Origin of the sequence: uncultured Paraglaciecola sp., from assembly GCF_963977085.1 — a bacterium.
In the GTDB taxonomy this organism is placed as follows: domain Bacteria; phylum Pseudomonadota; class Gammaproteobacteria; order Enterobacterales; family Alteromonadaceae; genus Paraglaciecola.
This window is the reverse complement of sequence record NZ_CAXBNC010000019.1, coordinates 1-57,671: the sequence shown is the minus strand read 5'-3', so window position 1 is coordinate 57,671 and position 57,671 is coordinate 1. Positions and strand designations below refer to the sequence as shown.

The window sequence follows — 57,671 nt, the reverse complement described above, 5'->3', positions numbered from 1 at the left end:
AGATTTTAAGTTAATACCATCCCACTACATTTACCTTGTACAGCCCTGTTTACAGGGCTTTTTTATGCTCAAAAAACTTATTACCCACTGAGTTTTTAGGGGTAACTACCCATTTTAGATTGTTTTGTAGTCAGTAATAGTAAAGAGGTATTCATTACTGGAAATCAAACATCATGAAACTAATAACAAAAATTAAAACTATAGCCCTAGCGGTATCACTCACATTGCCAGCTAGTTATCTTCAGGCCAAAACCTTTGATCCAGACTTAGCAACTAAATTAGCGACCTCTGACTTCAGCACACTACATCAAGTAATAGTGACCTTTGACCAAAATGCTGCACCTAGTGCAATTCAATTAGACGAACTGAATGCTTTAGGTATTAATACCGGCGTAAGTATGAAAAACCTTCCAATAGTGGGTGTGTTAGCGACTAAAACTCAGGTAGACGCCATATACGCCCGCCAAGACGTGGTTTCAGTTTGGCACAACGATCCTTTAACTTTGGAAAATCATGAATCAACTAAAGTCTCTGGCGTATTAGATCTGCGTGCCGACCAAGATCTACGTAAAAATGGCATCCCTTATTCTGGACGAGGTGTGGCAGTGGTTGTTAACGATTCGGGTGTTGATGGTAACCATGGGGATTTAATGTTTCCTTCCCATGTTGTGCAAAACGTTTTGGCACAAACTAACTTGAATAGCTTTAGTGGTATTTTGCCCATCACTTATCAAGAAAACGTGGCCAACACTGACATAGGTGGTGGCCACGGCACACATGTGGCGGGCACAGTGGGTGGTATAGGCGCTATGAGTTCTGGTAAACATGCGGGTGTGGCACCAGGTGCCGACATCATTGGTTATGGTTCAGGCGCAGGATTATTCATATTAGATACCATAGGTGGTTTTGATTACGCTCTGACTCATCAGTATCAATATAATATTCGGGTCATTTCTAACTCTTTTGGTAATACAAGTGAGATAGGCATGGATTTCCAGCCTGATGATCCAACCAATATCGCCACTAAAACACTTGCCGACAATGGCATAATTACCGTATTTTCTGCTGGTAACTCTGGCCCAGGTGAAGGCTCAATTACGGGTAACTTTAAAAAGGCGCCTTGGGTAATTACAGTGGCTGCAGGTGACAAAAATGGCCAATTAGCAGACTTCAGTTCAAGAGGTGTTAAAAATGGTCAACCACAAGAAGTCACTATTAATGGCGAAACCTTTACTTGGGAAGACCGCCCTACAGTAACCGCTCCTGGTGTTGATGTTATTTCTGCTCGTGCGTCTACTTCTAGCTTAGGTGGCTTAAGTGCGCAAGATGATATAGATATGGTTGAGCCACAAAACCTTGCTTTTTATACTGTCTCTAGTGGAACGTCTATGGCTGCCCCCCATGTTTCTGGGATTGTAGCTTTGATGATGGAAGCAAACTCTTCTTTGCAATGGCAAGACATTAAACGAATATTACAAAATACTGCCACTCCTATGACAGGCCGCGAATCTTGGGAAGTAGGTGCTGGTTATGTGAATGCTCATGCAGCCATTAAGGCAATAGTTGAAGGTGAATCAACATTCGGCGATACGGTTAAATTAAACCGAGATTTTAATGCTAAAGCCTTAATAGTTAATGGCGACCAAGGTACCTATTCAACCACTTTTATGCCAGTTGGCGATTCACCTGACACGCCATTTTATGTAGGTGAAAAAGTATCTTTAGTGATTGCCAAAGCCGAAATTGAAACAGGCAGCGCCTTTGTATTAGAAGATCCTGCTGGCAATCGCTACGGTTCAGGCATTGGTCTAGCTGTATTAGGCTCAAGTGTTGGTGCCGTTGCCCCAGGCATGCCTGGTAAGTGGAAGTTATACTCTCGTGGTATTGGCTCTATCAGCGGTGTGTCTGTGGATCCTGCTGGCGTAACCAATGGCGTGGGAGCACCCAGCACAGTAGATGTAGAGATCAAAATGATAGAAACCTCAGGTTTCTTAGGGCTTGACGATGTGGCTGAACACCCTGCTCGTACTTTTGCTGAGTATGTGGTTAATCGCCAGTTAATGGACTCAACTTCCCATGGATTTGAACCCGACGCCATGCTTAATCGTGGACAACTAGCAGACATACTCACTTTTGCGGCCAGTGTGCGTCAAAGTCTTAAAGGTAATCAATCCGATTACAATGATGTTGATATTGCCCTAGCTGCAGCCGTTAATTCTGCCACATTAGAAGGTGCCATGTTAGCAGATTTGGATAGAACAGACGCAGCCTTGATGTTAGACAGTGATTCCTCTGATTTTGGTGTTAATGACAATGTCTCTAAACAAGAATTAGCTTACTCGCTAGTCCAATCTTTAGGTTTACAAGCTCAGGCTCAAGCCTTTGACACAGAACAAGACCTCACAGCCATAGTGTTTGGTCAAAGCGTAACTGTAGTTGATAGCGCGCAAATTAGTCCAGAACTAAAAGGTTATGTTCAACAAGCCTTAGCATTAGGTTTATTAAAAGTGCGTATTGAAGTGCAACAAGGGCCCTTTGATTTAGAGCCTAGCTTCAGCGCTTATTTTGAGCCTCAATCTACAATCACTCGCGGAGAAACGGCGGTTGCGCTAAGTACACTCGATACTTTACGTTAGCATTTAATTATTTTTAGTTATTCTAACAGGCCGGCTTTGCCGGCCAATCTCACTAACTCTGCCGAACTATTCACTTGTAACTTTTTATAAATATTACTGCGATGGTTTTCTGCGGTTTTTAAACTCATATCAAGCAACTCAGCCACTTTTTTACTGGTGTTGCCTGCCGTGACTAAAAAGAACACTTCGCGCTCTCTACGGGTTAAAACGGTCAGCGGATTCATGTATTTAGCTTGCGATAACTGAGTATCATTCTGTTCGATGGCAGAGGGAAATACAGTTTTACCCGCTGCAACAGATCTAATCGCTGTTATCAATTTATCACTGGAAGTTTCTTTTAAAATGTAACCTGCTGCGCCCGCGTCACGCATGGCTTCGACATATTCCAACTCGTCGTGCATAGACAACACTAACACTTTGCTCTGTGGTCTTTGGGCTAATAATTTATCTATGGCCACCAATCCACTCATTTTGGGCATGGATATATCCATCAGCACCACGTCGGGCGATAACTTTAACACTAGATTAATTAATTCGATCCCGTCTCCACATTCGCCAATCACTTGGATATCTTGTTCAGCACTTAATACTTGAATGACACCCTGACGCATTAATACGTGATCGTCAGCTATCACTATGGATATACTCATATAGCAACCGTTAAGGTAATTCTTGTGCCTTTAGCTACTTTTGAGTGGATCTCTAAATCAGCGTCAAACGCTTGTGCTCTATCTTGCATACTGTTCAAACCAATACCTTTTTCAATACTTATATGCTCAAAACCGATGCCATTGTCAATAATATCTAATCGAATGGTTTGATGATGACTGGATAATATCACTTTAGTTTGGGTCGCTTGGGCGTGTTTAATAATGTTCACTAAAGCTTCTTGTACAATTCTAAAAATCAATATGCTGGTATCACTACTGAGTTCAGCTGTGAAATTAAACTCACATTCACACTGACATTCTTCTTGCACAAAAAGGCTTCTGGTTAACCACTTAATGGCCGGTACTAAACCTAAATCATCCAAAATGGTTGGGCTCATAAGCCGCGATAATTGACGCACATCAGCCAGCGCCATTTCAGCCAATTGCGCCAAATCTTGAAGCTCTGGCTGCTCATTACTTAGGCTTTGTAAACGCCTAGTTAAACCTGTAAGCAGTTGACCAACACCATCATGTAACTCACGTGACAGTTTGGCTTTTTCAGATTCTTGTTGCGCCCATAGACGTTTTGCCAATTGATTAAGCCTGTCTTGTTCTTCGTCTAACCTTGCTTTTAAACGTGTTTGTTGGCTTTGAATTTCAGCTAATAACTGTGCTGACTGCTCAGAACTCAAGATAAGACTCCCTATACAATTTCACTTGCTGCTCGTTCAATTGATTGAGCCATTGGGTTGTCAGCTGTTGTTGTTTTTCTTGAGATTTCGGGTCGTCAAATACCTGATAATAAATATGATTTCGCCAATACTTAGGATGCGATAACAGTTGTCTGCGCAGGGCTACCCGCGCCTCTTCTTGGGCAGATTGTAAATACAGTAAATGCATATATTGCTGATAATAAATCGGTTTAACAATTTGCTCTAGACGTTGCATGCTTTGACTGTCAGCGGGCAAGGACAATCTTTCTTGAATATCCAATAGAATTTTCATTTCAGTTAAAACCGGAATATTTGCCTGTTGGATTTCCCGCACAAACTCTAGTGGCTCTGCCGAAACTAACTCTGATGACATCAAATTGGCGCTCAACTGCAACCAACTTAATAATACTTGTTGTTCAATCATAGTATCGGCAATGGTGTGTCCGGCCAATTCAATGTGTTTTTGTACGCAGTCTATATCCGCTATTTGTAAACAGATTTCTGCATGCCATAGATAAATTTCTGTCAATGCACGGCTGTCTTCGGTTTGCTGCGCTAACTGCTGTGATTCGTTGAGGTTTTTGAGGGCAGTTAATAAAGCGCCATCGGCAAAATTTAGAAAACTATATAACAGCTTATTAATCATCAACTCTTGTTTTTGACTGGCATCAAGCTGTTGCGAAACTTGGGTTAAATAACGAGTGGCTTTTAGATGATCGCCTTTCGCCAAACTTAACTGCGCGAGATTTTGTAAGGTCCGATTTAAATGACTTTGCTCATTGTTATTATCAAACAAGGTTTTAGCTTGCTGCCAATAAATATCTGCCAAAGAAAAATCACCAATTAAAAAGTGCATGTAGGCCACATTGCTCATGCTTTGCGCTTTTTCACGCCCATTGCCCGATACACTGCGAAGATCTAAGCCGCGTTTGTAATAACCGAGCGCTTGTTTATACAGTCCTTGTTCTTCGTGTAAAATGCCTAAGGTATCTATTACGTGTGCTTGGCGATTAGTATCACCGCCCACTTCTAATATGCTTAACGCTTCTTCTAATGCTGATTTAGCCTCTGAGTATTGACCATTTAACGTATCCACTGTGGCTAAATTAGCTAAAGATTTAACCCGCTCTAATGGAAAAGACTCTGGATCATAAAGCGCCAATGCGTCTTTCAGGTATTTTTCAGCAATTTCATATTCCGCGCGCCTTAAATGCGCTATGCCAAAGGCGTTTAAGACTAACCCTTCACCTGCCACATCTTTATTTTTTCGATAGATCACTAATGCCCGGATTAATTCATTTTCAACAGCACTTTGACTGTCACCAGAAATGATTTTAAGCCGCGCCAACTCGAACCAAAACTGAGCATTGTTTGGACGCAAATCAACCGCTTGTTGGTAATCAGCAATAGCCGCAGGATAATCACCCGCCCACTCAAGAATTTCAGCGCGTTTTGCTAACAAATCAGCACGACCTGGATACCCTTCTATGAGTTTTTGAATGCTTTGTGTAGCTAAGTCTAAATCATCGTTCATTTCAGCTTGTAATAGTCGACCTTGTAAGCGCCAGAAGGTCGACTCAGTAGATAGCGCAAAGAGCGCCTCTAGATCTTCTTGAGCCTTTTCTACATCACCTTGCAGCCAAGCTTGATAGGCAGCCTGATACCATGCACCCGCATATTCAGGAGCAAATTGTTTGAGTTGATTAGATAACTGTGCGGGCCCGTGGTTTTGCAATTTTTCTGTAGCCAAAGCGGCAATACCTGACAGGAATAATTGTGTTTCTGATTGCTCAAATTGATTGGCTAATTGCTTTTCAAGCAAAATAAATAAACTGCTAGCAAATTCAGTTAAATCTTTTTCAAGTTGATTGGCGTTGATGCTTCTGGTGTGTTCGAGCAAACTCATATCCGCAGGCATGGCGTAAATACTCGCTCTAATTAAAAAATCATCGCCTTGAATATTGTTGATGCTAAGCACTATTATCGCATCCAAACTAAAAAGACTGGCTAAATCAACGCGGTCCGCGGCCACTAAAGTTGGTTTTAAGGCCAAATTATTAGCACTTTTTTGTATGCCTATTGAGTCAACTACCGACAAACGCTGATTGGTTTGCAGTGGCATTTCGAAGATTTCCACTAAACTTTGCAACAACCCTGACTTTCCGTCATGAATAATGCCTATTTGAACCGTATCTGTGGGTAATTGGGGTTGCTTGTCTCTACCTAGATTCACCTTGAAGCCTAACCAAACTAATAAACAAATTGTGAGCAATAACCCAGCAAAAATTATAGTATTTTGCCGAGCATTAGGTGTGCTTTGGGCATGATAAAAATCGTTAACCTGAGCTAACTTCGGGCGTTTTAGCGGATTGGGATGGCACAAAGTGTTGGCAAATTTAGTGTGTTTCGCCAGCCATAATCGATCAACAATAGAAAATGAATTAATACTGACACTTGCCAACATCAACTGAATGGTTTTACCGGCACTAAAAAGTTCTGATTGAATTCCTGATGCTCCACCGTATAACACTTCAGGTGCTGAAAAATCTTGATGGCCACTGGTTTGCATGGTTTCACTGTGTAATTGCTGGCCAATGCCAAAATCAATTAAGTGCAGATTATTATTGTTATCGATTAATATATTATCTGGTTTGATATCACCATGTTTGATTTGCGCCGTTTCACAGGCACTTAAAGCACTAAATAATTGTTGGGTCCAAAGCTTAAACTCCTCTTTGGTTATAGGCTCTGCAATACGATTTATTAACGGCTTGCCTTGGATATATTCCATAGTGAAAAACACTAAACCTTGATCTTCAAATACATCAAAAATATGAATGATATTTTTGTGTTGAAGTTGACGAGCAATTAACACTTCGTTGCGAATAACGGTGAGCTGTGAATGATCTTGTAGCGAAGTTTCAACCACCTTAATGGCAATATCTACTTCTAATAATTGATCGTAAGCATGATAAACATTGCCCTGAGCACCTTGGCCTAAAGGAGCAATAATTTTAAAGCGGTTTACCAGTATTAGGTCATTATCGAGTTGCGCTGCAGAGCGTAAGGACTGTGTTGCCAGATCAAATTCGTCGGATGGTTTTTGGGTGTGTTCGGTCAACTAGCCACTCCATACTCTTTCTCTCAAAAATGAGCATTAGTTGTTACAAGCTAGAGAGATATTATGTTCTATAGATTGAAATAACAAACGTAAAGATAAAATACTGGCAAATGACTCAACAAACTTGACTTCTGTTTGCGTAAAAAACTGGCGGTTTTGGGTATTATCGGCATACAACACACCAATGATTTCCCCTTCTGATGTAATGGGCACACAAAGTGCAGCTTGAATATTATTAAGTATCACACTTTGCTGGGCAGCAAGATTAAGTTCGTCGCGAATATTGCCAATAGCCAATGGACGTTTTTCTAAAATACATCGATTAATGATACTTCTACTGCCGGTAAAACTATTTTCAGCCATCCATGCTTGATAGCCTAAACATTGCTGAAGTTGTTGATTCTGATCGAGTAAAATAAGCGCTGCACGTTCACAACCCAAGGTTTGCAACAAACAATGGCGAGCCATTTCTAATAATGCCGCACTCGATTGACATTGATTAAACTGCTTAGACATCTGTTGCACTTGTTGTTTACGCCAAGTATTTTGATTATCAAGAACGGTTAGTTGATGGTGATTGAGATGTTTAAATTCGCAGGATATTGGCCCAAGACTTAAGACTTTTTGCTCTTTAATAGGCACAGAGGTCACTCTCTGGCCATTATCAAAGCAACCTGCAGTGCTAGTGTCTTGCAGCGACCACAAATTATCATCATTGGCACTTAGCTTGGCATGGGAGCGAGAAATTTGCGGATGATTAATTAATACATCCGCTGAGGCGGCTCGACCTATATGATAAATATTTCCTTCAAATAACACGTGCTCAGCAACAAAGCCTGACTCCAGTGACACTTTGAGTTGCATGGGCACGGCACTATCCTTTTACGTTGTTTACACTAGCTATTAGCTAACCCGCAGGCTATATCTTAAGGTTTTTAAACGGGTCAGTAACTCGCCTTGCATATTGATTAGATCATTTGAAGAGCGCCACACAGTACTGATTTTTTCATTGCTGGCGTTTTCAACCAAAGTGATCAACTCGTCCACTACTGTCAACGCAGCTAGATAGTCATCAATTAACAAGGCTGATTGCAAATTGTATAAACTGGCTTGCAGCGTGGTAGCTAATACTGAAGAGACTAAATCACTGTGCTGACTAACTAACTGGTTAAGCTGAGTGAAAGTATCGTTTATCTTAAGGGCATGGCTGCGCTGGTCTAATACAATCACAAAATCAGAAAAACTACCTGTGCTCCCTCGTGCCCGAATACTGCCGGCAGAGACCATAGTAGTGATATCTTCAAAGTCTCCATTGGCGTGTGAGCGAAATAGTCTGGCTGGCATAGCCGCGTTGTAATCAACCGCTTTGGTATATATCTCTACAGAGGCTAAACCTTCAAAACCAAAACCAGAGTTGGCTTTAGGTGAGATAGAAACCACTACCGGGAAAGTAGATATTAAGCTGATATCGTTAGACGTGAGTCTGTCCAACACACTTGCATCACTAGGTGTAACCAAAGTTGCACTAATGTCTATGTTGTTGGCGCTCAAGCCTATACTGTTTTCAAACTCGACCAGTAAATCTAAGGCAATTAAGTTTGTGACATTTAATTTAGCCTGTAATTTATTTTTAGTGATGGTCACACTAGTGGGAGTAACTGTTTGCGCAAATGCTAGATTGCAAAATGCAGTTATAAACAGCAAACCTACAATCTGTCTAAATTTCAGAGGCATAATTTGGCACCTATATTTACTTCAGTTCAAAGCAACTTAACCTATATGAACCACTACTTCAATAGTGGTTCATATAGAACATCTATTATTGAAAATAATTAACAAAAAGTCGTGATGCAAGCTCCGCATAATGTGCTCGGCTAATTGTGGCGTCACTCTCAAAACGTACCACTAACTTCGGCATCAAATCAAAAGGCCCTTGCTCAATGGCAAAATTGACATTGATTAAGGATAAATTGATTGCCAGCTGCACATAACCTTTCATTTCAGCAGGAATACTGTCTTGGTCAGCCAATACAAGTTGTTCTCCTTTATAATCAACGATGATATCGTTATTAGGGTCAAATGCAGTGGCAGCCTCTTGTAAGCCCAGCAATTGCACTAAACTGTAGGCCATGTCTAATTTATTTATTTTACCAAAGGCATTCGCTTGATTGTTGACCGTTGTCAAAATAGGACTTTGCGTACGATTTGAATCTTTTAGAGCTCCACCAGCAACAGTGACAGATTCCATAAAGGGTTTATCTAGCGTCGAAACTCGACTTAACTGGTGTTTGTCTTCGTTTAGAAGATCACGATATTGTCTTACTGCGCCGCCCATTACCGCGTAACGAGCAAAATCTTTACGACGCAAGACACTATCAGGCGAAAAGTTATTATTACCTAAGCCGTCCATAAGTCTTTCACTTACAGCAAACTCAATTGCGCCTTGCTGAGGGTGTCCGCTGACATCATCTAAACCATCAAATCCACCGCTTAGCTCAAAGGCAACTGTGACATCAAAAAATTCAGGCACACCAGGACCATTCGTTAAGCCTAATGGATCGGCATTAATGCCAGATAGTGAGGTTAATCCATAAACATAAACTCCCCATGTACCCGCCATACCCGGAGCAGATACACGCATATCCTCAGTTAAGACTGGTGTGGATAAATTGCCAAAATATTCGGTGCCATCTGGTGCCACTAACACTAACTTAGTTAAATTCGCTAAAGTAGAAGCAGAGGCTTTCACTAAAGCGGTACCTTCTGCCACTTCAAAATATTGCACTTCAGGTTCGCCCACTGGGCTATAAAAAACCTCTAGTTCTAGCTGTTCATCACTAGCGACTACATTGGCGTTAGCGTTAAAGGTTTTAGACACTAAGTTATTCACTGTAACGCTACGATCCATATCATAATTTAACGCCGCAGCGACGGCAGAGCGGGCATTCACATATCCTGCGCCTACTTCCCATCTTTCATAACCGGGCATATTGGTTGCGGTTTCTTGCAATAGACGTTTGATAGTGAGGTTATCTAGGCTAGGGCTGGCTTCGAGCATCAGCGCAACGATACCAGACACATGAGGCGTAGCCATTGAGGTACCTGAAATCATGGTATAAAAAGGCACGTTTTCTAGTTCGATAGCGTCAACATCAGCTTCACCGCCATTCGCGGCGAGATTGGTTGTTGCTCGAGTAGATATAATATCCACCCCAGGTGCCACTATGCTGACTTCATTTGAATATTCCCAACTGGAACCGTCTGGCATAGTAAACTCACCACTTTCAGATTTTAATCCACGTGAGGAAAAATCAGCTAGTTTGCCAAACTTATCCCCTGCGCCTACAGATAAGCCCCAAGGAATTTGTGAATAAGGATTATGAGTATCTTCACCTGGACCACTGTTACCAGCAGCAAATACACTCAAGATCCCCAATTTATGCGCTTTATAAGTGGCCATTGATACTGGTCCTAAAGGCTCATATTTACCACTTGAGCCCCAAGAATTGCTGATCACTTTGATTGGACTTGCGTAGCTATAAACATTATTAATGGCAAAATCAAAACCACCAATAGTGTCCAACAAAAACAGTCCACCACCTGAACCATAACCAATAAGATCAGCATCTGGTGCCGCACCTAAATATTTACCCCCAGACATACTGCCGTTGCCAGATATAGTACCTGCAACGTGTGTACCGTGGCCCGAGTTAGTGTCTGTATTAATTTGGCTTTTTAATGTTATACCATCAGTCAAACCTGTGATGCTAATAACCGATGCATGCGTAATACCTTGTACGTTCTCAACCACAGTATCACCAAAAAATATGTCCTGATGAGCTGCATCAATCCCCGAATCGTTGACCATAATGGTCACACCTTTACCGGTAACTTTAACTGAGTTTCTTTGTTCGAACTCAGCTGTTTGCAAGTCGGCTACCCCAGTAATTTGTCTCGCATCAGCATTAAAATATTGCATTGTTCGGTTCGCGAAAATGGACTGAATATCATCAAATTTCGACAATGCTTGGATTTGTTGTTTTGTCGCTAATACGCCCATAATTGGCAATGATTTAAATTGCACCCCTTGGCTTATTCCAAGGCCCAATATTTGGCTTAATTGAGACTCAGTTAATGGATCAAGTTGACTGTACGTCAGCACTGCCATAATTGGTTGCGCGTCATCAAGTGAAATAAGAGATTCGGCTAATTGCTCGCCGATTAAAGCATCGGCATTAGCGAATGAAGAGAATGCCAACATGGCGCTGGCAATTACAGACAATCTACGTTTTTTAGTAACAGTGTTTGACATAATGTGTGCTCTTGATAATGAATACACTGTCATATTGACTGTTGTTGTTATGTACGAATATAGGGGGATCACCCTATATTTGATTTAAATGTTGAAACTACAAACCTAAAAAGATAAAGAACCATACCGCTGTTACCTCAGCGGTATGGTCAGTTTTTCATGGGTTAGATTGCCATAGGTTTAAAGGGCAAGTCTCGATAACGTTTACCCGAGGCTGCAAATACGGCATTGGCTAAGGCTGGGGCAAATGGCCCTAGGCCTGGTTCACCTAAACCTGTGGGTTTGTAGTCATTTTCCATGAAGTGCACATTCACCTGTGGCATTTCGTTGATACGTAACACTGGGTAATCGTGAAAGTTTGAATTCACCACTGCGCCCTCTCTAAAGACTACTTCGGTACGTAACGATAACGACATCCCCATCACCACTGCACCTTCCATTTGTGCTGTGGCACTGTCAGTGTTTAACACTTGGCCACAATCAACTACGGCGTCGACCTCAAGCACTTTAATGTCATCACCATTCACTTCTACTCGTACTGCCATGGCTACATAAGTATTAAAGCTAAAATGTACCGCTATACCTAAACCTTGGTTACTAGGTAGTTTACTACGATCCCCCCAATTAGACTTTTCAGCTGCCATGGCCAACGCCGCTTTTGAGCGTGCGACTTGCTCAGCTTGTTCGGCATTTTTGTTGTTGTCGTAAATGCTGTTTAATAGACTAACCGTATCTTTTTTGGTTTGGTGCGCTAATTCATCGGCCGCACTACCAAAGGCAAAGCCATAAAATATGGCGTATACCGCACGGTACCAACCGATACGAGTATGGGCTTTCGCTTCACCAGTTTCACTGCGATAGTTGGCTATACCAAAAGGATGATTATCCACATCACCTAAATTATTGGCCGGCGCTCTATCAAGTGATGGGTCAAACAGAGAAGCAATAGCAGGGAAAGCTGCGCGGTGTAACCAGCCTGTGACATTACCGTCTTTATCTACTGCAGCTTCAATATGTTGGGCATTAATAGAATGGTAATACCCTGTACGCATGTCTTCTTCCCGAGACCAAGTAAGTTGAACAGGTGCATTCACCGCCTGCGACAAGACTGCCGCTTCATGCACGTAATCACATTTAAACTTACGTCCAAACGCCCCACCCGCCATGGTCACATTCACCCAAATATCTTTAGGTTCACGTTTTAAATATTGGGCTAATACCTTTTGGATATCGCCAGGGCTTTGTGTGGCGGCCCAGACTTCACAGCTGTCTTTTTGTACCCAAACTACTGAAGCATTAGGTTCCATAGGTGAGTGTGACAAATGCCCACCTGTGTAGGTGGCTTTCATAACGTGTTCGGCTTGAGCAAAAGCTTTAGTAATATCTCCGCGCTCAGCCGCTAACTGAGCTGGGCTTTCTACATTTTTAACTAGTTGGGCTTTATAGGCCTTAGTGTCGTAATTTTGGTGTTCACCTAAGTCCCATTCTATTTTCAACTTCTTAAGGGCTTGCTGTGCAGTCCAGGTATTGTCTGCTACTACAGCTACACCACCAAGAGATCCAAAAGGCACTTCAAAGCGTGGTATTTCGATGACATCAATCACACCTTTCACTTGCATTGCGGCTGTTTTATCAACACTTTTTAGCTTGCCTCCCATGACTGGACAGTGAGTCATAGCCGCATATTTTAACCCTGGCATTTTAGTGTCAACGCCGTAAGTTAATTTACCCACCACTATGTCACCTTGATTGTGCCTAGCGATGTCTTTACCTATATATTTGTAATCTTTCTTTTCTTTTAAGGTAACACTAGTAGGTACCGATTCATTGGCAGCAAGACTCGCCAATTCGCCATAACCTAATTTTTGTTGATTGTTTTTGTTAATGACAAAATGATTATCAGCCATACACTCTTGTGTTGGTACACCCCAGACTTTGGCAGCGGCTGCCACTAACATCACCTTAGCTGCAGCACCTGCTTCACGCATGGGAATATACATAGTGCGAATACTGGCCGAGCCACCTGTGGCCTGAGATCCGTATTTTTCTTCGTTACCTTCGCCTTGCTTAATACTGACCCGAGTCCAGTCGGCTTCGAGTTCGTCGGCTACCGCGGCAGGTAATGCGGTACTGATACCCTGACCCATTTCACAGCGACCACAATAAATTAAGGTGTCGCCGTTATCGTCAATATGGATAAAGGCATTGGGATTAAAGGTGCTGTCTTCGCCCATTTTAAAACCGGCGATAGTGGTTTGTGGCAAACTGATACCTAAAACCAAACCTCCTGTTGCTAAACCAGATTGTTTAAGGAATTGACGACGGCTTTCATTTGAAACAGTATTTTGTTTAGAGACACTCATCTTAGGCCTCCTTATACATTTCTTCAGCGGCATCAGACACCGCTTGTTTGATACGTTGATACGTACCGCAACGGCAGATATTCCCTTGCATAGCATTGTCGATATCATCACTACTAGGTTTTTTATTGGTAGCTAAAAAACTGGCGGCGTTCATGATTTGCCCTGCTTGGCAGTAACCACATTGGGGAACTTTATTGGCTAACCAAGCTTTTTGTAATGGGTGATCACCCTTTTCAGAAAGCCCTTCAATGGTAGTAATCGTTTTACCTACCACAGCCGACACTGGCATCACACATGAGCGAGTAGCCTGGCCATCGAGATGAATAGTACAAGCACCACATAAGCCCATACCACAACCAAATTTAGTACCTGTTAGCTCTAGTTTATCCCGTAAAAACCACAACAAAGGCATGTCACCCTCAACGTCTATAGGATAATTTTTACCGTTAATCTTGATACTTTGACTCATCACTCTCTCCGCTTAACTCATATAGGCTGAATCGATGCTCTGAACCTGCCTGATTGTTTGGTTTACACCGCTAGCCACAATTTAATTTTGGATCGCTGGTGTCGAATATTTTAGTGGCGTAATTGGTTTGATTTTTTTACTGTTGTATCAATCACTATGCAAAGCATCAATAGGATTAAGTTGTGAGGCCTTAATTGCAGGATACACACCAAACCCAATGCCTACGGCCATACAAATGGTCAGCGACAACACTATAGCAGTGATTGACCAACTCACTGCCCAACCAGAATAAAATCCTATCACTTCAGACAAGATCAAACCAAAGGCGATGCCCAATAAACCGCCCAGAACTGAGATGGTAAAGCTTTCAGCAATAAACTGCATTTTGATATTTTTTTGTGTAGCACCAACCGCACGAAGCAAGCCAATTTCTTTGGTCCGCTCAAGCACATTAGCTAACATAATATTCATGATCCCTATGCCACCCACCAATAAAGAAATACCTGCCACACAAGCCATCACTATGTTGAATATTTGCTGGGTTTGTTTTTGCTGGGCCAATAAAGCCGCAGGGATCACTAACTGGTAATCTTCCGCTTCTCCGTGGCGCAACTTAAATAAATGGGACACGGCCTTAGCTGCCACAATAGGATCTGTATTCTCTGAAATTTTGAGTTTAACCAAATCTAATTCACTGGCTAAAGCGGGACTACTGAGTTTCTTCATGCTGGTACTAAGGGGCACAAAAATACGTGCGCTGTCACCGCCTATCTTCACGCCTTGAAACTCGTCTTTGTCAAAAAATGGGTTATTTAAAACCCCCACGACTTCTAACCATAAGTGGTTCACTTTTAGGTACTGCCCTACAGCCTCATTACCGTGAAATAATTGTTCCGCGGCATTAGCACCAATAACAGCGACTTGGGCCACATTTTTATTATCTTGCAGTGTTAACAAGCGACCAGTTTGCGCTTGCATATTGGATAATCTGAAATGACTATCACTGACACCCACCACTTTTAAATCGGCACTACCTAAGTCACTGTATACCGATTGAGTTTTTATGTGTCTTTCGGCGCTGTAGTCTTCGACAAAGGGTAAAGTTTGTCTGGCGGACTCAACGTCTGCCATAGTTAAACCTAAGGACTCTTGACGTATTTCATTCAGTTCATCATCAGCAAATTGTTTGGCTTCTATAATCAGGTTTCGAAGCCCCATTGAATCAATCATTTTTAAGGCCTGACGCTCAGCACCTTCACCAATATTAAGCATGGCAATCACCGCGCCTACACCAAAAATCATGCCTAGCAAGGTTAACAAGGTACGTAATTTGTGGGCGGCCATCTCACTGAGTGCGTCTAACACTAGGGGCATAAAACTATTATTCATCAATACTCCGCAATACATCCTCTGGCACACTTAAAGCAATAGTGTCGCCAGTTGTCAAACCTGCAATTATCTCGACAAAATAAAGGTTTTTGTCGGCGGTTTTCACTGGGCGACGAGTAAAGTTACGCCCGTCTTTGATATACACATAATTTTCGCTTTTTTCATTAAATATAGCCTGTAGAGGAATAACAATTTTTGACTGAGTCTCAGTAACACTTACGGTGGCAGACACTTTAGCGCCTGGTTGTAATGTAGAAGATTGTTCATCAATAGAGACTAACAATTCAAAATATTTTGTGGGATTACCGCGTTTTACGGTGCGCGAAAACCCTGAGACAGACAACACTTCTCCTTCGAGGTTTTCATCTGGGTAAGCGTCTAAGGTCAAGTTGACTTTCTGACCTATCTCTAAATTTATGGCGTTTTTATCCAATACATATAACTTAGCCTGCATTTTTTCTAAGTTAGGAATTTTGGCAATAGTACTGCCCGGAAACACCGTTTGCCCAATACTGGCCTTATCGCCTCGCCAGTTTTTTTCGTATACCAACATACCGTCGTAAGGGGCTAACACTTCTAGTTGAGCTAATGCCGACTGATGTTGCTGAAACTTGGCCTGATGGCCACCTTTACGAATATCCAAGACGGCTAACGCACTGTCATTTCTATCATCAATACTACTTTCTTTCCATTCAATAAACTCTTCCTTAGCGCCCAGATAATCACGGTTTGACAAGGTATCGATTATTTCAATTTTTGAGTAAAGCCTAAGATCATCAATGGCAAAGGTATCCACAAAGGTAAACTCTTTTCCCACTAAGTTTTTTTCAGAATTCAATTCATTTTGTTGCTGGCTTTCTTCGGCATTTTGCTGACGCATATCCATATCCAACAGCATCATTTCCAACTCTTCTTCACGACTATCGAGCTGCAGTTGTTCCGCATCAAAACGGGCTACAACTTGACCTTTAGTGACCCAGCTATTTTCTTCAGCCAACCAATCAATGGTCATGGGGCTGCGGCCAGGGGTATTGATTCTTTCAGCTTGCGCGGCTTCTAATTCACCTACTGCCGGAATAAGCACAGTAAAACCTTTTGGCTTAACTTGGTATAAAGGCACAGTCGACTGCGGAGACTCAGTGCAGGCCATTAAAAACATCAACCCAACACCCAGTAAAAACCTGTTCTTCATGAATCAACCACCTCAATCTTTGCTTTCATACCAGGGCGCATCACTTCAGGCCTAGATTCACCGAGTTCAATTTGGGCATCAAAAATCACTTTAGGGTTATTAGTGGATTTGGGATAAAAAGCATGGCCTAACTTGGTAATAGTACCCATGTAAGACATTTCTGGATAAGCTTCAAAAATTACTCTTACCCCTTGACCTTGTTTCAATTTGGCTTTGTCTGGTTCAGCAAATTCAGCTTTTAACGCAATGGCATCAAGGGAAGGTAATTGCATTAAACTGCGCCCCATGTAAACCGTTTCTCCCACGGCCACTTTTTCGCCGTTGCCATTTTCTTGATACATCACCAAGCCATCTTTAGGGGCTTTGACACTCAGTTTTTCAATTTCTTGTTGGATCCTATTGACCCTACTTTGCATAATTTTTATTTTACCTGCAGATACTTTTACGTTTATCTCCATGGCCTTTTTATGATGCGCCAATTTCTGTTTCGCTTGCGCTAAACCTTCGGTGTGGTATCGAAAGTCAGCTTGTTGTTTCAGGCGTTCAATTTTAGAACTGGATGCATCAACTATTTCTGCTTTACGCTTAGCCTTTTTATATTCCATTTCTGCTTCGGCAAGTTTTAATATTAAGTCTTGCGTAGTGGCATCGTCTTTTAGCTTATCGCTTTCTGCTTTTTTTATTTCTGCTTCGAGTTTACTTTGCCTACCAATCAAATCATTTTTCACTTTCTGACCATCAAACACTATGATGACTTCACCTTTTTTAACTAGTTTGTTTTCAGGTGCCATTTGTTGAATTTTGTATTGCCACATCCGTGAAATATTAGGGGGACCAATAGTGGCATTTTTCAGTGATATAAGTTCAGCAGAGGCTGTTACTTTGGCCGGCTCTACTTTATCTACAACAGAGGGCTGCTCATCCTCACAGGCCACTAATAAAACACTGCTCAAACCCAGCATGAATTGACAAAAATACGCTATGTTCCTCATATGGGAAGCACCTCTGTTGTATTGTTCTGTACTGCTAAGTTTTCATGTTTTAATTGCACTCGCACACTCATCCCCGGAAAAATGGCCTGCTTAAGGGGCTCAACAAAGCCGAGCTCAACTCGGTAATAGGCACTGTCGCTCCATTGGCTTTTTTGTTCTGCTTGACTTGAGACAGAGATGACCTTTCCTGTGTATGCCTGATCGGGGTAAGCATCTAAAGTCAGCGCAAAGCTACTTTTCTGTATATCAATACGTGCCGCGTCTATTTCATGGAGCCATGCAGAGACTTGGTAGGTTGAGGCCGCTTGAACAGTTAATACTTCCCAACTAGATTGGATATTCATGCCAATGGCCACCTTTTGCGCCATCCACTGATGCATAGCATGGGTGACTGGCCCGGTGACTTTGGCTTTGACACTTAATTTTTCTAGCTGGCTACGTTGATAAGCAATTTGTTCTTGTAACTTGAGGATTTCGATATTCTTTTTGTTTAACTCTACCTGCTGCTCTTCTAACTTAAGCTTGTAGTTTTCTTGGGCTTTAATTTTCGCAGTTAAGGCTTTTTCATATTCAATAACACTTTTACCTTTTTCGTAGGCGCTGATTTCACCGTCTGGCACTGACGCTTCGATACGCGTTTTTTCCACCATAATATTAGCTAATTTTAAGGCGCCATCTGCCTCTAACACGGCTTGTCCTTTATCCATTTCTAATTTCAGTAATTCTAAAGCATCAGTCTCAAGTTTTTCCTCGTTAACTTCTAGTTGCGATTCTATGCCGCCAGAATCGAAAACAACGACTAAATCTCCTTCTTTAACGATACTGCCTTCATCCGCCATCCATTGAATTTGTACTTGCCAACGATTGGTTTTAGGTGCCGTCACTAAATGATATTTTGATGAGGTAATGATACCGGTTAGCAAAGTCACTTGCTCATTAGCGGTTGATTGGCCTACAACTAAAAAACCCAGCAAAAAAAGTAAATTTTTAGCTAACATAATTTCCTTAACCTTGGGCCATTAAAGGCGACTTTGCCCTTACACCCGTGTCTTTTAACACTTCTCCATCACGCATAGTGATGACTCGTTGGGCATAGGATGCAATATCATCTTCGTGAGTTACCATCACTATAGTTTGGCCCTGCTGATGTAAATCGGTCAATAACGCCATGATTTCTACCGAGGTTTTACTGTCTAAATTGCCCGTAGGTTCATCAGCCAAAACCACAGTTGGGCGATTAATTAACGCCCGAGCTATGGCCACACGTTGCCTTTGTCCACCAGACATTTCGAAAGGTTTGTGATTTTTTCGATGCCCTAAGCCTACTTTATCCAAAAGTGCATGGGCACGCTCGTTGGCTTCTTCTTCTGAAACATCACTAAAACGCAAAGGTAACTTCACATTAGCTATGGCATCCAATTTGGGTAATAAATGAAAAGTTTGAAAGATAAAACCAATATGTTTGTTACGAATGGCCGACAAAGTGTCATCGTCCATAGTGGCAACATCTCTATCGTCTAAAAAATACTGACCCTTGTTTGGCGTGTCTAAACACCCCAAAATGTTCATTAAGGTAGACTTTCCAGATCCTGAACTGCCCATAAAGGCCACGAATTCATTTTTCTGAATCGATAAAGAGATATCTGTGAGTGCATGGACTATTTCAGATCCATTAGCAAAGGATTTGGCAATATGGCGAAGTTCTAGCATGATAATCTGACTACAATGGCGTTATGCTTACCTTATACAGATGCAAGTCAACTATCAATGCGGTGGCCACTAAACCTACAGATTCCCCCTTGGCTTAACTGTTTCAAAATATGTCTAGAATAAGCACCGATTTAACGAAACCCACTGAGTCTTTTATTCGCTGCCCATTGATTAAATGCCAACACGCCTATATCAATGTTTGCTAGCTGCTGACTGTGCTCTTTTATGCAAAGCCAGCCTAATGTTGAATTAGCATACTAACTGAGAACTCTATATGTCTGAATTATTGCAAAATTTGCAATGGCGTTATGCCACAAAAAAAATGGATCCTGCAAAACCTGTCAGTGCCGAAAAAGTTGATTTTATATTAGAAGCTATCCGTCTGAGCGCAAGTTCCAGTGGACTACAACCTTATGAGGTTTTTGTTGTAACCAATCCTGAAGTACGGGCAGAAATTGTACCCCATGCATGGGATCAACAACAAATTACCGACGGTTCCCATTTATTAGTATTTGCTGCCTGGGACAATTATACTGCCGAACGTATTAACACTATGTTTGATTTAGTTAACGAGAAGCGTGGCTTTAAAAATGAAGGCTGGGAAAATTATCGCAAAATGTTACTGAATACTTACCCTTCTCGTGATCCAGAAACAAACTTTCAACACGCAGCGCGTCAAGCATATATTGGCTTAGGTTCGGCTCTAATTGCCGCAGCTGAAATGAAAGTAGACTGCACTCCCATGGAAGGATTTAACCCAGATAAAGTCGATGACATACTCGGTCTTAAAGAACACGGGTTAAAATCTGTTGTATTGTTGCCTTTAGGTTATCGTGCCAACGATGGTGACTGGTTAGTCAACTTAGAAAAAGTGCGACGCCCCACAGATAGCTTTACCACACTAGTTGAATAAAACTAAGTAGCCATATTCTGCAGTTTAACTATCGAATATGGCTAGTTTGAAGCAGTGAAAAGTTTATTGGCAACCTGAAGTTGAAGGCTCAGTGGCGGCTTTTTTAGCTTCTTGTCTAGCTTCAAACCCAGCCATTTGTTCGGCCGTTGCAGGCAACTGATATTTGCCTTTCCATTCACTAAACGGCATGCCATAAATAGCTTCACGGGCTTGTTCGTAATCCATCTCAGCACCTTGTTCTTTTGCAGCAGCCATATACCACTTAGCTAAGCAGTTACGACAAAAATCAGCCAAAATCATTAGGTCTATATTTTGCACATCTTTGTTTGCATCAAGGTGTTTGAGCAGATGTCTAAAAGCGGCGGCTTCAGCGTTAGTTTTTTGTTGTTGGTTCATATTGGTGCCTGTTTACATTTTAACATAGGTTATTTACGTGGGTCGGTGGCGGTGACTTCAATACGTTGGGCATTGTCATCATGAAACCCCAACAAGTCAGTTAAACCCTGCATGTTATGTAATTTTCTAAACTCGATCCAATCAATTAAACAATACAGGCATATTGCAGGGTAATTCCAGCCGGCAAACTGCTGCTCTGCCACCATTTCGTTTAATTGCACTAATACCGCATTGACTCGCTGTTTTTGTAACTTAAAAAACAACTTATCTTCATCAGCCTGAATATCTGAGTTAGACAAGATAAACATTTGCACTAGCGAGTCATTAGCTGAATCGATAAGAGTGAGTTGATTTTCCTGATCCCAACTCAGCACAGGATCAGAAAACTTATCGCTTAAATAGCGAAAGATCACCCTTGAATCAAATATAACCTGAGTATTTCCATCTGACTCATCTTCTAACATAGGAATTTTCATAGTCGGGTTTTTAGCAACAAGAATTTGTCTATCTTGCTCTTCAAAAATTTGCAGGTTGATAAAAGAATGTTCAGTGTTGGCTAACCATATGCGCAGACGGCGTACATAAGGAGAAGTAGTGGACCCATACAATTTCAACATAATAAACCCTTAGATAAATGAACATTAAGACAATTAGTCACGCCATAAACAGTAAAGTGAACTGCCCTTTAAGGCAAACTAATTTGTCTATTTAGCTAAAGGTTTATTATATCAAATTATGATGGGTAAAAATCAGTGAAAGACCTGAAAATCACCATGTCTTTTTACTACCCAGTCCCAATGTCAGAGTTATATAACAATCACCTCAATTGAATTTTTACAGTTAGACATAGTGAGTGCTTTATCTGAGGCTAACACTTGAATTTGGTCATAATCGATACCTTCTAAATTCTCTTTAATGCTGTTTTCAAATACCTCAGCATGCTGTCCAATGATAATTCCTTGGGCACCTATTGCATCAAAATCTTGCTGGTGTTTTTGCATAAACTTGTCAAATTCTTTAACCACTACCTTTTGTTTTTGCATCAACTTTTTATCGATATGCAGTGATTCATCGGATTCCTGAATGGCTAATTTTGTAAGTTTTTCAATTGAGTCGGTATACTCCTGCATTTCTTGTTCAATGCCTTGGATAGGTATTTCTAACCCCTGCATTTTTTGCTCTTCTTTCTGTAAGGCAAGATAAGCTGCAATTCCTTTTTCTGTCATTGCTTGGTGGCTTACCATTTCACAATTTTTAAATGCAACTACCGAATAGTCATCCCTTGATTGGTTATCTGACTTTGCCACAACAACCTGACAAACGATTAAGGATATGAGTGAAGAAACTAGAATTTTAGTGGAATGTTTCATGAATAAACCTTTTAGTTGTGTAATCAACATCTAAGTCGACTATACAACTAAAAAAGTTTGGGTTGCTATTCACTATTTTTAACTATTTTGCGAATAAATTAAACTTTCGCTTTGTTTTCGAAGGACGCATCTTCATACCAATCATCCATGTTGTCATACATGTCACCTTTCAAAATATGATAAGGAGATTTATGGTAGATCTTAATATCATGGAAAGGGTCGGTGGCAATTTTGCTAAACCAAACTAAACCAGATTGTACGCCCATCAGTTTAAATAAATGTACGGTTCTAAACACTATTGCGCCTAAGCCAACCACCAACCAAATGATCGCCATGTTATTGATAAACGCCATAAAGTCAGTAGCCGCAGTGAATATGCCAAAGAAGGTGGGTTCAAAAAATAACACTATGGGCACCAATGCCCAAATGGATAACAACACTACTTTGCGCTGTAGGTTGTATCCTACTTTAACGCTTTCTTTATAATCATGGGTGGTCTTGTTCACTTCGTCATAAGTCTTAGGCTCAAAAAAGAAATGCCCCGTTTGGCGTAAAACCATAGCCAACAACCAACCCACTAAAGCGGCTAACGCCGGATAATAAAAGACAAGCATGTAACTCACTATAAAACAGCTGGCGCTGAGTAAATGTAAAAACTGGTTAATTCTATTATGGTGATAATAGCGGTGATCATCCCAACGTTGTTTTTGTAATTCTTCAAAAAAAGTCATGTTTATACCTATTAGTTAGTCAATGTAAAATCAACGGCGTGATGCCGCTTTAGTGTTATGGAAAATTGGTTAAATGACCGGTAAGTAAGGGTTGCCCCATCTTTATAGCCACTCCTTTTTGAATGCCTTCACAAAACTGATAATTGCTCGTGGCAAATAAAATAATGGTGGAACCGTGTTGGAAATAGCCCATTTCCTCGCCTTTATTAAACTGCGCATCACAAGGGATGTCATTGGGACCTTGGTATTTCAAATTTAAGGTTTGTGGTAAAAAATTAAACTTCATACTTGCCACCAATATGGCGGCAACGGGCACTAAGGTAATGCTGCTGGTTGGGTGATTAGTTTTTAATTCGATTACCGCTCTTTCGTTTTTACAAAACAGTTTTTGCACTCGTTTAAGGGCAACAGGATTAACGTTCCAAGTGTCCCCCGAAATATAAGTCACCTTGCTGACCGAACATGCTATAGGTGCATGAAACCTGTGGTACATACTGGATTTCAGCCGCAGAGTGACGTATTTACCATCACGGTATTTATGGTTTAAATGAATATTAGGTATTAACTCACTGATGTCATATGGAAAGCCTTTAGCTTGAAAAACCTTAGTTCCTTGAATATCGCCAAATTCGCCTACTATGGCATCACAAGGGCTAACGACTCGTTCTGGATGCATTGCTATGGGTCTTAGGCCGTCCTTTAGCTCTCGAGTAAAACATTCTCCTAAGCTAGTAAATTTTTGTTTCTTAGCATCTTGAAGTCTTAAATCTTCTGCAAATAACGACCACAGCCAGATAGAAAATTTAGTTAATAACGGGCTTTGAATTTGGCTATACCAGCCCATGAACAGCGTTAACCCTCTTCGTGGAATGCGATTGGTTAACAAAAAATTAAGCTGTTCGCGTTTAGATAAAGTTTGCACGCCGCTCACCACGTTTAGGCCACCGTTCTTTGATTGTTATACATAACGGGTAATTCCAACCCCATATCATGTAAAAATTGTTGCATGATAGGTTCAGCTTGATATTCAGCGGCCCGCTGCAAAGCCTTTTGTTGCATATTCTCTTGAATGTTTGCACTTGAAAAGTACTCAACAATTTTGTCGCTCATCGCTGTAATATCTTCAACTAAATAGCCATTTTTATTATTTTGGATAATGTCTTTAGGGCCTTTACAATTGTAAGCAACAGTAGGCATACCGTGCACAAACGCCTCTAAAATTACATTCCCAAAAGTATCGAAGCGCGACGGGAAAACAAACAAATCTAAGCCTAGATATAAAGCGGCGAGTTGTTTTTTATCTTGCCAGCCAAGATAGATAGCGTCTGGTAAAGCTTGTTTAAGTAGTGACTCTGCAGGGCCTGAACCCGCCACCACAATTTCTAGATTAGGCACATATTTTCTAGCACGTTTAACAATTTCAGGTAGCTCTAGGATCCCCTTCTCTTTACTTATTCTACAAGCAATAAATAGCACTGGTGTATCCTCATTTGCCCCAGGAATAATGCTAGCTTTACTGATTTTTTGTACTCCTAAATCCCTTGGTTGTGTGTGATGGGCTGTGACAAACACTTGATCTTCTTGAAGCTGCATTTCAAAGCCTGTTAACCAGTCTTTGTGCTCAGTATTAAGTACAAAAACACCGTCATATCTATTATATAAGGCACGCATTAAACGCCTAACTCTGTCACGTTCGTGTTGATTTAAATCGGTAGTATGTTTAATAAAATCAACCCAATCCGTGTGCATAAAAAAGTAACTGGGTACATTGAACATTTGCTGAATAAACAAAGAAACCACTGCCATTGGTCCTTCAGTTGAACAAATGATCCTGTCGTAGCCACCGTCATAAAATATGTTGGCGATTTCCATCAAGTCTGGAATGCGAATTTTTTGTTCACCATAACGATGTACTTCAAATTCAGTGATTGGGCGTACTACATGTAAATGTGGAGCAGACTCTGCGTCTTCATGACAAATCAAAAAATCCACAGGTAGATCTGCTCGTTGAATTTCTTTTAGTTTTCCAGATAAGGAGCTAGACACACCGTTTTTGTCGAATAACGTATCAGTCAGATACAGGGCGCGGTTGGCGTGTTGATTTTTCCCTAAATGTTGTGCAAATTGATTGAGCAATTGACGATTTTGATACAAGACTCGGGTCGAAGCTAAGGTAGAACCCGCTAATATCAAACTGATTAAGATGGGGAAAGACAAGTTGTCGAGTAACTTCTCAACGCGAATATTACTCATGTTTTCTTGGCGTTTACCATCGCCCAAAAACAATGCGGTAAGTTGACTAGGCACTTCAAACTTACGAGTAATCTCTTCAGTTGAAAAGCTATCTAAACGAATACCGTTACTGCTTTTTATTGCACACTCAACCCTTTGTGCAATCAGTTTATTCAAATGTGTAAAAAGATCTCTGATGGCAAGGTTAACGGTTTCGGTGAACACTTCAGGTCCGTCTTTTTTGCTGTCAGCGATTTTTTCGAGCTGATTAATACAAAATTTATAATCTTTAGAGACTTGCCACTTAAGTAATTTACTCGGCTTTTTGCCTTGCAAGGAATCATGCACAAAAGAAAAAAACTTCATGGTTTTTTTATGCTTTTGCATTTCTAACAATAAGTTACTGACGACAAAACAGCCGATTTTATCCCAAGTTGAGCCACGGTGAAGCATTATTCTAAACAAGCCAGGATCTTTGATTTTGGTGGCGACTTGAGAAAAGTAGTCAAGCAAGGCAATGTTTAGTTTTTGATTTTCACCCACCTGCCCAAAAGGTGCGATATCACCGTTTTTTATGGCTTCTAATGCAAGTTCAGAAGCCGGAGTGGTTTCAAGACGCTGTGCTAAATTTTCCACATATAAATACGAACCACACTGCCCCGCAAAAATCCCCGTATGATCATCAGATCCTCCGGTTAATACTTTAGCTTTGTAGGGATCCACCCCAAAATCTGCAGGGTTCAAATTATGTTTTTTGGCATAACTGAGAATTTTTTCTGGACTGAGGCTTTGCACCCAATTTAAGGTCAGCACACTTTGCCACAGATCTCTTTGCCCATTTAATACCTCAAAACGTGCAAAAATGACGGCAAGTTTTTCAAACAGACTTAAGTCAATTTTTTCGTTACGAGTATAAAAGTATAAAGGATGCGGCATAATAACAGGCAAGTCTTCAGCCGCGGCAAAACGTAAAAAGTCATACACGTTTTGTCGTTTACGATTCAGTATCTCTTCTTGCTCTTGGCTAAATCCGTAAGTTAAGACATGAATAAACAAATCATATTCGGGGAAGAAACAAGTAAATTCAGCCGCTACTAATACATCGACTCCTTTGTCCTTGAGCTCCCAACAAGAACGGGCGTTATTATGATTGGTTATGGTGATGACTTGACTGCCGTTAGCCTTGAGTAACTTGACTAACTTTTTGGTTTTTAACCATGTTTCTGGCAACCTGAGAATACGCCCCCATAACTCATCGGGCACATCACTATTATAATCATGGCAATGAAAATCAATTTTAAGACAATTTTCAGGGGCAAACCTTTGACTTTGTTGTTGTAAAAAGACATCAAATTCAACATTTAAAGACGGCCTAAAACTTTGCTGCAGTTCTTTATCTTTTTTAATCAACATATCTAACCTACCTGACTTGTGTTGTTGTTTGGCTGCACGACTAATTCGGATTTGGATAACTCTGGATTATTCTGACTTTTAAGTTTTCGCAATGGCGCAGGTAAAAAGGGACGTAACAGTGGAAATCTGGCAGTCAGCATATCCCCTAAAAATTGCCGCTTTATTGCTTTATTAGTTAACCCATCACTTGACCACCACCAGCCATCCTGCAACATCTGTTTTGCGGCAGTGACAATACACTCAATGACCTTTTCAAATTCAGCATCGGTATAACTCAGACTCATGATAAATCGCCCCGTACCTGTCCAGCTCAACTCTAGGCCAGCGTCTCGTAAGTAAAACTGCAACATCCAGTTATAACGACTTGGTTGGGTATAAATCACTGACAAAATGGAATGCATATTGGTAATTTTAAGAGGTACTTGTTCGGCTATTAAGCGCTGATTCAAGCGTGCTACTCGTTCATTCCATAGTGCTTCAGATGTTTGGTACAACGCCTGAATATCAGGCAATTGAATCAGCCTAAGAAATTCGTGCATAGCGCCCATCACACTTGGATGGGAATTAAAGGTGCCTCGAGCAAAAGAGACGTCTACTGGTTTAGCGTCTTTAAAACGCTTCATTAGAGAGTGAGTACCTACCAACACCCCCACAGGATACCCACCACCCAATGTTTTGCCGTAAGTCACCATATCGGCCTGAATGCCAAAGAAGCCCTGCGCACCGCGATAACTCAACCTAAAACCAGTAAACACTTCATCAAATATCAACACGATATTTTTCTGAGTACAGATATCCCTGATCTTACCTAACCACTGGCTATAGGCAGTTTTATCAAAATGAGTATGTCGGTCACTGGCAATCAGCGACACATCGGATGCCGAATCGGCATTAGGATGGAAGGCTTGCAGAGGATTAATCAAAATACAGGCAATATCTTTGCGTGTTTTGAGCACATCTAATGTATGTTCACTTAAGTCAGCTAAGGTATACACATCGTGGGTTTTGCGATTATTGCCTATGCCTGGCTGCACACCGTCCCACCAGCCGTGATAAGCACCACACAATCGAACAAGGTGGGTTTTTCCGGTGTGATATCGAGCAAGTCGTACTGCTTGCATCACAGCTTCGGTGCCGGACATATGAAACGACACTTCGTCTAATCCAGATACTTTCTTAATTTGAGCAACATTTTCAGCAATAACGGGATGATAAGCGCCTAACACAGGTCCCAACAATTTGGTTTTTTCCGCGCCTTGATGCATACACTTTTTATAAAAGTCATAACCAAACACATTCACGCCATAGGAACCCGACAAGTCGTATCGCCAGTTACCATCTAAGTCTTTTATTTGATTACCTTTGGATTCATCAGCAATAGATCCAAGTTTGAGGGTTTTACTTAATAGATTTCGATAAGGGAAAGGAATACGGTAGTGACTAGTAAAACGTACATCTGAAATGCTACGTTCAATCGACTCACAATAAGCTAAGGTGTCAGCAGATTGTTTGGCTAAGTTATCCTGTAACTTTTGCATAGCGGCTCGTCTGAGCAGAGCAACTTTAGTTGGCGCACCATCAGTATTAAAATACTCAGAGTCACTGTAGGAGAAAAATGGGATCTTGGCGGCAATACGCCTAGACCATTTACTATGACCGCGAAGAGAAGGATGTTTAGCTCGGGAAAGTTGCAGTCGAGTTAATAGCCGTGAAACTAAGTAACACCCGAGTAAAATTATAACAAAATAAATGATGTAACTGATTTGCATAGTTTTGCTTAAGCCAACAGGTTTGGCTTAAGCTAACATTGCAGTTTGAATAAATTATTTCAGTTTTGAGACCGTTTGATGACAACTACTTAAGCGGTCATTTAACAGTTTTTTTTATGATTTGCTGTCTATCGTAAAGGTTTGGCATGGGCGGCAGCCCTAAAAATACTGTTAGTTAACAGTACATTTAGTCCATCTAAATACGCACGGGTAGTAGGCTCTTGAGTAAAACTCACAAGCATACCTTTTCCAAGGGGCTGATGAAGAAGGAAAGGTTTAAACGCCAGTTGTTTCTTGTTTTCTTCCCACAAGTAGCCACTTGCCAAGACTTTTTCAGGACCACTAAACCATGCTAAGTTTTTACCTGAGTTAAGGGTGATGGGTGCATAAATGTCATTGCCAGTTACTAAGGCCACCACATTTTTATTGACCCCTGCTGTCAACCAGTGTTCTTGATCAACTTCTACATTTGCCAAGATACCTGCTACATAATCAGGGTTTTTATCTAGCACTTCACTAGCATCGAGTAAATTTTGTTTCTCAGTAAACAACTGACCTTTTGTCCTTGTCTTGTTTTTATCTGCTGAGGGTTTTTCTGTTTTTTCTTCATAAGCAAACTCTCGCTTCACATCTAATAACGCCACGTCACTGGAGGCAACAAACTGTGTGGCTTTACCAAAAGTCACTAAAACCCCACCATTACCGATCCAGCTTCTTAAGTTATTAATTGCAGATTCACCCAAGTCTTTTTGATAATTACCAGAAGCCAAAATTAGCACCTGATAATTAGCCAAATTCGCCCTAGACAACATATTGGTTCGAATAGCTGTCACCGGATAATTTAACTGCCTTTCAATCACAAAGCGCGTATTTCCAGCACTTTGTGAGTTAACTGGTTCATCCCATGCCATAGCAATGTTGGGGGCACTCATGGTCACTGTATTGCCACTGCCAAAACTGGGACCATCTATTACCCAACTGCTGTCTACTCCCACCACTAATGCACCGGTTTGTTCTGCAAGTTTTGTGACTAAATCTGCATAATCAGCTTTATTTACACGCCTCTCAATAATTAAGCTACCTGCAGCAAAGGCCCGTTTGTCTTCCAATACAAAAGCTTTATCTGCACTTTTTACAACCAAACCTTGTTGCAATGCTGCGGTTAAAAACCTTACTGAGGCCATATCTCCCCACTCAACCAGGAAAGCAACTGAAGCTTGGGGATTCAAAACCTCTCCCTGCAACTTGTGACTTTCTTCGATACTGACACTGTTGGCCTTAATGACTTTGTTGCAAGCATCGGTTTCAATGTTAAACATTAGGGGTAATGACCAAGCTGTTACATCATATATTTCGTCTCTCAACAAACGTGCTCTTCGACGTTCTTGTTCATTAATAAATTTGTCATCCATATTCACTTGTTTAGTGAAAGTCGTTTTCACAAATTTACCTCTTGGTTGCGCTGTATCTATCCAGTATGTGCCCGCAGCATAATCTTTACCGCAGGCTTTAAATGATTCTGTTGCCTGATTGACTTCTACGCCATGACGAGCCATTAAAGTGGCGAGTTTATGGGCTCCAGCTCTGTCCTGCTGAGTTGGCATAATATACACTCGTTCTTTTTTGTCTGCCTTGCCACTTGCAATAGCATCGAGTTGATATTGATAAAAATCTTTCAACAATTTGTCATGGTTATCAGCCACACCTTCGGCTGTGGAAATAGAGGCAACAAAATGTTTATGTACCGTATCTTTGTAAGTTAAACGTTCACCGTTGTTTTTCTTAAAAACCATTCCTCGTGATGAACCTACTTCGTAGGTCGAAGCAGACGCGCCATAATAGATAGGCCAGCTATCACCATAACCAGGGTAAAAGGCGTCGAACACTTCACGGGTATAATAATCAAAACCAAAACTGTCGAAATGTTTGCCATGATTACGACCAATCAAACCAATATTGTCTATTTGGTTTTGGGTCATATGAGGATTATAAGGCTGCGCAGAAGGGGCGAAGAAATAACTCGCATCTCCTCCCATCTCATGTAGATCAACAACCACTAAGGGTCGGTAGTGATTAAGTATCTTTACTCTTCCTGCTGTCTCCGGTTGAGTAATTGCCAACCAATCTCTATTCATATCAAATAAATAGTGGTTAGTGCGCCCTCTGGGCCAAGGTTCATTTTGCTCAGAACTGATGCGGTCACCGCTGTGCTGAAGGCCAACCGTCGCATAATAACGTTGGGTAAATCGCGTTCTACCGTCAGGGTTTTGTAAAGGGTCAATAAACACTATAGTGTTTTTGAGGATCTTTTTGTTAGTGGCTTCATTCGGGGCCGCTAGTAAATGATAAGCCGTCATCATCGCGGCATCAGTGCTACTGATTTCATTGCCGTGTACACCGTATTCTAGCCATACAGAGCTAGGTAGAGTAGTTTTAAGCGCCATTGCTTGCTGCTTATTAGTCACTCTGGGATCTGATAACTTTTGCATGTTTTTTGCAAACCCATCAAGGTCGTTAATTAACTCTGGCGCACCAATGGCGACATAAATCAGTTTTCTACCTTCCCAGGTTTTGCCGTATTCAAACAGCTTGATACGCTCGGGGGCGGCGGTTTCTAAGGCTTCAAAAAAACGTAACATATCTGCATAGTTGGTTATCCGCTCACCCACTTTGTAGCCCAGAACTTGAGAATGCGTAGGAATGTTAGTGTTGTATTGGGTATTGGGCCACATGTCATATTCTTCATTTGCACTAACACTGCTTAGCGACAACCAAGAAATACAGCTAGCCAAAAATAATCTGCCAAAAACAGACGAGCTGTTTTTGATAACGTTAGCAGGCACAAGTAAATTAAAAAGTGGGATCAAAGTAAATTCCTAAAATAGCATCTGGCTGAATTGAGGCTCATCACAAGCCAATAACAAGTATCACTTCGAATACATTAAGGCATATTGTTATTTATATTTGAAGTTATCCATAATAAATCCCAAGGGATTAAGTAAATTTTACTGAATAATTACAGCATGCAATAGTAATTACTTACATACGTTTAATGACTTATAAGTCCGGATGAGTATTAATTAGTCACTCACGGGAGTGGCCTTAACAGCAACAAGTGATTCAGCTTTTCGCTCATCACGCCTTGCCTTTAGCGCCAACATACAAGGTGTGAGTACTAATGTCAGAACAGTTGCAAAAGCCAAACCACCAGCCACAGCGGTAGCAAGTTGCGACCACCACTCAGTTGACGGGCCGCCAATATCGACATTTCGGCCAATAAAGTCGATATTGATCTCTGCCACCATAGGCAATAAGCCTAAAATAGTGGTCACTGTAGTCATCAATACTGGGCGTAATCTCTGAGCTCCGGTACGTAAAATCGCTTCCATCGCAGGTACACCTTCTTTACGTAAAATATTGTAGGTATCAATAAGCACAATGTTGTTATTGACCACTATGCCCGCCAAAGCAATCACCCCTATGCCTGACATCACTATGCCGAAGGGTTTCTGGAAAATAAGTAACCCCAGAAACACGCCTACTGTAGAAAATAACACTGCACTTAAAATGAGAAAGGCCTGATAGAAGCTATTGAACTGAGTCACCAAAATAATCGCCATCACAAACAGAGCAATTAAAAATGCTTTCTCTAAGAACTGGGTCGATTCATCTTGTTCTTCATTTTGCCCTTTGACAGTCAGATTTACTCGAGGATCTAAACCTAAACTGGGTAACTGCTCCTGTAATTTAGGCAGTTCAATACTTAACAACTCACCGGGCACCATATTCGCTTCAACAGATATCACTCTTTGACTATCGATATGTCTGATAAGATCTGTTTTAGGTTTGGCGGTACGCTCTACAAAATTGGAAATGGGTACCATGCCACCAGCCGTTTTCATTCTAAGTTCATCGAGTTTGCCAATAAACCTCGATTCAACTGGATAACGCACCCGAATATCTAACTCATCATCCACATCATCAGGGCGGTACTCGCCAATTTTTAGCCCATTAGTTAAAAATTGTACTGTGCTACCAACCAGAGTGGCATCTGCGCCAAAACGTGCGGCATCGGCACGATTCACCTTAAGTTGCCATTCAATGCCAGGTTTAGAGGCGGTGTCGCTGATAGACGTAAACTTATCGTTATTATCTAACGCAGTACGTATTTTGTGTGCAGCCTCATCTAACAATTCAGGGAAGCGTGAGGACAATTGGATCTGTAAATCTTTACCTGACTGAGGACCACCTTGATCTGGGGATATTTCAATATCCATTCCTGCCATTCCCTTGAGGCGACTCTGGACTTCTTTGAGTACCTCATCAGAATGGGGGCGTAGATGCCAGTCAACTAAATTCAGTCGCAAATACCCTATTTGGTCTTGCCCACCGGTACGTACGTATAAAGTTTCAATGGCAGGCATATCCAGCAATCGATTTTCCACTTTACGCACGACTTGGTCTTTTTCATAAATCGACAGATCTCCCGCACTGCGCACTGTGATATTGATCCCACGCACATCAACATTGGGGAAAAACTGGGTACCTAAACCCGATATGCCATAAGCGGTAAAAGATAAAAAGGCCACCACTATGGCAGTTAATAATATTTTCCAAGGATGCTGAATAGCACTGGCGAGCACGCGAATGTATTTACCAGTAAAACCCTGCAAATTTTTAATATCGCCATTTTCCGCTTCAAGTAATTGCTGTTTGTCGAACTCTGAAACATACCTAGGTTTTCCAAATACCCCGCCTAACACAGGCACAAAAATTAACGCCATCAACAATGACGCCGACAGCACCGCAATCAAGGTAAAAGGTAAATACTTCATAAATTCGCCCATCATGCCGGGCCAGAACATCAAAGGAGCAAAAGCAGCCAAAGTAGTAGCAGTAGAAGCAATAATAGGCCAAGCCATTCGTTGTGCGGCTTTGCTATAGGCCAGCTTTTTATCCATGCCTTCACTCATACAGCGATCGGCATATTCAGTCACCACTATGGCTCCATCTACCAACATACCCACTGCCATAATGAGTGAAAAAAGCACCACTGTATTTAAGGTGTAACCAAATAAAGAAATAATCAAAATACCCGTCAAAAAAGATCCCGGGATAGACACGCCAACTAAAAATGCAGTGCGAAGCCCTAATATAGCCACAATCACAATGGCCACCAAAATAACCGCACTGGATACGTTATTCTGTAGATCGTTTAACATCATATTGACGTCAATGGTTTGATCGCCTGTGTAACTGACATTGATGCTAGCAGGCCAAATGCTTGATTCTTGGGCTGCTGTCACTAATGCCTTCACGTTAGCGACAGTCTGTAACATATTTTCACCTGGGCGCTTTTTCACTTCAAGTGACACAGATGACTGGCCGTTTAAACGGGCAAAACTACTAGGATCTTTATAAGAGCGCCTAACTTGTGCGACATCCTGAAAGGTAATCACACTGTCTCCTTGTACCTTAACAGGCTGCTCCATCACATCTTTCACTGACTCAAACACAGAAGGCACTTTGACCGCAAAACTGCCCTTGCCATTGTCCATAGTGCCGGCTGGCACCAATCGGTTATTACGGGATAACAAATTGAGAATGTCTGTTTGATCGAGTCCATAAGACTCCATCAACAGAGGATCCACTACAATTTCAACAATGTCCTCACGATCGCCGCCAATTTCCACTTCAAGCACTTCACTGATGCCTTCAAGTTGATTCTTTAGCTCGCGAGCCACAGTGACTAATGCCCTTTCTGACACAGGTCCAGATAACACCACAGTCACAGCAGCTTGTTGCCCTGCCATAGTCACTTCATGAATAGTAGGTTCTTCAGTTTCTGAAGGTAATTTTGCTCTAGCAACAGTGACTTTATCTCGCACATCAGCAAGGGCTGCAACAGAATCAAGGCCCGCAATAAATTCTAAGGTGATGCTGGCAAAACCTTCACCGGCAGTAGCGCGCATTTCTTTTACCCCATCAATAGAACGCAACTCACGCTCCATGGGTTTAACCAGCATTCGCTCAGCGTCTTCTGGAGAAATACCGTCGTGCACTATAGACACATAAATAAAGGGGATAGGTACGTCTGGATTCGATTCTTTAGGGATATTCGAATAAGTCACCACCCCCGAAACCAGTAACAATACAAATATCATTAGCACTGTACGGCTATGGCTTAAGGCACCATAAATTAAATTATTCATTAGTTAGCCTTTGAAGAAAGACTATTTGGGGTGTTGGCAGCTTCATCAATGCGTGCAACTTCTACTTTATCCCCTTCGCGCACAAAACCATGGCCAAGGGTAATAATGTCTGCACTTTGGCCCATGCCAGTTAACCACACGCCTTGACTATCACTTTTTACAATATCAATAGGCACAAACTTCACGTGTTCGTTTACAACAATTTTCACACCTAAATTGCCCTGTTCGTCTAACGCCATCACTGCTGGGGAGATACGCATGGCCCAAGTGGTTTCTAGAGGTAAGGCTAATTCGGTGCTCATGCCAGCCATTTGGGAATAATCAGCATTGGGTACTTCTACTTCAATTTTAAAAGTATTGGTACCCAGTTCAGAAATACTCGATATATAACGAATTTTGCCTTGTAACACATCCCCAGACACCGTACGTCCAGTTGCATGTTGCTGAGTTTTAAGTCCTTTTACATTGGCCTCCGTAACATTCGCCGTGATCACCAAGGGATCTAAATCCACTAATTTCGCTACTTGGTCGCCCTCTTTAAGATAATCGCCTACTTCAATAAAACGCTCATTTATAATGCCATCAAAAGGTGCCACTATTTGTGTTCTAGAGACAGCTAATTGGAAGGACACCACATCTGCTTTAGCCATCTCCAAATTGGCAGAAGCTTGGGCTAAGGCCGTTTGTGATTGATAACCTTGTTTACCTAAAGATTCTGCCCCCTTAAGTTCTACTTGCCGTTGTTTTAAGGTGGCTTGGGCAGACTGTAAACGACTTTCGTAATCGCCTTTTTCGAGGCTGATGATTTTTTGGCCTTGACTGACACGCTCACCTTCTTGCACATGCACTGCTGTCACTAAACCTTTTACTTCGGAGCGCAACGTGGCAATGCGATCTGGTTCGGTTCTTCCGTACAAGCTGATTTCACGTGTCACCTGATCAGCGATAATATGTTCTACCGTGACTTTCACTAATGGTATTTCGGTGCTTTTGGGTGTTGCAGATTCATTGTCGTTTTGTGCTTTCAGCATACCTGAAGCTACCCACAAACAAAGGGCAATAAAAATAATCAGCGCAATCCATGCTGGTTGCTGCCTAAGTTTATTGAGTGTAAACGCCATGATTTTTCCGCAATAATGAGCTTGGTCATAATCTACCTGTTTTTTAAGGCAAGATCATGACGAAAATCAGCAATTAAGCAGGGAAAATGTTACTAAATGCTTAGAATGTAACACTAACTTTTTGTGGAAAGTAATCGCACCAGAATTGAATAGCTAAAACAGCGCTATTGTTCTAGCTGATAAATAGCGTCATTAAGGGAATCCATTCTATCGGCTAGCACTGCTTGGGCATCATACAACCCTTGGTTATAATAATGACCGCCCATTTCTTTCGAAATAAAATCCACAAGAAAGTCAGCATCAAATTGACCTAATTCAACTTCTAATTCATCACTCATATATTTTTGTAGCTTTTGGATAAATTGTTGCTTTTGCTGTGCTGAAAATTCAATTTTGGACATACTTAGTCTCACTCTCAATAAAAAAGCCGAGTATGGCATACTCGGCTTACAAGATACTCCCTATAAACTAATTCAACATATCACTTACTGAACCGCCACTTGAAAAGTGTTGTTGACTTACCCGCATACAAGTCTGCAAATACAATTCGTCAATCTCAGTAGCTGACATAAACTTTTCACTAAACCCAGGGTTTGCTGGCTCAATGTGTAATCTGGCACTATTAATAAAGTGCGCAATCAATTCCCTCACATTGTCAGTCCCCATCGCCACACGCATGGTGGTGAGATAAATACCACTCTTAGCTTGTGCCTCTGAGTCCAATTCACTGTGAGAGGTTAATGCGGGGCATAAAACAATAGTATTGTGCTGTCCAATACTCACTTGATGACTAAATGCGGGCTCAAGGGCGTCAAAAAAGCGCACAAAGGTGTCGCGACTAATATCAGTGCCCTGCATATCCACAGTAAATAACGCACAGGGCCAACCGTGGCGCATTTGGGCTTCTCTTAGAGCTGCGTTGGGGTGACCTTCTATGGCATGGCAATTCACATTAAAACTTGGGTGAGAGGCTAAAAACTGACTAAATACAAAAGTATTGATCACCTTTTGCATAATGCGCATCTCTAGGGTTTTCATACCTGTTAATACATCAAAGGCTTTTTCAGAGTCTAAAAAAGCGCCCTTAATGTAATACACATCCCAGAACATGGTTTTTGACCAATGGTAACCGTTTACACAATCACCTTTACCTTGGAACATACGATAGGCTTCGCCAATGACCACACCAGCAGTGGTAGCGCCACTGCCACAAATGTCTTTGGTATAACTGTGTACCACGTAATCGGGGCGTTCGTCCTTATCCTGTCGTTGTAGAGGTTGATGCAATATAGGCGTGGCAAGTGTGGCGTCTAACATCACAATATGCCCTGATGCGTGGGCTATTTTGCTGATCCCGGCCACATCAAGCACGTAACCATGGGGGTTACAGGGAGACTCCATATAGACATGTAAGGCACTCCCAGCATCGAGAGACTTTACATGTTTCGCCTTGGTTTGCTGCATAAAATTAGCAAACTCTTGGGCCGTATACCCATCAAACCACTCAAGTTGTACATTTAGACGATTCTCTCGGGCAAAAAAGTCATGTAATAGTTGATACACCCCGCCGTATACATTGCGGGAGACAATTAACACATCCCCATGGCTTAACACATTTGATAACAGCGCATCAATGGCTGCCATACCTGAGTTAAAGTTCCAAGCTAGATAATCTGCAGAGTATGGCCCTGCCTCTAAGTCAACTATGGCGTTGGCCAAAGAAATATTAGTAGGATTGAGCAAACGGGAATAAATCTGGTGAGTGGACTCTTTACCCTGAAACGCATCATCTACCCATTCAGTGCAGGCGTAAACATAAGTGGCGGTTCTTACCACCACAGGTGTAGCTGAAAAAAGTGCGGTCACATTATCAAACAGCGGATAGTGACTTTTACTGACTTGAGATCCAGATTGTTTGCTTAAGCTTTGATAGGTAGCACGAAACGGGTTTTGTAAGGTGTCGAGGATTTTTGCTATCTGAAAAGACAAAAACTTTTTTGCATTAAAATAGGCAACTTTGTTTTCTTTACTCAAACCTTCAAGGGTTTCGCTGGTGATCTGCCAAAGTTGTTGCATATTGGCTTGTGTGTAATACAAATGCTGTGCAGTATTAAAGAGTGCCTGACCATATTCGCTGTTTTTGTCGATCCCAAAATGGGCCAATTGTTCGTTTGTCAGTTCTTCAATGGTATTGGCTTGTGTGGTGTTTCTTTTTGGCGATAAAATTTTTGCATGTTCGGTGCTAGTGGTAGTAGTGATATCTGTGGCACTCATGTTGTAGTCTCTCCGGATTATAAATCGATACAATGATAATAATCCGAATTTAATTCCAATATAACACCTAATACACAAATATAGTTTCTTTTGTTTATGGATTAGTAATTTATTCTTTACACGGTATCTAATAAGCCTATGCATAATGTCGCCATATTGAGTCGTGATTCAGCGCACTACCAGACACTTTTAAATGCAGCACAATTGCCACAACTAACATTGGTCTTGGTAGACAATAAAGTTGCCGAGACTTTTGATTATGCCCAGGTAGACATTTTATTTGGCGATCCTGATTTGACTGTGCAAGTGCTTAAACAATGCACTCACTTAAAATGGCTGCAATCGACTTGGGCGGGCAACGCTGCGCTTTTTGCGGTGGATAAAAATAATTATCAGCTGTGTGGCGTTAAAGGGGTATTTCAGCAAGCCATGCAAGAATATGTATTTGCCTATTTACTGTATTTTTCCCGTAATTTAAGTGGCTTTAATCAGGCACAAAAAAACACCCGTTGGGCACCACCTAAGTATCAAACATTAGCAGGTAAAACCCTAGGCATAATGGGCGTGGGGAATATAGGTAAAGCCATTGCCAAGATGGCGAAACACTTTTCAATGCAGACTCGTGGCTATACCCGAAGTAGTCAAGATTGCGAATTCATTGACCGTTATTTCAGTTATGACAATGTTCAAGCCTTTGCTGCAGATCTTGATTATCTAGTATGCCTATTACCCCAAAGCAGCGAAACTTCTGGGCTAATAGATCAGCAATTTTTATCCTACTTGCCACTACGCTGCGTATTAATCAATGCAGGACGAGGCTCCACAATAGTCGATAGTGCGTTAATCGATGCCTTACAAAACAAAACATTGCACGCCGCTGTTTTAGATGTATTTTTAGAAGAACCGTTACCAAACACTCATCCTTATTGGCGATTAGATAATCTCTACATAACCCAACACACTGCGGCAGAATCCAAACCAGAAGACATTTTCCCTTTATTCAGGGAGAATTATCACAGATTTATCAATGGAAAAGCCCTTCAGCACGTTTTAGATTTTAATAGGGGCTATTAAATAGTAGTGCTTCAATTAACTTGTGATGACTTGCGGTAAAGTGATTGACGTTAATAGAGCTCAGCATATGAGTAGTGATGATGAAAAATAGGAAAAGAACCACCGAAGAATATATCGTACTATCAATTAGTGGTGCGTCAGCTTTGTGTATTGCACCATTCTTTTTTATTAGAGCATTTCATTCTGAATGGGCCATTGCGCTACTCGATTTATTTACCGTTATATCTACCACTGTTCTTTTTACCTATGTATATAACACAGGTAAAATTCTTGTCGCACGATGGTTATTGGCCTTATTGTGCATTGGCATAGTGGTGGCGACTATTAGTTTAAAAGGTGCACAACAAATTGTGTGGTTGTACCCAGCACTCATAGGCATATTTTTTCTACTTAACCCAAAACAGTCTCTTTTTATTGCCACTGTCATGGTGATCGGGCTAGGTATATTTTTATGGGACCAACTGAATTATATATTTATTGTTCAATACATATTTTCTACCCTGATTACTCTTCTATTTAGCTATGCCTTTGCCGACCGTATGTTGCGCCAACAAACACAACTCAAAGAATTGTCAGTGAAAGACCCATTGACAGGGGCGGGAAATAGACGCGCTATGGAAGAAGAGTTATTGCGCATAACAGAACAAAGTAGTGCCCTGAAACACCACACCCCTTGTCTGATTTTGATTGATTTGGATGAGTTTAAAAAAATTAATGACCAATTTGGACATAGTGTTGGTGATAATATTTTACGTGACTTCGCAGATTTAGCGAGTCAAAAATTGACCCATGACGATCATTTATTCCGGTTTGGTGGTGAAGAGTTTGTGGTGATTTCACACCATAGTAATCTAGAAAAAGCCACTATTTTAGCGGAACTACTTCGAGAGTCCATCGACCAACACAGTTTTGATAATAACCTGCATGTTACCATTTCAATAGGCATTGCCGAGTACAGCCACGATGAGACGGGTTTTGAATGGATAGGACGAGCGGATAAAGCTATGTACAAAGCTAAAAACGCGGGGCGTAATTTATGTTGCGTAGCGGCCTAATCTAAACCGCAAAAATTATGGTTCACCTAGTCTAATAAGGAACCGGAAAAACCGTTCATCTCAATGGGTAATGCCGGATTGTTTAACGTCAATACAGCTCTATCCCGTAACTTTAAACGTTGCACCACATCCCCATGATGTCGCTCAAAAAGTGACTCAAACTCTCCATTTACAATTATCTTATTGAGCCCTGTTTTCACTCGTTGAGCCAATATTGGTTGTGCAGCAGAGACATAAAACACTAAGGGAAATGGATAATAAAGCATTAAGCTTGGTTCAATACTTATGCCTTCCAATGTCGCCACTCGACTAGCATAGATTTCCTCAATTTCATTTACACCTAAGGCAACATAATCAAATGAACCATTCTTTAATCGCAAAAATAAATCGTCTAAGGTTCCCTGCTCAATCACCTTATATTGATTATGGCGAAATAGCTCAGCATCTGCCCAAGTTTGAGGTACACCTATAGATAACGCTTGTAGCTGTTGTGGTGTATTAATCTGCGAAAAACTGGCTAAGGACTCATTTCTGACTAAAAGTAATCGGTAACCCAGCAATCCTTTAGTGAGTGGTTGGGTGATCACCAGTTTTGGTATGTCCTTAAATTTTACATTGCCTGCAACAGTTACCAAAATATCAGCGCCAGTCGCAAAGATATTAGTTTCATCAGCCGCGCGGGGGTAATCAGTATTATCGACCCGCACGTCGACTGCAGCATAATCTTGAGCGGTCACCTCTAAACATGCTTCTAGTAAAGCCAATTCATAATTCTGCCTTGCCGCAGACTTATTACCATTCCAAAAAAATACCTTTTGCATCCGCTTAGTCCTAACAACGACCCAATTGGCCGAATTATGCCCTGTTTATTGTACGCAATGCCGCGGATGTAGAATACAATTTATCTTGAAACGTTACTTAGCATTTTAAACGCAATATACGGACTCAATATGAAATCACATTTTTTGATGACCTCACGATTATTTTCTTCAGTTTTATTTTTGACCCTAAGTGGCCTGTTACTCGCATGTAATCAAGCAACTCAAACACCCGCAGTTGTAAAAGTGGTCAAACAAGATAACCAGTACTCTCTCACCGTCAATGGCCAACCTTATAATGTAAAAGGGGTAGGCTTGGGCTACAAAAATGATGAAAAAGTCATCGCCTTAAAAGAAGCAGGAGGCAATACCTTTCGAACTTGGAATTTAAGCCATATCGAACAAGAACTCGTCATTGCAGAAAAACTCGGTTTAATGGTTGCTGTAGGTATCAAGACGGGTAAAGAATTATTAGGCTTTGATTACAACGACGAAGAAGCGGTGGCCGAACAGTTTAAACAGGTAACCGCTGCCATTGAAAAATACAAAAATCATCCAAATGTATTGATGTGGGTGATTAACAATGAACCTAATTTATTGTTTGACGAACAAGGTAAGTTAAAACAAGTCAACACTAAGGTTTATGCAGCCATGGGTGACATCATCGATTATATTCACAAACATGATCCCAACCATCCAGCAACTTTTAGCCTTGCAGGTGCCAACCCTAAAGATATCGCCCAAGTTTTACAATACGCACCTAATATCGATATTTTATCTGTACAGACTTATGGAGATTTAGTCACATTACCCGCTAGCATCGCCACAAGTAACGTTGATAAGCCATACATGGTGACCGAATTCGGTCCAATGGGACATTGGGAATTACCTACTACTGAATGGGAACGTGAAATAGAAGAGCCAAGTGCAGTAAAAGCAGCGGGCATGGCGAAGCGTATGCAAGATGTCATCCTTGAAGATAAAACCGGTAAAATCATCGGTTCCTTTGCATTTTTCTGGGGACAGAAACAAGAACGTACCCCTACTTGGTACGGTATGTTTAATGAATCGGGCGAACAAACCGCTAGAATTGATGAACTCACCCGGATGTGGACAGGACAATATCCAGCTAATCGCGCTCCTTTGTCAAAAGCCATCTTGATAAATGATAAACAAGCGGTTGAAAATATCCATTTAAAAGCCGGACAACCCGCCACAGTCAAGGTACAAGTGATGGATCCAGATGGTGACCCGCTAACCCATGAATGGGTATTGATGAAAGAAGTCGAGACTCGCAGTCAAGGAGGGCACTTTGAAGCCAAACCTGCCGAATTGGCATTACAAATACTCAAGTCTGATGTTCAAACAGATAGCGTTGAAATGACCTTTAATGCCCCTGATGAAGCCGGGGAGTATCGATTATTTAACTACGCCCATGACGGGAAGAATAAAGTAGGTAATGCAAATATTCCCTTTATGGTTGAGAATTAGTAATAACAAAAGACTAAAATATAGAATTGTTTTAGTCTTTTTACTTTCACGCTAACCATTTTTGGATCATTCATGTCAGATACCCTAGACAATATTGCGCATTTTACCCCAGAACAACGCCTCAGCTACTTAATAAAAGAATGTGTTTCAAACAAACAAGTATGGATACTCACAGACCAAGACGGCTGTGTGATGCTTAATACAGAAGATGAAGATTGCACCCCAGTTTGGCCAAGTGAAGACTTTGCTCAAGCATGGGCTACTGGAGAGTGGTCTGAATGCGAGCCTAAGGCAATTGATTTGAAAACCTGGCATAGCCGTTGGACTCAAGGTTTGGAAGACGACGACGTAGCCATCGCGGTTTTCCCTAGTGAAAATGAAGAAGGGTTGGTCATCTCAGCTCAAGAATTTGATTTTGAACTAAAGACAAAAGCGAAGAAATAACGACGAGCTGAAAGACGAAAGCTATTCACCACAGAGTAAAAGGAGAGCTTCGCTTACACAGAGAAAAGAAACATTTAATTTTCTATACGTCTGTGCGCTCTTTTTGCTCTGTGGTTTAAATTCTTTTGCTCTTATCTTTGTAGTTGGTCGCCAAACGCTACGAGTCGGTCGCCGCGCGATACGAGCTACGCAAAGTTTTTTGTAGGTGGTTTGCCTTATCAAATAAAAACGGCATCATTTTTAAAAAATGATGCCGTTTTTTTATCTTCTTCTTTAAGCTAGCAGCCAGTGGCTCGTAACTGCTTTGCTATTAAGGCTGCAGGTCATTTGTTTCCTCTACAAATTATTAATAAAATAATTCGCTCGCATGGTACTTAAATGCAATGAGGTACCTTTACCTTCAACAATTCCATGGCGTCTATTTGGGTAAGACATCAGGTCAAATTGTTTATTGTGTTTAACTAACTCATTGATTAATCGCTCACTGCCTTGATAGTGCACATTGTCATCACCTGTACCATGCACTAATAATAATTTTCCTTCTAGTTTGGACGCATGAGAAATAGCCGAAACCTGAGTATAATTATCAATATTGTCCGCTAATAAACCTGAATAACGTTCTTGATAAATGGAGTCATACAACTTCTTATCAGGTACTGGAGCCTGAGACACACCCACTTTAAACACATCTGGATGTCTAAACATCAAGTTTAGCGTTAAAGATCCGCCACCAGAATGCCCCCAAACACCTACGCGGTCACAGTCGATATACTGCCACTGGGCGCACATGGCGGTGATAGCATCTGACTGATCTTGCGTTTCTAAGCTACCGTCGCCAGCGTAAATAGAGCGTCTCCAATCATGACCTCTAGGTGCTGCTGTCCCACGGTTGTCAATGGAAGAAATAATAAATCCTTGCTGTGCCATCATGATGCCCCACATGCCTCGGTTACCTTGCCAAGCATCGCGCACGGTTTGGCCAGCTGGTTCACCATATACATAATGGATTAAAGGATACTTTTTGCTTTTGTCTAGTCCAGCGGGGCGCAACATATACCCATCTAGTCGTAAGCCGTCTTGGGCTTTTACGCTGTAAAATTCAACGTCACCTATGTTTAACTCAGCGAGTTTTGCAACAAGCGCGGCGTTATCCTCAAGTACATGATGTGCTTTGTGATCAGGCAGTGAAATTAAGCTATAAACCGGTGGCGACAAAAACGCAGAATGAGTGTGTATCGCCCAACTTGAATCAGCAGATATTCTATAAGAATTGCTGCCACTATATTGACTTGGCGTAACCTGCTCCATCTTACCGCTGCCGTCTAAACGCGTGCGCTGCAAATATCGTTGCGATACATTGTCTGGAGACGCTATAAAATACAACCACCCATTTTGTTCATCAACTGAAACCAGTTCAGTGACATCGAACTCCCCTGGAGTCAGATCTTGATATTTTTTACCATCGCGAGATACACGATAGACGTGCTTCCAACCATCTCTTTCACTCTGCCAAATAAAATCATCTGAGTTTTTAAGCCACTTAGGCTCAATCATCAATTCAATAAAGGTGTCTTCTTTTTCAGTTAAGAATCGCTCAGCTTTTCCGGTATCAGCATCTGCGTAAAACAAGGTATTAGTATCCTGTTTACGATTGAATTGCTGGATCAATAACTGTTCACTGTTATTAGCCCAGTCCATACGTGGCACATACATGTCTTTGGCTATACCTGGTAGTTCTACCCACTGAGTTTTTGGCTTATCTAGACTAACAACACCAATACGTGCAGCCGCATTTTCCTCACCAACTTTTGGGTAAGGAATAGCAGTCACTTCAGGATAAAGCGTGTCGGTGTTATTGATAATCAAAAAGTCTTTAGCTGCATGGGTATCCATTTGCCAAAAAGCGATTCGCTTACTATCTGGGCTCCAACGGAATCCATCACGAATAGAGAACTCTTCTTCATAAGCCCAATCGAATAATCCATTGATGATGGTATTTGAAGCATCAGTGGTTAATGCCTTCACTTCTCGGGTCTTTAGGTCTTGCGCATAGATATTGTTTTTCCATACATAAGCAAACTTCAAACCATCGGGTGAAAATTTACCAAACATCATTTCAGCTGGCGCTGATTGTTCGCCACCTAATTGCCACAACTCATTGGTCTTAAGATCACGAACCCAATAATCGCCACGGTCTTTTCTGCGCCAAACGTACTTGGCATTGGTGTATATTAATATTTTCGACTTATCTTTAGACCACTGATAATCGTCTACTGCTAGCGCTTTGTCAGTGCCTGCTGGAATAAGTTGTTTTAGGGGTAATAATACAGTGCGTTCTAAAGTAGCTGGGTCGTATTTTACGATTTCCTCATACACTTTGATGTCATCGCCGTATTGATCTTTTTCAAGTTTGGCGTCTTCATAACCTGGTGCCGTTTCTAAGGCGCTATAACTGGCGCCTTCATCTAACCAGCGCACTGTTCCTGGACGTTTGGCGTTATATTCCCAGTCTCCGTATATGGCTTCATTGGTTAACTTTACGCCATTTTCAAGCGGTTCTTTATTCAAATTATGACTTCCTACGCAGGCAGTTAATGTGCCCAAGACGGCTACAAGCGTCGTGACACTTTTAAAACGAGTAAATCTATTCATATATGTTTCCCAGTACGACTAATTTTATATTTTATTATTTTAGATCAACAACTTAAGATAAAAGCCATTGACTTTAAGCAGCAGTATACAGCTTAATAAGACGAAAATAAAAACTATCAGGTAGAAGAGCCTATGCAGTTTGTCGCTAAAATAAAAGCTATTTACCACAGAGCAAAAGGAGGGCTGACGCTGCACAGAGAAAAGATTTATTTACTTTTTGCTTCTGTGCGCGGCAACCGGTGCCCTCCTTTTTTTCTCTGTGGTTTAAATTTTCCTGCTTTGCGTGCTAGTTGAAGAAGGTTACTCTTAGCTGCTGATTTATCTCTATTTATGTTCAAAAGTCTCAAACTGATTAGGTAAAAAATCCACTAACCTGCCAGACAATCCAACATAGGTTTTTAAGGTTTCTGGAAAGGATAAAAATATTCTTGGCAGTATATTGAGTAACTGATCGTTACCTCTACTTTCAGCTTGTTGCACCGCCAATGGGATATCGGCAAAAGTAGTGAACATATATAAACAATGGCTTAGGTCTTTTTGAAGCTGTCGCATTTGGGTAGCTTCGCTCACTTGCATTTTATTCCAAGCATCCTGCCAAACGGGTTCGAGTTGACTATGCCCAAACAACATCCCTTGGCACCATTGTGCAACGGTACTTTGCTCTTGTCCTCTTTGGTTGAACGTAATACCCATAGGCAAGTGTATTTTCTCTTCACTCAGGCTTTTTAGCTGCTCTTGCAACACTTTCATCAAAATATCGGTGAGCTTATCTGCCTGCTCAGTACTTGTTAGTTGGTTACTCGCTTTAAGCGCCCAAGGTAACCATTTTTCAGGCATAGGAATTTCAGGTGCGCCAGCCACAGAAAAAATCACCCCTTGAATAAAAGCATAAGGATGTAGCACAGCGATTAATTCTTCAGACTCACACATTAAACTTAACGAGGCGTGAGCGGGTGATTCAAATTTTTGCATATGTTTACGCTACCTTTCTACCCTGACCACCTAAGGCATATTTACCTTTGCTATAAACCAGTAGAGTAACCAGTTGCGACAATTTATTCAAAAAGTGATTGCACAAAACCGTTATTGTTATAGTATAACATCACTTGAATATCTAACTCCCAGTGACTTATGCCTTTTAATCTATCAAAAATCACTTTATTAGTATTGGCTGTAATAGCCAGTCGTCCCGCTTTATCTGAAGATAAGCCCACTCAAAAAGATGAACATGATATTGAAACTCTCATCATCACCGCTTCCCCTCTTGGCCGTTCAGTTTTGCAGTCGGCCACGCCGGTTTCCATTTTAAGTGGTGACGAGTTAGAAATGAATCAAAGCGCGACCTTAGGTGAGACTTTAAAATCTGTGCCGGGCGTGAACAGTACTTATTTTGGCCCTGTATCGAGTAGCCCAATCATTCGTGGCTTGGATGGCCCTAGGGTAAAAGTCATACAAAATGGATTAGATAGTTCTGATGCGTCTCGCGTGGGGCCTGATCATGTCACAACCAATGAAACTAGCACAGCTACTCAAATCGAAGTGTTACGTGGACCATCGACATTATTATATGGAAGTGGAGCAATTGGTGGTGTGGTAAACGTAGTGGATAACCGCTTACCTAAAACTCGCCAAGATGACACATCAGGCCGAGTCAGTGCACTTTACGATTCGGTTTCAAATGAACGTTCGGTATCTACTGATCTTAATGGTGGCTCTGGGAAGCTAGCATGGCATCTTGATGCGTTCAAGCGTCAAACTGATGATTATGATGTGCCTGAGTTTACCCTTGAAGATGGTGACGTAGTAGACACCATTGATAATTCAGATATAGATTCACAAGGTTTTACGTTTGGAGCAGGTTGGATTGGTGACGATGTGACAGTTGCTTTATCTTACGGCAGATTAGAAACAGATTATGGTATTCCAGGCCACTCTCATGACGATCATGAACATGAAGAGGAAGAAGAACACCACGAAGAAGAAGAGCATGACGAGGAGGAGCACGAAGAAGAAGTGTTTGCTCGCATGAAGCAAGATCGTGTGCAATCAATGGTCGATTGGAAAAACCTCTCAGGCTTGTTCACTGAACTTCATTGGCATAGTGCCTATACCGATTATCAGCATAGTGAAATTGAAGAAGGCGAAATAGGCACTACTTTCGAAAATGATTCCATTGAATCAAGACTTTGGGCAAAACATAAAGCGGTAAATGGCTGGGAAGGTGTTGTAGGTTTACATTATAGCAACTCTGAATTTTCAGCTATTGGTGAAGAAGCCTTTACGCCGTCTACCGATTCAACCAATACTGCTTTATTTGTATTGGAAGAAAAATCAATTGGCAATTTTTTATGGCAGCTTGGCGCTAGAATTGAACACGTATCTCACAAACCAGACAACGACTTTTTTATCAATAGCGAAGTTGATGCAGATTTTGAAGACCTTACCTATACAGCAGCTAGTGCCTCAGCTGGATTTGTCTATCAAGTCAACGATAATCAGTCTTTGGCAATAAACTATGCATTCTCTGAACGAGCACCTTCATCTGCTGAAATATTTTCAAATGGACTTCATATTAGTACTTCTACTTATGAAGTAGGCGCTGGGTTTGATTTAGAAATTGATGATAGTGACCCAGACGATATTGAGTTTACTGTGGTGCAATCTGGTCATTCAGTTGATAAAGAAATCTCAAATAATTTAGATATTACTTATAGGATCCAAGCTAATAACCTGCAAACGAGCTTCAGTGTATTTTATAACCAAATCGATAACTATTTGTTTCAACAAAACACCGGCTTAGAATACCACGATCATGAAGCAGAAGAGCATGACGAAGAAGAAGGCCACGACGAGGAAGCAGGCACACCTGTCTATGCGTTTAACCAGCAAGACGCCGTACTTTATGGTTTTGAAGCTGATGTTGACTGGCATTTAAATGAGAATTTACGCGTCAGTGGCTTTACAGACTTTACTCGTGCCAAATTGAGCCATAGCGTTAATGGTAATGAAAATTTACCGCGGATCCCGCCAATGAGATTTGGAGCTGAGTTACATTGGGAACAAGACAATTGGCATGCAGAGTTAGGAGCGATTCATTATTCCAAGCAAGATAAAATTGCTGATTATGAAACTCAAACCGATGGATATACCTTAGTTTCTGCATCATTTAACTATTATGTTCCCTTGGGCGACAATGATTTAACCTTTTACGTGAAAGGCAATAACTTGACGAATGAGTTAGCCAAGGTTCATAGCTCTTTTATAAAAGATGTCGCGCCTTTACCAGCACGTTCATTCGTAGTGGGTGCTAAGTACAATTTTTAGTGTAGGTATTTTAGAGTAGACACTCAGTAAAAAGGGCCTAACTTCATAGTTAGGCCCTTTTAAAATCTAAAATAATCAATGGGCTTTTAACCTAGTATTCCAGCACTAGGCCTTTAACAATGCAATCGCTTGTTCTAGTTGCGAACGTGGGCAGCCAAAGTTTATACGTACAAAATTCTTATCACCAAAATCTATCCCAGGTGAAGGGCCAATACCTTTATCTTCAAAGTATTTTTGTGGATTATCTAAACCTAATCCACTGGCATCAATCCACGCCAAAAACGTTGCTTGTGGTGTCAGTAATTGTAAGCCATCTATACTGGCTATTTCTGCTACCAAATAATCCCTATTGCCACGTAGATAAGTTAATAGTTCCTGATGCCAATTATCACATTGGGTAAACGCGGCTTGAGTTGCTGTTAAACCTAAAACCGTTACCCATGGTACTATGCCTTTAGCTGCACTGTTAAATTTGTGTCTTATCGCAGCATCTTCAATAATCGCAAAAGACGTGCCTAAACCAGCCACATTAAAGGTTTTGCTGGCCGCCATAAGCGTAATGGCTTGGCCTTTAAAGTCAGCTAGTTTCCCAGCTGGTAAATGTTTAGCATCTTCATCTAAAATAATGTCGCAATGAATTTCATCAGAGCACAACATCACGTTATTACTTAAACAGATTTCCGCTATGCGTTGTAATTCTTCTGCCGACAGTACCGAACCAACAGGGTTCATGGGGTTACAAATAATAAAAAGTTTACATTTAGGGTCAGCGGCTTGTTTTTCGAGTTCATCGAAGTCGATTGTCCAACGCCCTTCCACTTCTACTGTTCCAATATCAACTTTAATTAAATTATTTAACTTAGGCGCCGCGATAAGCGGTGGATAGTTGGGTGTTTGAATCAACACTTTATCACCAGGTTGGCATAATGCCTTACAAGCCACATTAAACGCGGGCACCACACCTGGCGTCCACACAATCCAATCCGTCTTGATGTGCCAATCATATTGACGGGCTAACCAGTCGACCACAGCTTGATTGGCTGTTACATGGTCAGCTGGCAAAGTATAACCCATCAGGCCATGCTCAGTGCGTTCTTTAAGGGCATCTAAAATAGGCTCAGCACACCTAAATTCAGTATCAGCAATCCACATAGGTAGGATATTACGGTCTTTATATTTAGCCCATTTAAGGGCGTAAGTAGGAGTTCTATCGATAATTTTGTCAAACTGCATGAATACTGTCACTTCAATTGAAAAGGGTTAAAAAATAAGCAAAACAACGTTATTCATCATCCGCATTTCGAATAAGTCGCTCAACTTTAGTTATGAGATCATTGGTGTGAAAAGGTTTAACCACAAAATCAGATGCACCTAAGCGCATAGAATCAATCACCAATTTTTTGGTGGCGTTGGCAGTTAACATCAAAAATGGACAATGTGGTTTAGATTTTCGTAGGGCTGCAAGAATGTCTAAACCACTGACGTCTGGCATTAACCAGTCACACATCACCAAGGAAATATTATCCATATTGTCACTTTTCACATAATCCAATGCTTGTTTACTGTCAGAAAAAACGTAAATTTCGCCTGTTGTTACTTCCTCAAGAATGATTTGCACCAATTCAAGAGTAATGGTGTCGTCGTCAATTACCACAATGTTACAGTTGTACATCGATTTTCCTTCGGTCAAATAACTTCAATATCAAGAAACACCAGTGCCTTGTTCAGAATATAGTACGCAATACATTAGCAATGTAAATTATTTAACTTAGGGTTTATTGATATTTCATATGTGACATGGACAAAGCGCATTTATTGCTATTCTAATTACTTTATTAGCAAGGGGGACGGTTCGATTCTGTAATAAAAAGCCCAGATAGAACTGGGCTTAGATAATTAACAATGGATTTTTAATCTAATTTGTCAGTGGCAATGTGATAGCGAGGGTCCTCGTTTAGATTCATCTCTACATATCCTTGCGCTTTGGTCATCAATTCGCGACATTCGGGGCTGATATGCCTAATATGTAACTTCTTACCTTGTTCTTTGTATTTGTCGGCAAGCCCATCAATGGCATCGATTCCTGATGAATCCCATACTCGCGACTCGTTGAAATCAATGACCACATCTTGTGGATCATTTTGGGGGTCGAACAAGTCTTTAAAATGTAAAACTGAACCAAAAAACAACGGCCCTTCAAGTTCATACACTTTCCAACCATCATCGTCTGTATGCGTACTTGCATTGATGTGCGTCGCATGTTTCCAAGCAAACACTAATGCCGACACTATCACACCTACAACTACTGCTACGGCTAAGTCTGAAATAACAGTTACAGCCGTCACTAAGAACAACACAAAGGCGTCTTCTTTATTAATGCCTCGGATAATTCTGAAAGAGGCCCATTCGAATGTACCAATCACCACAATAAACATCACGCCCACTAATGCCGCTAACGGGATCATTTCTAGTAAAGGAGCAGCAAATAAAATAAAACCAAGTAACACCAATGCTGCAGTAATACCTGACAAACGACCGCGGCCTCCAGAGTTAATATTGATCATACTCTGTCCAATCATGGCACAACCACCCATGCCACCAAAGAATCCGTTTACTGTATTGGCAAACCCTTGTCCTAGGCATTCTCTATTACCGTGGCCGCGGGTGTCTGTCATTTCATCAATTAGCGACAGGGTTAACAAAGATTCAATCAACCCCACTAAAGCTAAGATAATAGAAGTAGGTAACACGATATACAGTGTTTCTAAGCTGAAAGGCACCATTGGAATAGAAAAACTTGGCAGTTCGCCGGCCAAGGTAGCACTGTCTTTTTGGTCAGCAGGTAACATGTCGCGGACAAAATCAATAACCGTTCTGGCTTCAAGATCTAAACCATGCACCAGCGCAGTCACCCCTACAATTGCCACCAAAGAAGCTGGCACGGCTGTGGTTAATTTAGGTAAAAAGAAAATAATGGCCATAGTAAGAGCCACTAAACCCAGCATCCAATACAGTGCTTCTCCTTGCATCCAAACTTGATTTCCTAAATCATCCAGTACTTTAAACTGGCCTAGTTGTGCAAGAAAAATAACTATTGCTAAGCCATTTACAAAACCCAACATGACCGGATAAGGCACAAGTCGAATAAACTTGCCCAACTTAAATATACCGAACATGAGTTGCAGTAGCCCCGCTAAAATAACGGCCGCAAAAAGGTACTGAATACCGTGTTGTGCAACTAAGGCGACCATAACAACGGCCATAGCCCCAGTGGCACCAGAAATCATTCCTGGCCTGCCACCTACGGCAGAAGTAATCAAACCCATCATGAAAGCCGCATATAACCCCACCATAGGTTCAACACCAGCGACGAAGGCAAAGGCCACAGCTTCTGGTACAAGGGCTAAGGCAACGGTGATCCCAGACAACACGTCATTTTTAACGTTACTGTCTTTATTGGTGATCAAATCAAACATTTGAATTCCTCGTAAATGATCGATGATTAAAAAATAGGCGCGGAGTCTAGCAGAAATACCCCAGTCTTTCTTTTAACAGATTGTTAATTGTAGGAATAAAAGACATAAAAAAGACCGGAAAACCGGCCTTTTTTATTTTAAGTACAAACTAAGCAAGGATATCAAGTAACTCAACATCGAATACTAAAGTACTATGTGGACCAATGGCGCCACCGGCTCCTTGTTCACCGTAAGCTAATTCTGCTGGTACATGTAGTTTCAACTTGGTCCCTACTTTCATAAATTGTAGGGCTTCAGTCCAACCTTTAATCACACCATTTACTGGAAATTCTGCAGGCTGACCACGATCGTAAGAACTATCAAATACACTGCCATCTAACAATGTGCCGTGATAATGAGTACGTACAGTTGATGTTAAAGTAGGTACTTCACCGTCGCCTTGAGTTATCACTTCGTATTGTAGGCCACTCTCAGTAACTGTGACTTCATCACGTTTAGCATTCTCAGCTAAATATGCTTCGCCTTGAGCAATCACTTCAGAAAATTCGGCTGCTTTAGCTGCTTGCATAATCTCATGAATTTCATTGAAGGCTACACGCAGGGTATCATTATCAACTTGAGCGGGTTGATTGTTGAATGCATCGGCAAGACCTTCTTGCACTGCTGCAATGTCTAAACCTTCAAAAGGATTTGCGCGTAATTGCTCACCCATTTGTAGACCAATACCGTAACTTGCTTGTGTTTGTATGCTTGAAAATTTATCTGACACTTTGGCTCCTATCTTGCCTTCCCCTCTTATCTTCAAGAGTTCTTGACACTATTGCTGTAAAAGCGCGCCAGTATATAGATAAACAACACAAAAAGCATATTTAGGTATGAATAATAGCGCTATTTACTTAGACAAATAGTTTACATATAAGTATCGTACTTAAAGATTATAATCAGTTTTGGAGACTCATATGTCACAAGTTTTGGATTCCCAGTTAACAGGAACAGTACGAAATTTAGGTGCTGTGTTAGGCGACACAATACGTGACCAGTTGGGCGAACAGTGGTTAGAAAGAATTGAAGCGGTCAGAAAGGATGGGCGAAAAGCGCATCAAGGTGATGACAATTCAGCTAAACGTGTTAAAAAATTATTTTCTGAGTTAAAAAATGATGAATTACTCACTATAGGCCGGGCATTTTCACAATTTTTAAACTTGGCGAATATTGCCGAGCAAGAATCCAATAGTAGTAATGATCAAGACGATCCAATCGATACCTTGTTTAGTCATCTAGATGCCGCTGACATACAAGCTGACACTTTTGAAAAGGCACTAGACCATTTAAATATTGAGCTAATTTTAACTGCACACCCTACTGAGGTGACTCGCAGAACACTTATTCATAAACACAGTGAACTAGCAAAATGTCTAAGCAAAGTGCATGCATCAGATATTAATGAATCAGCACGAGATAAAATTGAAACCCGCATTGCTGAACTCATAAGCCAAGCTTGGCACACTGAAGAAATTAGAACTATCCGCCCCACCCCAGTTGACGAAGCACGTTGGGGATTTTCGGTCATTGAAAACTCATTATGGGAAGCCGTGCCTGAGTTTATTCGCGAATTGGATAAACGTTTTGTCGATAAATTTGATTTGCCAATCCCATTAGATGTGTCACCAGTAAAATTTGGTTCGTGGATGGGCGGCGATAGAGATGGCAACCCATTTGTTACCTCTAAAGTCACCGAACAAGTGTTGTTACTAGCTCGTAAGCGCGCGGCCAAATTGTTCGCTAAAGATATTGATATTCTGCAAACAGAATTATCTATGAGTGATTGCGACGAAAATCTTAGAGAGCAAGTAGGCGATGTATTGGAACCTTATCGTGCAATCCTAAGACCACTGTTAGAAAAACTAGTCAAAACTCAAGAAGGCATAGTCGAAAAACTCAAAGATGAGCCTGTTGATATGAGCGACTGGATTGACAACAAAGAACAGTTGCTAGATCCCTTGATGATCTGTTATCACTCTTTACAAGCCTGCGGAATGTCTGTTATTGCCCGCGGGAATCTGCAAGACACTATCCGCAGAATTCACTGTTTTGGTGTGCATTTACTTAAGTTAGATGTGCGCCAAGACTCAGAAAGACATGCAGACGTATTTTCTGAACTCACCCGCTATTTAGGTTTAGGTGACTATGGTCAGTGGAGTGAAGAAGACAAACAAGCATTTTTACTGAGAGAATTAGCCTCAAAACGTCCATTGTTTCCACCCAAATGGGAACCCAGTGACGATGTACAAGAAGTATTAGATACCTGTAAAGTAATTTCACAAAACGGTAAAGATGGCTTTGGTATTTATATTATATCCATGGCCAGCCTGCCTTCAGACGTACTCAGCGTCAACTTATTGCTGAAAGAATTAGGGGTGACTTGGCCTATGCCAGTGTCCCCTTTGTTTGAAACCTTGGACGATCTAAACGCTGCAGCGAGTGTTATCCAAAAGTTATTCTCTATTGATTGGTACCGTGGCTATATTCAAGGTCACCAACATGTGATGATCGGTTATTCAGACTCAGCCAAAGATGCAGGCGCGATGGCGGCAGGTTGGGCACAATATGAATCACAAGAATCCCTTGTTGCCCTAGCAGAAAAAAATGACATTGAGTTAACCTTGTTCCATGGACGAGGCGGTACTATTGGTCGTGGTGGGTTACCCGCTCACGCTGCGATACTGTCACAACCACCTGGTTCATTAACAGGCGGCTTCAGAGTCACAGAACAAGGCGAAACCATACGTTATAAATTTGGTATGCCAATTTTGGCCCAGCGTAGCTTAGCTATGTATGCCAGCGCAATATTAGAAGCGTTAATTTTACCGCCACCTGCCCCCAAACAAGAATGGCGCGACGCTATTATAAAAATGGCTGCTGATGGACGAGATAACTACCGAAAAATCGTCAGGCATGACGAAAACTTTGTACCTTACTTCCGCGTAGCTACCCCAGAGCAAGAATTAGGCAAATTACCCTTAGGTAGTCGCCCAGCAAAACGTAAACCTACTGGTGGCATTGAAAGTTTACGTGCTATCCCTTGGATATTTGCGTGGGCGCAAACCCGCATGGTTTTGCCTTCTTGGTTAGGCTCGATGAAAGCAGTACAAACGTCTCTAGACGAAGGTAAAGATGACACCATCCGAGATATGCTAGATAATTGGCCGTTTTTCTATTCACGCTTGTCCATGTTGGACATGGTGTTTAGCAAAGCTGATCCAAAAATCAGCCAAGAATACGATCAAAATCTAGTACCTGAAGAACTTAGACATTTCGGTGATGCCCTACGTACCGAATTACAAGAAAGCATTGTTTTATTGTTAAAATTACTAAAACAAGAGACGGTAATGGAAGGGGATCCTAAAGGTAATATTTCCATGAATATCCGTGCTAGTTACTTACAACCTCTGCACTATTTGCAAATCGAATTGCTAAAAAGAACGAGAGCATTAGGCGACGAACACGACCCGACTCTAGAACGCGCCATGATGGTGACTATAGCGGGAATTGCTGTGGGTATGCGAAATACCGGCTAAATATATCCGAACTGACTTGCCAAGGAAGGCAAGTTTTAGTTTCTTGATTGAGTTAGAAAACCTACCCTATAGTGTTTCAGTCATCACCCTGCAGCGCTTTCCAATTCCCACTAATCCTTTGTAATTCACCATTATTTGTTAAGGTATCAATTGCTTTGTTAATCTTATGCAAAGTACTAATATCAGATGACTTTTTACTCAACATAATAAAAATGTCGGCACTGTAAACCTTCAGAGGATGGGCTTCAAACTCACCTTGTAATCGATACTTTTTAACAAAAGATTGCATAGTGTTGGGGTCAACTAGAAAACCATCTAAATGCCCTTTCATCAATAATGTGACATTTTCTTCGAGATCAACTACTTCACTTATGTTGGATTTGAATTTTTCTGTTTTGATTAGCTCGGCATAATCTTTGCCATAGTAATAGCCACTTTCCACGCCTAGTTTGTATTGACTGCCCGTTAAATCGGACAAGCTTTCTAGGTGGATATTTTTAGCATGCCCTTGTCTTACAAAAAGTCTTACAGTTTCTTTGCGGTAAGGCTTCGAAAAATAAGCATATTCTTCACGCTCTTTTGACCAAGACGCGCCCATAGCGACATCCATCTTACCTGCTTTAAGATAATTTAGGTGAGTATTCCAAGGGACTTCTGCAGTGGTAAAACTAAGGTTTGCTTCGATCATAATGGCATTAAAAGAATCAATATCTAAGCCAACAAGTTGATGTTTTTCATTATGATATTGATAGGGATACCACAACTCCCATCCCACAGATAAGTCTTCAGCTTTAATCTGAGAAACATGTAAAAGTGAGATAAATAAAAATAAAAAGTGTAGCTTCATTTTCTGGCTTTTATGATTATATTAATCCAAGTTTATCAATTAATTAAGGTTAATAGCTACTCTTCAATTATAGACATCCTTGCTCTGTTTCTATAAAACCCCAGCCCATATAACAAAGGAAACAATACAAACAACACATATCCAGAAAAACCGATCCAATCAGCGGGTAAACATAATGAAAACAATAAGGAAAGCGCACCTATTCCAGCGCCAATCGACCACATATATATTTCAGTCTGAGTATCAAAGTATTCCCCCTTATCCAATGCAAGACCTTCTTTTTTCCTCTGAGCATAAAGATACAAAGCAACAAAATTAACCGATAAAAGCAGAAAACCAATCCCATAAAAGGCAAACATAAAGCGTAATTCCCATACATAGTTAATTGTCATTTCCATAGGAAAATAACCATTGCTGATGCGATTAAACAGCGCCTGCATCATCAACCTTAGAGGGTAGATATAGGTCAACACTAATATGATTAAACATGAGCTCAAAAATATTGTCATTCCATCTTCTAAACCATACCGCCGGCACCAAACAGCATGAGAATGCCAAATCCACATAATTAATGCACAACTAGCGGTAAAAGCAGGTATTTGTTTGGTGGCATCTACAAAGTCTTGCATTGTGTCTGGTACAGCACCAACAGAGATCACCAACATAGTAACGGCAAATGCGAAAGCGGCTGCAACAAAGGTTTCAATACGGGTCATATTTTCGCCGCGCATTTTAAATGTATAAGCTTTAACTTTATTCGACACTGTTTTTTCCTTTTGGAAACAAGCACCTATTAATACCCTTTTTAAGGGCAATAAAAAAGGCCACCTAAGTGACCTTTCTTGAATAAGTAAACCTTCTACTTAAAGGATTTTGGCTACTACGCCAGCACCTACAGTACGGCCACCTTCGCGGATTGCGAAGCGTAAACCTT

The 57,671-nt window shown here is 41.2% G+C and carries 44 protein-coding genes (1 of these 44 running past the window's edge); 9 read left to right on the top strand and 35 right to left on the bottom strand.

The annotated features are described in order from the left end of the window. Together AAC000_RS18295 and AAC000_RS18290 are read left to right on the top strand one after the other, a co-directional pair. On the top strand, positions 1–14 hold the final stretch of the coding sequence (locus AAC000_RS18295; RefSeq protein ID WP_339724743.1) for a hypothetical protein. The gene continues 478 nt to the left of window position 1, outside the view; the window shows 14 of its 492 coding nt (coding positions 479–492); its start codon lies beyond the left edge, outside the window; its stop codon occupies positions 12–14. Positions 15–173: 159 nt separating this feature from the next. Then, the gene (locus tag AAC000_RS18290; protein WP_339724741.1) at positions 174–2,636 is read left to right on the top strand and encodes a S8 family serine peptidase; all 2,463 of its coding nucleotides are present in this window, start codon (positions 174–176) and stop codon (positions 2,634–2,636) included. 17 nt (positions 2,637–2,653) lie between these two features. Here the strand turns inward: AAC000_RS18290 and AAC000_RS18285 are convergent, their stop codons facing one another. The 13 genes from AAC000_RS18285 to AAC000_RS18225 form a co-directional block, all read right to left on the bottom strand. Continuing rightward, positions 2,654–3,286 (bottom strand): response regulator transcription factor, encoded by a 633-nt coding sequence (locus tag AAC000_RS18285; protein WP_339724740.1) that lies wholly within the window; start codon positions 3,284–3,286, stop codon positions 2,654–2,656. Then, positions 3,283–3,978 carry a sensor histidine kinase gene (locus AAC000_RS18280; RefSeq protein WP_339724739.1) on the bottom strand — a complete coding sequence of 232 codons (696 nt, stop codon included), beginning with the start codon at positions 3,976–3,978 and terminating at the stop codon, positions 3,283–3,285. The genes AAC000_RS18285 and AAC000_RS18280 overlap by 4 nt, the downstream gene beginning before the upstream one ends. Continuing rightward, on the bottom strand, positions 3,968–7,120 hold the full coding sequence (locus AAC000_RS18275; RefSeq protein ID WP_339724738.1) for a tetratricopeptide repeat protein: 3,153 nt from the start codon (positions 7,118–7,120) through the stop codon (positions 3,968–3,970). Before AAC000_RS18275 ends, AAC000_RS18280 begins: the two co-directional genes overlap by 11 nt. Positions 7,121–7,156: 36 nt before the next feature. Then, positions 7,157–7,984: a GAF domain-containing protein gene (locus AAC000_RS18270; protein WP_339724737.1), complete on the bottom strand. Its 828-nt coding sequence runs from the start codon at positions 7,982–7,984 to the stop codon at positions 7,157–7,159. A 39-nt stretch (positions 7,985–8,023) separates the two neighbouring features. Then, complete coding sequence (locus tag AAC000_RS18265; RefSeq protein ID WP_339724735.1) at positions 8,024–8,854, bottom strand: DUF6689 family protein; 831 nt, start codon at positions 8,852–8,854, stop codon at positions 8,024–8,026. An 85-nt stretch (positions 8,855–8,939) separates the two neighbouring features. Then, positions 8,940–11,432 carry a S8 family serine peptidase gene (locus AAC000_RS18260; protein ID WP_339724733.1) on the bottom strand — a complete coding sequence of 831 codons (2,493 nt, stop codon included), beginning with the start codon at positions 11,430–11,432 and terminating at the stop codon, positions 8,940–8,942. A gap of 164 nt (positions 11,433–11,596) precedes the next feature. Then, positions 11,597–13,795, bottom strand: a complete 2,199-nt coding sequence (locus AAC000_RS18255; protein WP_339724731.1) for a molybdopterin cofactor-binding domain-containing protein — start codon at positions 13,793–13,795, stop codon at positions 11,597–11,599. Position 13,796: 1 nt separating this feature from the next. Beyond that, the gene (locus AAC000_RS18250; RefSeq protein ID WP_339724729.1) at positions 13,797–14,264 is read right to left on the bottom strand and encodes a (2Fe-2S)-binding protein; all 468 of its coding nucleotides are present in this window, start codon (positions 14,262–14,264) and stop codon (positions 13,797–13,799) included. A 147-nt stretch (positions 14,265–14,411) separates the two neighbouring features. Continuing rightward, the gene (locus AAC000_RS18245; RefSeq protein WP_339724727.1) at positions 14,412–15,653 is read right to left on the bottom strand and encodes an ABC transporter permease; all 1,242 of its coding nucleotides are present in this window, start codon (positions 15,651–15,653) and stop codon (positions 14,412–14,414) included. Next, the gene (locus tag AAC000_RS18240; RefSeq protein ID WP_339724725.1) at positions 15,646–16,845 is read right to left on the bottom strand and encodes an efflux RND transporter periplasmic adaptor subunit; all 1,200 of its coding nucleotides are present in this window, start codon (positions 16,843–16,845) and stop codon (positions 15,646–15,648) included. The genes AAC000_RS18245 and AAC000_RS18240 overlap by 8 nt, the downstream gene beginning before the upstream one ends. Beyond that, positions 16,842–17,837 (bottom strand): efflux RND transporter periplasmic adaptor subunit, encoded by a 996-nt coding sequence (locus AAC000_RS18235; protein ID WP_339724723.1) that lies wholly within the window; start codon positions 17,835–17,837, stop codon positions 16,842–16,844. Before AAC000_RS18235 ends, AAC000_RS18240 begins: the two co-directional genes overlap by 4 nt. Beyond that, positions 17,834–18,835 carry an HlyD family efflux transporter periplasmic adaptor subunit gene (locus AAC000_RS18230; protein ID WP_339724721.1) on the bottom strand — a complete coding sequence of 334 codons (1,002 nt, stop codon included), beginning with the start codon at positions 18,833–18,835 and terminating at the stop codon, positions 17,834–17,836. Before AAC000_RS18230 ends, AAC000_RS18235 begins: the two co-directional genes overlap by 4 nt. 7 nt (positions 18,836–18,842) lie before the next feature. Further along, complete coding sequence (locus tag AAC000_RS18225; RefSeq protein WP_339724720.1) at positions 18,843–19,547, bottom strand: ABC transporter ATP-binding protein; 705 nt, start codon at positions 19,545–19,547, stop codon at positions 18,843–18,845. Positions 19,548–19,821: 274 nt separating this feature from the next. Between AAC000_RS18225 and AAC000_RS18220 the strand changes: the two genes are divergently transcribed. Continuing rightward, a complete protein-coding gene (locus AAC000_RS18220; RefSeq protein ID WP_339724719.1) occupies positions 19,822–20,460 on the top strand; it encodes an NAD(P)H-dependent oxidoreductase in 639 nt (212 codons plus the stop codon). Positions 20,461–20,523: 63 nt separating this feature from the next. Here the strand turns inward: AAC000_RS18220 and AAC000_RS18215 are convergent, their stop codons facing one another. The 12 genes from AAC000_RS18215 to AAC000_RS18160 all read right to left on the bottom strand — a co-directional run bounded on the left by AAC000_RS18215 (position 20,524) and on the right by AAC000_RS18160 (position 37,978). Continuing rightward, positions 20,524–20,856 carry a DUF1244 domain-containing protein gene (locus tag AAC000_RS18215; RefSeq protein WP_339724718.1) on the bottom strand — a complete coding sequence of 111 codons (333 nt, stop codon included), beginning with the start codon at positions 20,854–20,856 and terminating at the stop codon, positions 20,524–20,526. Between the two features lie 29 nt (positions 20,857–20,885). Then, positions 20,886–21,473, bottom strand: coding sequence for a glutathione S-transferase family protein (locus AAC000_RS18210; RefSeq protein ID WP_339724717.1), 588 nt, complete (start codon positions 21,471–21,473; stop codon positions 20,886–20,888). A gap of 189 nt (positions 21,474–21,662) precedes the next feature. Continuing rightward, on the bottom strand, positions 21,663–22,226 hold the full coding sequence (locus AAC000_RS18205) for a hypothetical protein (protein WP_339724715.1): 564 nt from the start codon (positions 22,224–22,226) through the stop codon (positions 21,663–21,665). Between the two features lie 98 nt (positions 22,227–22,324). Further along, on the bottom strand, positions 22,325–22,957 hold the full coding sequence (locus AAC000_RS18200) for a hypothetical protein (RefSeq protein WP_339724713.1): 633 nt from the start codon (positions 22,955–22,957) through the stop codon (positions 22,325–22,327). A 55-nt stretch (positions 22,958–23,012) separates the two neighbouring features. Continuing rightward, positions 23,013–23,879 carry an archaetidylserine decarboxylase gene (gene asd / locus AAC000_RS18195; protein WP_339724711.1) on the bottom strand — a complete coding sequence of 289 codons (867 nt, stop codon included), beginning with the start codon at positions 23,877–23,879 and terminating at the stop codon, positions 23,013–23,015. Positions 23,880–23,893: 14 nt separating this feature from the next. Next, positions 23,894–26,602, bottom strand: coding sequence for a glycosyltransferase (locus AAC000_RS18190; RefSeq protein WP_339724710.1), 2,709 nt, complete (start codon positions 26,600–26,602; stop codon positions 23,894–23,896). A 2-nt stretch (positions 26,603–26,604) separates the two neighbouring features. After that, positions 26,605–28,371, bottom strand: a complete 1,767-nt coding sequence (locus tag AAC000_RS18185; RefSeq protein WP_339724709.1) for an aminotransferase class III-fold pyridoxal phosphate-dependent enzyme — start codon at positions 28,369–28,371, stop codon at positions 26,605–26,607. A 128-nt stretch (positions 28,372–28,499) separates the two neighbouring features. Next, positions 28,500–31,238 carry a M14 metallopeptidase family protein gene (locus AAC000_RS18180; RefSeq protein ID WP_339724708.1) on the bottom strand — a complete coding sequence of 913 codons (2,739 nt, stop codon included), beginning with the start codon at positions 31,236–31,238 and terminating at the stop codon, positions 28,500–28,502. A 213-nt stretch (positions 31,239–31,451) separates the two neighbouring features. Further along, a complete protein-coding gene (locus AAC000_RS18175; RefSeq protein ID WP_339724707.1) occupies positions 31,452–34,583 on the bottom strand; it encodes an efflux RND transporter permease subunit in 3,132 nt (1,043 codons plus the stop codon). Next, on the bottom strand, positions 34,583–35,704 hold the full coding sequence (locus AAC000_RS18170; RefSeq protein WP_339724705.1) for an efflux RND transporter periplasmic adaptor subunit: 1,122 nt from the start codon (positions 35,702–35,704) through the stop codon (positions 34,583–34,585). Before AAC000_RS18170 ends, AAC000_RS18175 begins: the two co-directional genes overlap by 1 nt. 164 nt (positions 35,705–35,868) lie before the next feature. After that, the gene (locus AAC000_RS18165; protein ID WP_339724702.1) at positions 35,869–36,105 is read right to left on the bottom strand and encodes a DUF2164 domain-containing protein; all 237 of its coding nucleotides are present in this window, start codon (positions 36,103–36,105) and stop codon (positions 35,869–35,871) included. 67 nt (positions 36,106–36,172) lie between these two features. After that, on the bottom strand, positions 36,173–37,978 hold the full coding sequence (locus AAC000_RS18160; protein ID WP_339724701.1) for a PLP-dependent transferase: 1,806 nt from the start codon (positions 37,976–37,978) through the stop codon (positions 36,173–36,175). Positions 37,979–38,116: 138 nt separating this feature from the next. On the opposite strand from AAC000_RS18160, the gene AAC000_RS18155 reads away from it, so the two are divergent. Both AAC000_RS18155 and AAC000_RS18150 read left to right on the top strand, forming a co-directional pair. Beyond that, complete coding sequence (locus tag AAC000_RS18155) at positions 38,117–39,052, top strand: D-2-hydroxyacid dehydrogenase (RefSeq protein ID WP_339724699.1); 936 nt, start codon at positions 38,117–38,119, stop codon at positions 39,050–39,052. Between the two features lie 77 nt (positions 39,053–39,129). Next, on the top strand, positions 39,130–40,107 hold the full coding sequence (locus tag AAC000_RS18150) for a GGDEF domain-containing protein (protein ID WP_339724697.1): 978 nt from the start codon (positions 39,130–39,132) through the stop codon (positions 40,105–40,107). A gap of 26 nt (positions 40,108–40,133) precedes the next feature. On the opposite strand, the gene AAC000_RS18145 is transcribed toward AAC000_RS18150, so the two are convergent. After that, positions 40,134–40,928, bottom strand: a complete 795-nt coding sequence (locus AAC000_RS18145; RefSeq protein ID WP_339724695.1) for a hypothetical protein — start codon at positions 40,926–40,928, stop codon at positions 40,134–40,136. Between the two features lie 129 nt (positions 40,929–41,057). Here AAC000_RS18145 and AAC000_RS18140 point away from each other — a divergent pair, with 129 nt between their 5' ends. Further along, on the top strand, positions 41,058–42,416 hold the full coding sequence (locus tag AAC000_RS18140; RefSeq protein ID WP_339724693.1) for a glycoside hydrolase family 2 TIM barrel-domain containing protein: 1,359 nt from the start codon (positions 41,058–41,060) through the stop codon (positions 42,414–42,416). Positions 42,417–42,488: 72 nt separating this feature from the next. Beyond that, positions 42,489–42,860 carry a DUF2750 domain-containing protein gene (locus AAC000_RS18135; RefSeq protein ID WP_339724692.1) on the top strand — a complete coding sequence of 124 codons (372 nt, stop codon included), beginning with the start codon at positions 42,489–42,491 and terminating at the stop codon, positions 42,858–42,860. A gap of 336 nt (positions 42,861–43,196) precedes the next feature. Here AAC000_RS18135 and AAC000_RS18130 read toward each other — a convergent pair whose 3' ends face one another. Together AAC000_RS18130 and AAC000_RS18125 are read right to left on the bottom strand one after the other, a co-directional pair. Continuing rightward, complete coding sequence (locus tag AAC000_RS18130; RefSeq protein ID WP_339724690.1) at positions 43,197–45,512, bottom strand: DPP IV N-terminal domain-containing protein; 2,316 nt, start codon at positions 45,510–45,512, stop codon at positions 43,197–43,199. Between the two features lie 324 nt (positions 45,513–45,836). Further along, positions 45,837–46,484 (bottom strand): UPF0149 family protein, encoded by a 648-nt coding sequence (locus AAC000_RS18125; protein WP_339724689.1) that lies wholly within the window; start codon positions 46,482–46,484, stop codon positions 45,837–45,839. Positions 46,485–46,643: 159 nt separating this feature from the next. Here AAC000_RS18125 and AAC000_RS18120 point away from each other — a divergent pair, with 159 nt between their 5' ends. Next, positions 46,644–48,836 carry a TonB-dependent receptor gene (locus tag AAC000_RS18120; RefSeq protein ID WP_339724687.1) on the top strand — a complete coding sequence of 731 codons (2,193 nt, stop codon included), beginning with the start codon at positions 46,644–46,646 and terminating at the stop codon, positions 48,834–48,836. 105 nt (positions 48,837–48,941) lie between these two features. Here the strand turns inward: AAC000_RS18120 and AAC000_RS18115 are convergent, their stop codons facing one another. The 4 genes from AAC000_RS18115 to AAC000_RS18100 all read right to left on the bottom strand — a co-directional run bounded on the left by AAC000_RS18115 (position 48,942) and on the right by AAC000_RS18100 (position 53,081). Beyond that, positions 48,942–50,069: a PatB family C-S lyase gene (locus AAC000_RS18115; protein WP_339724685.1), complete on the bottom strand. Its 1,128-nt coding sequence runs from the start codon at positions 50,067–50,069 to the stop codon at positions 48,942–48,944. Positions 50,070–50,118: 49 nt separating this feature from the next. Continuing rightward, positions 50,119–50,508 carry a response regulator gene (locus tag AAC000_RS18110; protein ID WP_339724683.1) on the bottom strand — a complete coding sequence of 130 codons (390 nt, stop codon included), beginning with the start codon at positions 50,506–50,508 and terminating at the stop codon, positions 50,119–50,121. A gap of 238 nt (positions 50,509–50,746) precedes the next feature. Beyond that, complete coding sequence (locus AAC000_RS18105) at positions 50,747–52,312, bottom strand: SulP family inorganic anion transporter (protein ID WP_339724681.1); 1,566 nt, start codon at positions 52,310–52,312, stop codon at positions 50,747–50,749. Between the two features lie 148 nt (positions 52,313–52,460). Continuing rightward, a complete protein-coding gene (locus AAC000_RS18100) occupies positions 52,461–53,081 on the bottom strand; it encodes an FKBP-type peptidyl-prolyl cis-trans isomerase (RefSeq protein ID WP_339724679.1) in 621 nt (206 codons plus the stop codon). A gap of 190 nt (positions 53,082–53,271) precedes the next feature. On the opposite strand from AAC000_RS18100, the gene ppc reads away from it, so the two are divergent. Next, positions 53,272–55,890 carry a phosphoenolpyruvate carboxylase gene (ppc, locus tag AAC000_RS18095; RefSeq protein ID WP_339724677.1) on the top strand — a complete coding sequence of 873 codons (2,619 nt, stop codon included), beginning with the start codon at positions 53,272–53,274 and terminating at the stop codon, positions 55,888–55,890. Between the two features lie 76 nt (positions 55,891–55,966). Here the strand turns inward: ppc and AAC000_RS18090 are convergent, their stop codons facing one another. From AAC000_RS18090 to AAC000_RS18080, 3 genes are all read right to left on the bottom strand, one after another. Beyond that, positions 55,967–56,737: a transporter substrate-binding domain-containing protein gene (locus tag AAC000_RS18090; RefSeq protein ID WP_339724676.1), complete on the bottom strand. Its 771-nt coding sequence runs from the start codon at positions 56,735–56,737 to the stop codon at positions 55,967–55,969. A 56-nt stretch (positions 56,738–56,793) separates the two neighbouring features. Beyond that, on the bottom strand, positions 56,794–57,501 hold the full coding sequence (locus AAC000_RS18085; RefSeq protein WP_339724675.1) for a TMEM175 family protein: 708 nt from the start codon (positions 57,499–57,501) through the stop codon (positions 56,794–56,796). 99 nt (positions 57,502–57,600) lie between these two features. Then, positions 57,601–57,671, bottom strand: a 71-nt coding sequence (locus AAC000_RS18080; RefSeq protein WP_339724802.1) for a hypothetical protein, incomplete at its 5' end; no start/stop codon positions are given.

Excerpts from the sequence above, each read along its gene's own strand:
- AAC000_RS18135 (WP_339724692.1), top strand. The coding sequence starts at position 42,489 with ATGTCAGATACCCTAGACAATATTGCGCATTTTACCCCAGAACAACGC.
- ppc (WP_339724677.1), top strand. The coding sequence starts at position 53,272 with ATGTCACAAGTTTTGGATTCCCAGTTAACAGGAACAGTACGAAATTTA.
- AAC000_RS18125 (WP_339724689.1), bottom strand. The coding sequence starts at position 46,484 with ATGCAAAAATTTGAATCACCCGCTCACGCCTCGTTAAGTTTAATGTGT.
- AAC000_RS18245 (WP_339724727.1), bottom strand. The coding sequence starts at position 15,653 with ATGAATAATAGTTTTATGCCCCTAGTGTTAGACGCACTCAGTGAGATG.
- AAC000_RS18230 (WP_339724721.1), bottom strand. The coding sequence starts at position 18,835 with ATGTTAGCTAAAAATTTACTTTTTTTGCTGGGTTTTTTAGTTGTAGGC.
- AAC000_RS18215 (WP_339724718.1), bottom strand. The coding sequence starts at position 20,856 with ATGAACCAACAACAAAAAACTAACGCTGAAGCCGCCGCTTTTAGACAT.
- AAC000_RS18200 (WP_339724713.1), bottom strand. The coding sequence starts at position 22,957 with ATGACTTTTTTTGAAGAATTACAAAAACAACGTTGGGATGATCACCGC.
- AAC000_RS18240 (WP_339724725.1), bottom strand. The coding sequence starts at position 16,845 with ATGAAGAACAGGTTTTTACTGGGTGTTGGGTTGATGTTTTTAATGGCC.
- AAC000_RS18090 (WP_339724676.1), bottom strand. The coding sequence starts at position 56,737 with ATGAAGCTACACTTTTTATTTTTATTTATCTCACTTTTACATGTTTCT.
- AAC000_RS18205 (WP_339724715.1), bottom strand. The coding sequence starts at position 22,226 with ATGAAACATTCCACTAAAATTCTAGTTTCTTCACTCATATCCTTAATC.
- AAC000_RS18115 (WP_339724685.1), bottom strand. The coding sequence starts at position 50,069 with ATGCAGTTTGACAAAATTATCGATAGAACTCCTACTTACGCCCTTAAA.
- AAC000_RS18185 (WP_339724709.1), bottom strand. The coding sequence starts at position 28,371 with ATGCAAATCAGTTACATCATTTATTTTGTTATAATTTTACTCGGGTGT.
- AAC000_RS18235 (WP_339724723.1), bottom strand. The coding sequence starts at position 17,837 with ATGAGGAACATAGCGTATTTTTGTCAATTCATGCTGGGTTTGAGCAGT.
- AAC000_RS18170 (WP_339724705.1), bottom strand. The coding sequence starts at position 35,704 with ATGGCGTTTACACTCAATAAACTTAGGCAGCAACCAGCATGGATTGCG.
- AAC000_RS18130 (WP_339724690.1), bottom strand. The coding sequence starts at position 45,512 with ATGAATAGATTTACTCGTTTTAAAAGTGTCACGACGCTTGTAGCCGTC.
- AAC000_RS18120 (WP_339724687.1), top strand. The coding sequence starts at position 46,644 with ATGCCTTTTAATCTATCAAAAATCACTTTATTAGTATTGGCTGTAATA.
- AAC000_RS18270 (WP_339724737.1), bottom strand. The coding sequence starts at position 7,984 with ATGCAACTCAAAGTGTCACTGGAGTCAGGCTTTGTTGCTGAGCACGTG.
- AAC000_RS18220 (WP_339724719.1), top strand. The coding sequence starts at position 19,822 with ATGTCTGAATTATTGCAAAATTTGCAATGGCGTTATGCCACAAAAAAA.
- AAC000_RS18165 (WP_339724702.1), bottom strand. The coding sequence starts at position 36,105 with ATGTCCAAAATTGAATTTTCAGCACAGCAAAAGCAACAATTTATCCAA.
- AAC000_RS18290 (WP_339724741.1), top strand. The coding sequence starts at position 174 with ATGAAACTAATAACAAAAATTAAAACTATAGCCCTAGCGGTATCACTC.
- AAC000_RS18175 (WP_339724707.1), bottom strand. The coding sequence starts at position 34,583 with ATGAATAATTTAATTTATGGTGCCTTAAGCCATAGCCGTACAGTGCTA.
- AAC000_RS18255 (WP_339724731.1), bottom strand. The coding sequence starts at position 13,795 with ATGAGTGTCTCTAAACAAAATACTGTTTCAAATGAAAGCCGTCGTCAA.
- AAC000_RS18265 (WP_339724735.1), bottom strand. The coding sequence starts at position 8,854 with ATGCCTCTGAAATTTAGACAGATTGTAGGTTTGCTGTTTATAACTGCA.
- AAC000_RS18225 (WP_339724720.1), bottom strand. The coding sequence starts at position 19,547 with ATGCTAGAACTTCGCCATATTGCCAAATCCTTTGCTAATGGATCTGAA.
- AAC000_RS18155 (WP_339724699.1), top strand. The coding sequence starts at position 38,117 with ATGCATAATGTCGCCATATTGAGTCGTGATTCAGCGCACTACCAGACA.
- AAC000_RS18210 (WP_339724717.1), bottom strand. The coding sequence starts at position 21,473 with ATGTTGAAATTGTATGGGTCCACTACTTCTCCTTATGTACGCCGTCTG.
- AAC000_RS18145 (WP_339724695.1), bottom strand. The coding sequence starts at position 40,928 with ATGCAAAAGGTATTTTTTTGGAATGGTAATAAGTCTGCGGCAAGGCAG.
- AAC000_RS18105 (WP_339724681.1), bottom strand. The coding sequence starts at position 52,312 with ATGTTTGATTTGATCACCAATAAAGACAGTAACGTTAAAAATGACGTG.
- AAC000_RS18190 (WP_339724710.1), bottom strand. The coding sequence starts at position 26,602 with ATGTTGATTAAAAAAGATAAAGAACTGCAGCAAAGTTTTAGGCCGTCT.
- AAC000_RS18160 (WP_339724701.1), bottom strand. The coding sequence starts at position 37,978 with ATGAGTGCCACAGATATCACTACTACCACTAGCACCGAACATGCAAAA.
- AAC000_RS18110 (WP_339724683.1), bottom strand. The coding sequence starts at position 50,508 with ATGTACAACTGTAACATTGTGGTAATTGACGACGACACCATTACTCTT.
- AAC000_RS18150 (WP_339724697.1), top strand. The coding sequence starts at position 39,130 with ATGATGAAAAATAGGAAAAGAACCACCGAAGAATATATCGTACTATCA.
- AAC000_RS18140 (WP_339724693.1), top strand. The coding sequence starts at position 41,058 with ATGAAATCACATTTTTTGATGACCTCACGATTATTTTCTTCAGTTTTA.
- AAC000_RS18250 (WP_339724729.1), bottom strand. The coding sequence starts at position 14,264 with ATGAGTCAAAGTATCAAGATTAACGGTAAAAATTATCCTATAGACGTT.
- AAC000_RS18260 (WP_339724733.1), bottom strand. The coding sequence starts at position 11,432 with ATGTCAAACACTGTTACTAAAAAACGTAGATTGTCTGTAATTGCCAGC.
- AAC000_RS18285 (WP_339724740.1), bottom strand. The coding sequence starts at position 3,286 with ATGAGTATATCCATAGTGATAGCTGACGATCACGTATTAATGCGTCAG.